This is a genomic window from Marinomonas primoryensis (genome assembly GCF_013372285.1).
Lineage (GTDB): Bacteria > Pseudomonadota > Gammaproteobacteria > Pseudomonadales > Marinomonadaceae > Marinomonas > Marinomonas primoryensis.
In genome coordinates this window covers 1-57,671 of record NZ_CP054301.1, presented here as the reverse complement: position 1 = coordinate 57,671, position 57,671 = coordinate 1, and the positions used below count along the sequence as shown (strand labels likewise).

The window sequence follows — 57,671 nt, the reverse complement described above, 5'->3', positions numbered from 1 at the left end:
ACGAGCTGATGTCTTCTTTGCGCTTCGTAAAGAACACAAAAACCTGATTGGCTTCAAAGAGTTTGGCAGTAAAGAAGCCATGCGCTATGCCGCTGAAAACATTACGTCTAACGATGAAGAAGTGTTGTTGATGGTTGGCGTAGATACTCGAGTGTTTCATGGATTCGTAAACTGTGGCGCCACAGGATCCATCACCGGTATCGGTACCGCATTACCAAAAGAAGTATTGTTGCTTACTCATCTTTCAAAAATGGCCGCTACTGGAAATGCAGAAGCTCGTATGCGAGCTCAAGAGTTAGAAGAAGCCATGTCCGTTCTTGCCAGTTTTGACGAAGGCCCAGAGCTTGTATTGTTCTTTAAATACCTATTGGTATTAAATGGTGAAGAAGAATATCGCCTGCACTTTAATGAAACAGATGAACTAAACGAAGAGCAACGCAGATACTGCGAAAAACAATACCAGCTTTTCAAAACGTGGTTTGCTCAGTGGGTAAAACAAGGTGGAGTGATTACTGAATGCTTATCGTAGATAGCCATACCGAAGGCGAACCTACCCGAGTGATTCTTGAAGGAGGCCCTGATCTTGGATCAGGGCCTTTATCGGAACGGGCAGCACGTCTAGCGACTGAATATAAAGACTTTTACTGTTCTGTGGTGCTTGAACCCTATGGGCAAGAAGCCATGGTTGGCGCTTTATTAACCGAGCCAACAAACCCTGAATGCGTCGCTGGTGTTATCTATTTTGATGCGGCAGCGGTCATTGGTATGTGTGGGCACGGCACAATTGGTGTCGCAGCCACACTGGCTCACATTGGTAAAATTGGCATTGGCACCCATAAAATAGAAACACCGGTCGGCATTGTTGAAGTCACACTGAGCGATAAAAATACGATAACCGTAAGAAACATCGACAGTTACCGATTCAAAAAAGCCATCACGTTAGAAGTGGAAGGCATTGGTAAAGTAACAGGTGATATTGCTTACGGCGGTAACTGGTTCTTTATGGTCGATGATAGTCCCACTCCCGTGCTACCAAGCAATATTCGTGGTTTAACGGAAGCAGGGATTGCCATTCGAGAAGCCATTTACGCTCAAGGTATTAAAGGGGGAAATGACGGCATTATCGATCATATTGTGCTGTATGGCCCTGCGCTTACTGAGAAAGGACACACGCGTAATTTCGTTCTATGCCCAGACGATGCCTACGATAGATCACCTTGTGGAACCGGTTGTTCCGCCCGCTTGTCATGTCTTGCGGCCGATAATCGACTTGCCCCTGGTGAGGAAATTTATCAAGAAAGCACCATTGGTAGTGGTTATACGTTGAGTTACGAACTGTCCACCAGCCCAACTGCTCCAAAAGGAAGTATTGTGCCGTCTATTACCGGTCAGGCCTTTATCACTCGTGAAGCAACACTCATCAATAACCCAAACGATCCTCTCAAAAAAGGCATCGTACTAGGGTGCTAAAACGAGCAAGGAGTCACTATGAGCGACAAAATAAAACCGGATGTTATTGTGATTGGTGCTGGCATTATTGGCATCAGTACCGCCCTTAAATTACAGGCGGAAGGCAGACAGGTACTTGTACTAGATCGGAAAGGCGTCGCCGCTGAAACATCAGCAGGTAACGCAGGGGCATTCGCTTTTGCGGACGTTATACCACTTGCCACGCCTGGTATTATGCGCAAAGCCCCAAAATGGCTCCTTGATCCCCTTGGCCCTTTATCACTTCGCCCAGCTTACGCGTTAAAAATTCTACCTTGGATGTTCCAGTTCTGGCGAGCCAGTTGGAAAGACAAATACCAAGCGGCTCTCACAGCACAAGCCAGTTTGATGGCGTTATCGAAAGCCGCGTTAGAACGTCAAATAACAGCCGTCAATGGTGAGTCGTTGATTCGACGAGAAGGGCAGTTACAACTTTATGAAGGCGCCGCCGAATTCAAAGCAAGCCTCGCAGGTTGGCAAACACGCAAAGAGCACGGCGTCCTATTCGAGTTTCTAGAAAGCCCCGAAGCCATCGCTAAAATCCAGCCCGGTATTCACCCTCGTTTTACCCATGCGGCTTTTACCCCAGAATGGAAAAACGTCGTCCACCCCGCCCAATGGACACAATACTTAGCAGACGCGTTCAAAAAATTAGGTGGTCAAATACGCATTGCGTCCATCAACGCCATTGATTTAAAAGACAACAGCGTCCTCTTAAAAAGCAATGACGAAGATTATGAAGCAAGCTATGTGGTGATCGCGGCAGGCGCATGGTCAAAAACATTAGCGCAATCAATAGGTGACAATTTACCGCTCGACACCGAACGAGGGTACAACACGACATTGCCAGCTGGCGCGTTTGATCTTAAAACCCACATCACTTTCAGTAACCACGGCTTTGTTGTGACAAAAGCAGGGCAAGGCATACGAGTCGGTGGCGCCGTAGAACTCGGCGGCCTGTCTCTTAAACCGAATTATAAACGCGCCGATGTTCTGCTCAATAAAGCCGCTCATTTCTTACCCGAACTAAAAGTCACAGGAGGAGAGCAGTGGATGGGATTTCGTCCATCCATGCCAGACAGCTTGCCGGTGATTGATTACGCTACTCAGTCTAAACGTGTCATTTACGCCTTTGGGCACGGCCATTTAGGCCTCACTCAATCCGCCGGTACGGCCGAGTTAGTCAGCGATCTTCTGGCTGAAAGGCAAATCAGTATTTCAATGCGGCCTTATTCTGCAACACGTTTCCAATAATCCATCAGACATTAGAGGATATCCAAGCCTATGCGCAGTCGTAAAACGATCCATGTTATTTCCGCTCATGCCGAAGGAGAAGTCGGTGATGTGATTGTTGGTGGCGTGACGCCGCCGCCCGGAAACACCTTGTGGGAACAACGTTCATTCATCGAAAAAGATAAAACCTTACGTAATTTCATGTTGAACGAGCCTCGCGGCGGCGTATTTCGCCATGTGAATTTATTGGTGCCACCTAAGCACCCTGACGCTGACGCCGCGTTCATTATCATGGAGCCAGAAGACACGCCTCCTATGTCTGGTTCTAACTCTATTTGTGTGTCCACTGTTCTTTTAGACAGTGGGATCTTGCCGATGCAAGAACCCTACACCGACATCGTTTTAGAAGCCCCCGGCGGGCTCGTATATGTTCGCGCGGAATGTCGTGACGGCAAAGCTCAGCGCATTTTTGTGCAAAACGTTCCAAGCTTTGTCGATAAGATCAATGTACCTTTAGAAGTCGAAGGGCTAGGTACAATTATGGTTGATACGGCTTATGGCGGTGACAGTTTTGTCATCGTAGACGCACAATCGTTAGGTTTTGATATTGTTGAAAGTGAAGCCAAAGCCATTGCTCAGCTGGGCGTGAAAATCACCAATGCTGCGAACGAGCAGTTAGGCTTTACCCACCCAACGAATCCGAATTGGAAACACATTTCTTTTTGTGCTTTTTGTGGTCCAATCGAAACAACAGACAAGGGGTTTAGTAGTAAATCAGCGGTCGCGATCCAACCCGGCAAAGTCGACCGTTCCCCAACCGGTACGGCGGTTTCCGCTAGAATGGCGCTAATGCACGCCAAAGGCTTGATGACAGTCGGGCAAGAACTCATGGCAACGTCCATCATCGGTTCGCAATTTAATGGCAAGATTATTGAAACCACTCAGGTTAATGGTCACCCTGCCGTGATTCCACAAATCAGTGGGCGAGGGTGGATTACAGGCACACATCAGCATATGTTAGACCCAGACGATCCGTGGCCTGAAGGCTATAAGCTAAGTGATACTTGGGGAGCCTAGCCTCCTAGTAAGAATAATAAAACATAATGGAGAAAGTATGAGCGATAACGTCACCCTACGTTTGGCTGAAATGCGTGAGCTAAGCGAAACGATACTCATGGACAATGGTTTTAACGAAGACCACGCCCGTTCCATCACAGATATCATGTACGCCTGTCAGCAAGATGATTGCCACTCTCACGGCCTTCATCGCCTACTTATGTGCGTTGAAAGTATCAAATCTGGACGCATCGATGGCACCGCAGTACCTACCATCACAGACGCAGGCCCTTCGGTGGTTCGAGCCAACGCCAACAAGGGAATGTCTTTACTTGCCTTACAGGCCGCACTGCCACAATTAATAGAAAAGGCAAAGAAAAACGGCATTGCCGCGCTGGCAATTAATAACTGTTATCACTTTTCTGCGCTTTGGCCTGAAGTCGAAAAATTGTCTGAAGCCGGACTGGCCGCCATTGCCATGGTTCCCAGTCATGCATGGGTCGCCCCTGCAGGCGGAACTCGCGGTACGTTAGGCACCAACCCTTTAGCGTTCAGCTGGCCGCGCAGAGGCAAACACCCCTTTACCTTTGATTTTGCCACTAGCCAATTTGCCAGAGGTGAAGTTGAACTGTATCGCAGAGCGGGAAAGGCGTTACCAGAAGGCGTTGCTATCGATAAAGATGGAAAACCAACCACAGACGCAGAAGCCGCGATGAATGGCGCCATGCTGACGTTTGGTGGTTATAAAGGCTCTGCTTTGTCGATCATGATTGAATTACTTGCAGGGCCGCTTATCGACGACCTTACCAGTAAAGAAAGTATGGACTTTGCCGAAGGTAAACCCGAAGCGCCTTATCATGGTGAAATACTGATCGCGATCGATCCGAATTTATTGAGCGGTGGCAAAGCCGTTGCCAATGATGAGCGAGCAGAGCGATTGTTTGCAGACATTATTGATCAAGGCGCACGTTTGCCATCTCAGCGACGCTATGTGGCTCGCGAGCACAACATGAAACGTGATGCGATAGAGATTCCTCGAACACTATATGAAGAACTTCTCACATTGCGTAAATTCTAATGGTTCAGGCAAAAAAAACCGCGCTCTTGGCGCGGCTTTTTTTTGTCTAATAAATACGAATATTAGATAAGGTCTTCTGGTAATAATCCCGCTGGAATATCTTGATAACACACTGGACGCAAGAATCGGCGAATCGACATTGTTCCTACTGACGTCGCGCCAAAATTGGTAGACGCTGGATACGGCCCACCATGCACCATGCTGTCACACACTTCCACGCCGGTAGGGAAGGCGTTCGCCAAGATACGACCCGCTTTACGCTCCAGTACAGGAAGGAAGCTTTTTGCGGCACCAATATCAGACTCATCCAAATGGATAGTACACGAGAGTTGGCCTTCTAAGCTTTTGGCAACTTGCAACATTTCCTCAATCGAAGAGGCTAAAACAACCACCCCTAATGGGCCAAATACTTCCTCGGCTAGTTGATTGTTTTTCAGCCATTCCGCCGCTGTTGTAGCGTAAAGATACGGTGTTGCATCACGCAACTCACAAGACGTTGCCAGTACTTCACGTACGCCTGTCGCCGCCGCAATGCGTTTTTGGCCAGCGCGATACGCTTCCGCAATCCCATCTGTTAGCATAACTTGAGCAGGTACTGATGATAGATTATTACTCACAGTAGATACAAACTCGTCCGCTTCAGGGCCAGCGAGTAACACGGTAATCCCAGGATTGGTACAAAACTGTCCGGCTCCCATCGTCAAAGAAGCGGCCCAGCCTTTGCCCAACTCGTCTCCGCGGTTTGCTATGGCATTGGGGAATAAGAACATGGGATTAACGGAGCCTAATTCACCAAAGAAGGGAATCGGCTCAGGACGTGCTGCACACAAATCGAATAAAGCACGGCCTCCCGCTAAAGAACCCGTAAAACCGACCGCTTTGATCAATGGATGCTGTACCAACGCAGAACCGACTTCACGATTGCCGCCTTGTATTAAACTAAACACGCCGGCCGGCATGCCACATTTTGTGATGGCCGCGTGAATGGCTTCGGCCACAATTTCACCGGTTCCAGGGTGTGCACTGTGTCCTTTTACAACAACGGGACAACCGGCAGCCAAAGCCGCAGCGGTATCGCCACCGGCGGTGGAAAAGGCCAATGGGAAGTTTGACGCACCAAATACGGCAACAGGGCCAATAGGGCGCTGTATAAGTTTTAAATCGGCGCGAGGAAGAGGCTGACGTTCTGGCAAAGCCGCATCGTGGCGCTTATCTAAATAGTCTCCTTGAAGAATATGCTGTGCAAACAAGCGTAACTGACCACATGTGCGTCCGCGTTCACCGATTAATCGGGCTTCAGGCAACCCCGTTTCTGCACAACCAATGGCGGTAATGTCACTACCACGGGCGTCTATTTCATCAGCAATGGCGTTTAAAAAACTCGCACGTGTTTCACGTGAAGAATAGCCATACTCGAGAAAAGCCAATTCTGCGGCCTCAACGGCGTCGCTGACATTGGTGACAGAGCCTTTTGCAAAGGCATGCGCTTCGCCAGTAGCAGGAGAAGATAGGAACGTTTGATCTGAGGCGACCCATTGTCCAGCGATTAAATGTTTACCATGTGGCATGAAAGTCATGTTGTTCTTGCTCCATTAGTATTCGTTTGAAGTAAATCGATATATGGATATTGTATCCAAAAATACAAATTGTACAAGTAATAAGCGTATACGCATCATAAAAGAAGCCGTAAAACTTTTAAAACACACGAGTAAAGTAAACAATGGAAGAGGGACTGAATAGCGTTGTCTTTCCTTAGCAACAGTATTCAGTTAACACGAAGTAGATTACTTAGAGCGTGTTACCGCAATCAACTCTAGTATTTGTTGTTTGGTGTTTTCAAGGTGGGCTCTTAATAGATTCGCAGCGCCATCAACATCACGTAAGCGAGCTAGATTTAATAAAGATCGATGGTCATGTTCAGCGTTATCTGCTTTTCTGAGTTGATCGATATGCATACTGACGTATCGATTTGCCTGCATACTCACGCGTTCAAGGAGTTGCATCGTCAATTTCTGATTGGCTGCTTCATACAACATTGCGTGATATTGCGCATTTAATGGCCCCCAGTCAGCCACGTTTCCAGCGGCATATGACGCTTCCATTTCATCAAGTAAGTCGCTGCACTGATCAAAGTGGTGTTCTTCCATTAACGGTATGGACTTTTTAAGCAGATCAACTTCTAAGAGAATCCTTACATCAAAAAATTCAGCGATCTCAGCCAAGGAGTGCTTTGTAACGGTAGCCCCTCGGTTGTTGATAAAAACAACAAGCCCTTCCGAATCAAGCCGTTTCAATGCCTCTCGAACCGGCATTCGTGACACATCATATTCTTCAGCCAATAATTCTTGTCGAATAAGATCACCTTCTGCTAGGTCACCAGACAAAATTCGATTACGCAAATCAGTAGCGATAACATCAGGTAAACTTTGGCGTACGACAGCCCTCTTTTGAGCCAATTTTCTACCCTCACTTGATACATGAATTAAGGACAAGTAATGACTTCATAATGAAACCAAAAGTGTCTTTCTATACAAACTAAAAAATAATTATACTCGATTTTACGACTAATACGGAGCCACAATTAATTCTTCTACGGTTTGGTGCAATACTTTGAGAAACAACTCACGAGGCTTATTGGGCTGCGTCGTTTTTTTACAAATAACGGCGACGCCAAGCGTATAAGAACGATCATTCGGTGCCACCACAACAATATCGCCTTTCTCTACATAGGAGTGAGCATAATGCTCTGGCAGAAAACCAATAAATTTACCCGATAAAATCAACGCTAATCGGCTGTCATAAAAATAGGAAATTGCGGTGAGGTTCATGTGTGAAATTTGTTCACTAACGGCTTCGTGTGGTTTCAAACCAGCATGGGTGGCAGGGTATTGATCTGCTTGAGCTTCTTGGTCTTTAGATGAAATGCTTGCCAATGGGTGATCTTTTCCGCAATAGAGATAACAATCATCGCTGTATAAATGAACGTAATTAAGGCCATCCAGTTTACGGTGATACGGTATAAAGCCGATATCTGCTTCATCGTTCAGTATCATGCGTTCGATATTGGACATCGAAGAGACATTAGTCGTAATGAGAACTTCCGGTGCCTCATTAGAAAAACGCTGAATGAGTTCAGGAAAGTGGCTACGAGGATCAAGGCTGATTTTATCAGAGAGGGCAAGGCGAAGTTTGCCCGTTAAGCTGGCGTTTAAGTTATTCACAGTCGTTCGAAATGTGTCTAGTGATTCAAGTAAGTTCTCGGTCATTTTGTAAATAATAACGCCTTCCTCGGTAAGAGAAAAACCACCTCGACCACGCTTACACAAAACAAGATTAAGACGTGCTTCTAAATTTGAAATATGCAGACTAATTGTCGATCGACCAATGTTGAGTGACGTTTCTGCCGCTGAAAATCCACCGCAATCCACCACGGTTTTAAACACTTTCAACTGCTTGATCTCGTAATCACCCACTTGACCCAGTGAATAGTTTTTTACATTCATCGTCTCTCCCAATAGTCGTTCTCAGCTTAAGCGGCATTTTAGGGTTTCGAGCCGGCTTTGAACAAACAAATTTGTCATCCGCACTGATTCATCGCCTTTACGTCATCATATTCAATGTTGAAGACAATAAGTTCGCTGATTCTCTAACTTTACGTCGGTTTATCCTACTTTCATCACGCTTTGTGCTTCTTTAAGGTAGAGGCGCGGTTACAGCAGAGCACTTGTTATGGTCGGGTTTCTCTGCGTTCAAGGAAGATGGGTAACCGCTCGATCAAACCTTAGAGATGAAGCGCAATCGTGACGCGCTTCATCTCGTTCTTCCAGTACGTTTTTAGGCCTGTTTATCTTATTGGATAAACAGGCTTTTTTCATTTTGATTGCTTGTCTTCTTCAAGGCGGCCAGAGGAGCGTTACATGCCATTTGCTTTATCCGTTCGTCAGAAACTCATCGCGATTGTGATGCTCGTGTGTGTTGGGTACGCCGGTTTTGGCGCCTATTCCGTCTATAACTTGTCATTGATGTCGAACGCATCAGATGATGCCAGTGATCTGAGTCGATTAACCACTCAAGTCAAAAACCTCGAAGTGTCTCTCTTAAAATTCGAGCGAAAAATGGCCACATTAACACCAGATGGTGTGGCACCACTAAACCAAGAACTTGATGATATTAAATACACCATTGCGAAAGGATTTCCAATTCGAGCCGCTTTGATCGACTCTCAAGGCGCGTCGTTGCTGAATCAAAACAAAACCATATTACCCAATTATATTGCCGCTATTGAGGACAATTTACAGACTCGACAAGCGCTTGGGCTCAACGATCAATCCGCCGCACTCGGTTCATTGAATCAGGCCGCTACGGAACTCGCCGAAAAGCTGAGCACATTGGCGAGCTTTGCCGCCAGCTTTAAAGACGTTAGAAACCGAGAAAAAGATTTTCTTGTTTACAGCGATGCAGCCCATCAAGAGGCATTGATGACGTCCGTTAACGTACTAAAAGACACCATCAATAACATCGGCTTTGGCGATGTATTTAATCCCATGGTGCAAACGTATGAAGACGCTTTATCCCCTGTTATTCGTCTTTCGGTCGCGGTCAAATCGCAAGAAAGCACGCTTGAAATTTTGAGCGGCCAATACACTCAATCCATGGACAAAAGCGCCGACTACCTACAAAACACCTTACTGGCACAAGCGCAAACTCGTTCCTTAGATACCGCCAGCCAAGCTCGTCGCTCTTTGATGATGGCGGGGGTGTTGCTTGCTTTAGTTACTGGGCTAATTTTATCGACTGTGATTCATTCCTTAAATCGCAATCTTAAAGCCGTGTTGGACGTCTTAAAAGAAGTCGCACAAGGCAAGCTCCGTTCTCGTCAACAGAATATACTTATCACCAAACCAGATGAGTTCCAGCAACTGTTTATTGCGTCGAATCAAATGTCCGATGAGCTGCGTCAGCTGATTCGTCATTTGCTCAACAGCAACGAAAAACTCATTCTCACCGCAGACGAATTGGACAGCGGCATTCAAACCATTGTCAGCGGTAGCGAGCGTATTCGTGATCGCAGCAACACATTGGCCGCTTCAACCGAAGAAATTTCCGCCACAGCAGACACGGTACAAGCGATGACACAATCGGTTCAAACGGGCACAAAAGTCGCTTATGACTCGGCGACAAGCGGTGTTAATGCCATGCAGAACGCGATGAACAGCATCAGTGACGTGGCCGACACGATCCAAGATACGAATGAACGCGTCGCGCGCCTTGGCACACTGTCAAAAGAAATCGACGTGGTGATTGAACTGATCGTTGGTGTTGCAGAGCAAACCAGCTTATTAGCACTTAATGCCGCGATAGAAGCGGCTCGTGCTGGCGAAGCAGGGCGCGGTTTCGCCGTGGTCGCAGACGAAGTCAAAACGCTCTCAGAGCAAACCGTCAAAGCATCGGGAGAAATCACCTCCAAAGTCGAAAATATTCAGAAAGAAACCTTAGCGGTGATCGACGCCATGACACTCAGCCTTGAAAAAGTCAGTCGCAGTAAAGAGCAGGGCGAAAACGCCGTGATTACCATTCATGAAATCGAAAAAAACACACAAGAAGCGATGAACAACACGTTGGAAATTACCCAAGCGATTAAAGAGGTAGCGCTGACTACCACTCAAATGGCACAGGACATGGACATCATTGCTCACGATATAAAAGATAACCACATCGCAACACAATCTATCCAAATGGCCAATAAAAATGTGCATCACCAAACCCAAGAATTAGCGAACCAAATACAACGTTTCGACGTGGCATAACGGATCCACTCCCAATTTAGGGCTTGTCTGATTCTTTAGAGAGCCCTAATTTGGTGCGAATAATCCCCCTCCTTCAAACCGCTTATTCCTGCATTGAAAAAAGCAAAAATAATGCACGTTTTCAACACGATAGATCAATATTATTCACCTTATTGATGTGATCACCTAATCTATGGATTGCACCAAAATAGAACATGACGTATCGTTTTTGTGCGTCGTCTATGCGTTAGTTCACTGATTTATAAGGTTTTTGCCCTTTTTGATTGTTTGGTGCTGACAAAACTTTAGATAGGTTTTACGCGCTTTAATGCACGTTGGCTTTTTGAAAGTATCGAATACACGACTTCACACCATCACAGGATGTGATATTTTCATGCACTTTTTCTCTCGGGGTAACTCAATGATTAAAGCGATACTAAAAGTAAAAAAACGATTGGTTGCGAGTTCTTTGGCTGTCACGCTAGGTCTAGGCGCTGTCGCTTCTACTGCGCATGCTGCTGACTATAACTGGCGCTTCGCTAACCTATACGGTCGTGGCACAGCGTATGGCGCAGTGTACGAAGGATTGGCAAAAAACATCGAGACTATGTCCAATGGCCGAATCAAAGTGCAAGTATTGTATTCTGGTGAAGGTGTGGGTACTTCTGGCATTTTGGGTGCCGTAAAAACAGGCCTAATTACCATGGGCGCACCTTTCCAATCTATGCACGCTGGTGAACTTCCTGCAGGCTTGGTTGAAATTGGTCTACCAGGTGGCACCAGCGATGCCGCTGAACTAACCACGCTTTTCCAAGAAAAAGGCTGGGCGCCGATTCTGAAAAAAGCCTATGGCGAACAAGGTCTAGTATGGCTTGACCCGTACATTCAGCCATCTGTTTACGTTATTACGAAAGACTCTATCAATTCGATTGAAGATTTCAAAGGTTTGAAAATCCGTGCGCCAGGCGCGTACGGAAAATTCCTACGCAATCTTGGTGCATCACCCGTGTCCCTTGCATGGTCTGAAATTTACACCAGTCTTTCTACTGGCGTAATCGACGGTTCTATTGGTTCTAACATGATTGATCACCGCGATGGTAACCATGTTGAAGTCGCGAAATACATGTACCCACTTCCTCTAGCAGGCGCTCAAGTGTTACCTATTATTGTAAATCGCAGCGCATGGAAAAAACTAACGCCTGATCTTCAAGCGATCGTTTCTGCCGCGACGACCGTTCATGCTCGTGAGCAAATGACAAAGTCTAAATTGTGGGAATCTCAAGCCGTTGCTGAAATGGAAACAAAAGGCCTTCAGTGGAGTGCGGCTCCTAGTGATGCTGACAAAGCAGCGTGGGCCAAAGCAGGCGCAGGTCTTTGGGATGAATACTCTGCCGCTGACAAATACAGCAAAGAGCTGATCGATATTCTTCGTAAAGAAGCAAACTAATATCGGTCTGTAGAGCGATAAGAAAAGGGGATCATGTTCGCACTTGATCTCCTTTTCTTTTTCCACCCACCTTAAAAGGTAAAAAAAATGATAGAAACCGTTATCAGGCGTTACTGTTTAGCAATCCATGCCTTGGTGAGCTTTATTGGTAAATCTGTTTCTTTTCTCATGCCGGTTTTAGCTTTTGTCGTCGCTTTTGAGGTTTTTTCTCGCTATTTCTTAAATAAGCCTACCATTTGGGCCTATGACCTTTCTTTGTTTTTGTTTGGCTACATCGCTGCATTAGGTGGAGCTTACGCTCAACAGCAACGCGCTCATATTAACGTCGATATTCTTTACAACAAAGTGTCTCCTCGAGTACGCAACCTCTTCAACATGCTGTCTTTTACACTCGCCATATTCTTTGTCCTCATCATTTTCAAAATGAGCATTGGTAAATTCGAAGAAGCCATCGAGTTCAATTATCGCCGCCAAAGCGAGTGGGCGCCGCAGATGCATCATTATTGGGTCATGATGGCCGTCGCGAGTATTTTGTTGGCGTTGCAACTTTCGAGCGACTGGATAGAAGAGTGCTATCACTTGATCACCGGAAAAAACTTATTACCAGATTCTTTACGAAACACAGAGGAAACGCCAAATGATTAGCATTGAAGTTCTAACGGGCGTTTTACTGCTTTGTATTTTAGTTACCTTTGCCTTAGGTGCGCCCGTCGGTTTGGCATTGGGCGGTATTGCTATGGCGGTTGGATACGTCACATGGGGAGATGCTCTCTTTAATGTGATTCCAACGACGTTAGAAGACACGCATTTTAGTTTTATCTTATTAGCTATTCCTTTGTACATTTACATGGGGCAACTATTAACACGCTCAGGCATTGGTGATGCGATGTTCAGTGCAAGCCAAATGTTGATTGGTCGAGTACGTGGTTCTTTAGCGATCAGCGTGATCGTGGTGTGTTCTATGATTGGTGCGATGGTTGGCATTATCGGTGCTGGCATCATGACATCGGGCAGTATTGCCCTGCGTCCTATGTTGGAGCGCGGTTACGATAAACGTCTTGCATTGGGTGTCATCATGGCCGGTGGCGGTTTGGGAATTTTGATTCCGCCAAGCATTCCCATGATCATGTTTGCGTCATCGACACAAAACTCCGTTGGCCGTATGTTTATTGGTGCCTTGATTCCTGCGCTTATCACCATCATTCTACTGATCGCCTACGTGGTGATTTCATGTAAATTGAACCCAAGCCGCGCGCCCATGGACAAAATACCGGAAGTGCAGCCGACGGTTAAAGAAAAAATCATGACGGCTCGCGATGGCTTATTGTCTTTGCTTTTGATTGTTGCCGTTTTGGGCAGCATCATCATGGGCATTGCGACGCCAACCGAATCGGGTGCGATCGGTGTTGTTGGAGCCATCGTTCTTGCGATTCTGTTTAAGCGCTTCAAACCTCGTATGGTTCAAAAAGCAGGCATGCAGGCGGCATTACTTGTCAGCGTGGCAATGTGGATCATCGTTGGAGCGTCTGTGTTTAGTAACTTCCATTTGTTAATGGGCGTTCAAAACATGGTGGCCAGTTTTACTCAAGATTTAGGCTTACCGCCGATCATGGTGATCATGCTTTTCCAACTGATCATGTTGTTGCTTGGTTTCATTATTGATGAATTCATCATCGTTCTAATGTGTGCACCCATCTTCACACCGATTGCCGTTTCGTTGGGTTACGATCCGATTTGGTTTGGTATTTTGATGATCTTGAACATCGAGATTGCCGTGCAAACGCCGCCATATGGTTTTGCCTTGTTTTATCTAAAAGGCATCGCACCGCCGGGCATTACCATGTTGGATATTTACAAATCCATCCTGCCTTTTGTTCTGTTAAAACTGCTGGTTCTGATCATCGTCATGATGTTCCCAGAGCTGGTGACCTGGTTGCCGAACAAACTAATGGATGGCTAAATAAACATTACGGTCATAAAAAAGGCGACTCAGTGAGTCGCCTTTTTTCGTTCTTTGCTTTGTGTTTCTATCTAGAATTTCTCTAAAGCCTAGTAACGTTTGAGTATCAGCGCCGCGTTTACGCCACCAAAACCAAAGCCATTACACAACACGTACTCGACGTTTTTTTCACGTGAAACCAATGGGATAAGATCCAAGTCCGCCATACTGTCTTCTGGTTGCTCTAGGTTCAATGTCGGCGGTAAAACACCGGATCTCAGCGCCTGAGCACTAAAAATAGCTTCCACACCACCCGCGGCGCCGAGCAAATGACCGGTGGCCGATTTCGTCGACGAGATCGCCACGGCAGTGACGTTTTCACCAAAGACTCGACGCAATGCATTGATCTCACCGCGATCGCCCACGGGTGTCGACGTTGCATGCGCATTCACGTAGCCAATTTTATCGGCGGTAATTCCCGCCATGGTCAGCGCCGTTTGCATCGCGCGCGCCGCGCCTTCGCCGTTTTCTGGACCAGAAGTTAGATGATAAGCGTCCGCACTGGTACCGTAACCAACGATTTCCACCAAGGGCTTCGCGCCTCTCGCTAACGCATGTTCGAGGGTTTCCAGTACGACTAAACCCGCACCTTCGCCCATCACAAACCCTTCACGGTCTTTATCAAACGGACGAGACGCTTTTGTAGGATCATCGTTACGAGTAGAAAGCGCTTTCAACGCACCAAATCCTGCCAGAGACAATGGATCGATACAAGCTTCTGTACCGCCAGCCAAGGCAACTTTCGCCTCACCCGTACGCAACAGACGCATCGCATCACCAATCGCTTGTACGCCCGCAGCACACGCTGTCACCGGTGTACCAATCGGTCCTTTAAAACCATATTTGATCGATACATTCCCTGCCGCGAGGTTGGCAAGAAACGCTGGCACAGTGAAAGGCGATAATCGACGCGCGCCTTGATTGGTTAATACCGATTGCGCATGGGTGATGGTTGGTAATCCACCGATACCTGTTGCGATAATGGTCGCCGTTGCTTGCTGATCTTCTTCTGTTGTTGGTTGCCAGTTCGCTTGGGTTAGGGCTTCTTCGGCCGCCGCCAAAGCGAATAATGTAAACAGATCTACACGCTTACGATCTTTTGGTGACAGATAGTCCGATTCATTCAAACCATTGTCCTGCTCCGTGTGACTTGGCACTTGTCCAGCAATGTGTGTGTTCAAACCATCGGACAGTGTGGTTGGTAATAATCGAATACCGGACTCACCTCGTATCAATCGATCCCAAACCGATGCTACGCCCAAACCTAGTGGCGACACCAAACCCATTCCTGTAATAACAATTCGGTCTTTAAGCGACATGAGAAAACCCTCTTAAGTTTCTGCAGAAAGAAAGTCCCCATGCTAGAGTGAGTCTATATATGATCAAGATAATATTAAAATCCCCTTGTACAATGTCATTAAAGAAAGGGGTCGCTCGAAGATTATTAATCGACAGACAAAGATTACGTTTAGGAGACTAAACATGCCTTACACACCAAAGCACAAAGAACAGACTCGCCAGCGTATCTTACAAGCCGCGGCTAAGTTGTTCTGCTCGCACGGTTTTGATCGCGTCACGCTCACACAGATCATGAAAAAAGCCAACATGACTCACGGGGCGTTCTACGCGCATTTTTCAGCGAAAAGCAGTTTGTACGAAGCCGCGATGCAATTCGCTACGTCACATGCTTTTTGGGCTCGCGATGACAAGCAAACCGAGAACAAAGAAACGCATTTAAAAGCGCTCGTCTCGCGTTATTTGAGCTGGAGTAAAAGCGATAAAGAACACCCGTCTCCATTGGAATTTTTAGTGACGGACGCCGCACACACAGAAGAAAAGGTTCGCCAAGCCTATCAAGCTTGCTTCGACAGTTTAGTCGAACGCCTTGCGGGAATTTTGAAAAAACGCGGTAGCCAAGACGCCAATGCGTTAGCGGAAGAAACCGTGGTGTCTTTAGTGGGAACTGTCGCCATCGCCAGATCCTTCACTCAGCCACTGCAAAATGATTTCTTAAAACGCGCTCAAGAACGCATTGTTAAGCGTCTAAACAGTGGTTTAAATACTAGGGAAAGTTAAGTGCATAGGTTAAATTGTTTCACGTGACACAAAAGATGAGTGAGTACTGAAAGGAAAAGAGAAGGGTAACAAGACTAAGCCAATCGCCTTAGTCTTGTTTTTTATACCAGTCAATAACGCTTGGGGCGAGTTCAGGCCCAGAGACAAAGAAGTGTCCGTTAAGTAATGTTTTACGTTGATTGTAGCGAAACGGTTGTCCCGTTGGCGTAACAAGCATGCCGCCAGCCGCTTCGATAATCGCTTGTTGTGCGGCGGTATCCCACTCACTGGTCGGACCACGACGTAAGTGTAAATCTGCAATACCTTCTGCTATTCGACAGCCTTTTATTGAACTGCCCTTGGGTAACTCTCTAACTTGCTCATAAGCCAACTTTAACGTTGCTTTTAGATCGGCGGGTAGAGCAGGGCCATGGCTACGGCTTGTCATCACGATAATCGGATCACGCGGATCGCGAAGTTTAATGCTTTCAAATTCATTGCCTTGCCATTTGAACGCACCAACCGGTAAGCCTTTCCACGATTCGGTAACACCGACATACCCTTCGCTCGTGGTTGGTAGGTAAACAACACCTAAAATAGGAACGCCATTTTCGACCAAAGCTATGTTGATGCTGAACTCACCATTTCGCTTAATAAATTCTTTGGTGCCATCCAATGGGTCGACAATCCATAACATGGGCCATCCAGAGCGCTCCTCGAACGAAACGACGCCTTCTTCGGACAAGACTGGAATATCCGGTGTAAGCGCCTGCAAACCTGCTAGAATCACTTTGTGTGCAGCTAGGTCGGCAGCCGTCACTGGACTATCATCCAGTTTTTGCTCAATACCCAAATCGGCACGTTGATAAATGTCCATGATCACATCGGCGGCATCGTGTATTATTTTTTGAAGAGCTTGGAAAATTGGGTGTTTACTAATGTCCTGCATAACAGCCTCAAATATGACAACAGAATAGGGTCAACGCATTCTTTATGAGTAAACCAGAAAAGCAGTCGGCACCACAAGCCGTTCGTTTAGATAAGTGGCTTTGGGCCGCACGTTTTTATAAAACTCGCTCACTTTGCAAAGAAGCCATTGATGGTGGCAAGGTGTCCTATAACGGCAGCAAAGGGAAAGCCAGTCGCAATGTCGAAGTCGGAGCCTTGATTGGTATACGAGCTGGCTGGGATGAAAAGGTACTAAAAATCATAGCCATTAGCGGACAGCGTCGTGGCGCGCCAGAAGCACAACTCTTGTATGAAGAAACCGCCGAGTCAATTAAGAAACGAGAAAAGCGCGCGCTCGAAAACAAATCCTTCGGTGGTCGAATCATGACGGACCATAAGCCAAATAAAAAAGAGCGTCGTGATATTAAGCAGCTAAAGCACGATATATTTAGTGGTTCTGACTAGCCTAAAAATAAAAAAGAGGCGCCTGCTTAGCGTCTCTTTTTATTAACCACATGGGGTTTTAGACAATAAAATCAGCAACGCCCATAAAGCCCTTCACGATTCTCAATACACCCAGACAGTTCCAGTTCCATTAACGCCTGCATCATCATGCCAGCGCTCATTTGTGTAAAACGTATTAAGGCATCAAAATCCATTGCCGTTGCTTCTTTTTCCAATGCTATCGCTAACGTCTTTGCGCCTTCAGATGCTGACTCAGGTATTTGATGAAATGATCCGTGAAGCGACGTTCTTCCGTGACCGACAGTTCGCTCTGCCGCTTTATTTTGTGCCACGGCAGTATTTTCAAATATCAACGACGTTGCAGAGCACTCCTCAAGAATATCGTCGACATTACGAACCAAGGTTGCACCTTGTCGAAGAAGCTGATGGCAACCCTCCGACTGTTTATCTGACAAACGGCCAGGCAAAGCAAACACATCTCGATTTTGCTGCACGGCATAACTGGCACTGATCAATGATCCGCTTTTAATTGATGCCTCAGCGACCAGCACGCCCATACTCAAACCACTGATGATTCGATTTCGTGGCGGGAAGAGGTGAGGGCGCGGACTTGTCGTTAGTGGGTATTCACTAATCAAAGCACCACCTTGTTCTACAATCTGTTCAAACAATGCGGTATTTTGAGTTGGATAACGGTGCAATAAACCGGTCCCCATAACGCCTATGGTTGGAGTTGCTTTACCCTGCAAAGCGCCTTGATGTGCAGCGGTGTCAATGCCAATGGCACCACCGCTGACCACACAAATGCCATGAGACGCCAATTGTTCGGCCAGCTGAAAGGTTATATCCCGTCCATGGCGAGTGCATTTTCGCGCCCCAACAATGCCGATTTTAGGCAAAGCCAAAGCATTTCGATGACCTTCAACATACAAAAAAGCAGGCGCCACGCTAATCTCTTTCAATTCACTGGGGTAAAATAGATCTTCTTGCAGCACTAAGAAATGATGGGGCTCCATTAACCACGACAATGATTGATCGCGCTTGATGACTTGCTCCTCCGTTAATGTGCCCGTGGATAGGTAATCCATTGCCTGACGCGCTGTTACCTCAGGCCATTTTAGCGCTCGCAATATATCGTACGAAATGATGTCGGGGGAATTGCTATCTGTTTCAAAAAGCGATGCTGTTTTCGTTTGATCCTGTGATGTATCTGAGTGGAGTTGCGTTAGATAGGTATAAAGGCGAGATAGTCGAGCAGGGCCAATACCCGATAAAAAACTAAGGCATAACCAATCGGTTTGAGTTAGACCTGCAGCATAAGGTGTATCCATAACAAAACGCTTCCTTGCTTATCCGGATGACGAGACGGTAATCGCCTCATTAAAATCTGGGCTTTCCTTGCCCAACGCTTTACTTAAAATATCAATCCAAGCCTAAATAGACTGTGACTATGGAGGCCATTCAATCATATTGACCAAAAAACCGCCACGAGAAGACTGCTCAATAGACAGAGTTGCGTTACAATAGACAGAATGAAAAGAGTTGGAGAGAGCGTCTCCACTCATGAACAAAGACACATCGTGGAAAAGATCATGACTGTATTAACCGTACTTGAATACCCAGATAAACGCTTACGCAAAATTGCGAAGCCAATTACCCAGTTCACTGACGCGCTGCAAACTAAAATCGACGACATGTTAGATACCATGTATGACGAGAGTGGTTTGGGCTTAGCCGCAACGCAAGTGGATTACCATCACCGCCTTGTCGTGATGGACTTCTCCGAAGAACGCAACGCGCCGATCGTTTTTATAAACCCAGAATTTGACGTATTGGACGATGAGCCTAACGAATTTCAAGAAGGCTGTTTGTCTGTCCCCGGGTTCTATGAACATCTTTACCGTGCAGCCAAAGTCAGAGTCAAGGCGCTTGATCGCCATGGCAACCCCTTTGAAATGGAAGTGGATGAGTTGATGGCCGTTTGTGTACAGCATGAAGTGGACCATCTTGATGGCAAGTTGATGGTGGATTATTTATCGCCGTTGAAGCGTAATCGCATCAAAAGCAAACTTGAAAAAGCCCATAAGTTAGCCCTAAAAGAAGGTTAAGCAATCCGGCTTTAGGCACGATTAGACCTTTTGAACGTCTAGATCATTGATACAAGTATTTTAAAAATCAGGCTTTGGCCTGATTTTTTGTTAAGGAACCTTTATGCCAACATCACCATTGCGTATTGTTTTTGCCGGCACACCTGAATTCGCCGCCGCCAGTCTACAGGCTATACTTGAAAAAAAAACCACGAACAAGTATGAAGTAGTTGGCGTTTATACCCAACCAGATCGTCCAGCGGGTCGTGGCCAAAAGCTAGTACAAAGCCCTGTAAAGCAACTGGCACTGACCAATAACATTCCTGTTTTTCAGCCGCTGAATTTCAAACTAGATGAAGATAAAGCGCAACTGGTTGAGCTTAACGCTGACCTCATGATTGTTGCCGCTTACGGTATCATCTTGCCAAAAGCCGTATTGGATACGCCCAAGCTGGGCTGCATAAATGTACATGCTTCATTGTTACCACGCTGGCGCGGTGCCGCACCGATTCATCGAGCCTTGATAGCAGGTGATGGCGAAACGGGCATCACCATCATGCAAATGGACGTTGGTTTAGACACGGGTGACATGCTGTTAAAAGCGCTTTGCGATATAAAACCAACAGACACCTCAGCAACCTTGCATGACCGTTTAGCTATGATCGGAGGCGACGCCTTAATCGAAGCATTGGAAATGCTGAAGGCAAATACACTCGTACCAGAAGTACAGGACGACAGCCTGACGAGCTACGCCGCAAAACTCACCAAGCAAGAAGCGAACATAAACTGGTCTGCGTCGGCAGAATTGATTGAGCGTCAAATTCGTGGTTTATCGCCTTGGCCTGTGGCTTATACCAACAGTCTTGCGGGCGTGATGAAAATTCATGCCGCGCACATTGCAAGCGTCAGCGATGAAGCGTCCACGCCTGGCGATATTTTAGTTGTCAGTAAAGAAGGGATAATCGTGGCCACAGGGCAGGGTTCTATCCTGATCACAGACATTCAATTTGCCGGCGGCAAGCGCATAAAAATTCAAGATGCGCTCAATGGAAAACACAAAGCGGCATTAGAAATTGGCCAACGCCTTGGCCTTATCGAGCAACCATTATGAGTCAAAAAAACACTATGTCATCAGACACAACGTCTATTCAGCACAGCGCCCGCCAAGTGGCGATTGAAGTAATCAGCAATATTTTACTTCAGCAAGGATCGCTCAGCACGCAACTCGCTCGCCATCAATTGGATGTCGCCAGCGAACACATTCCTCTTTTAAAGGAGCTGTGTTTCGGTGTTTGCCGTCAGTATCCAAAACTGAACAGCATCGCATTACATTTGTTAGAACACCCTTTTGAAGAAAAGGACACAGATTTATACGCAACGCTGCTTTTAGGTTTGTATCAGTTAACCTACATGAACACACCTGACCATGCAGCGGTTAACGAATCGGTTGAAGCATGTAGACTGCTTAATAAAGATTGGGCAACCAAACTAATGAACGCAGTCCTACGTCGCTATCAACGTGAGGCCGACGACATTGTTGAACTATTAGAAGCAATGCCATCCATTGAATACAACCATCCCAAATGGCTGGTTAAGCGTCTTAACAAACATTGGCCAGATCAGCTTGAAGAAATCATAGAAGCAAGCAACACGCACCCACCAATGTGTATACGGGTGAATGAGAGCCGAGTTTCACGTGAAACATACAAAGCGACGCTGATGGAAAAAGGGATAAAATCAACAGAGGGTGAGTTTTCAAGCGGCGCGTTGTACCTAAGAAATGCAGTTCGCGTTACAGAGTTACCTAATTTCGAAGACGGTTTTGTTAGCGTTCAAGATGAAGCCGCACAACTTTCTGCATATATATTGTCACCACAAGCCGGAGATAAAATACTCGATGCGTGCGCAGCACCAGGTGGTAAAACAGGACACTTGCTAGAAAAAACCGACAACGTCGAACTGACTGCAGTGGAACTTGAACCTTGGCGTATGGAAAAAATCGAATCCAACCTTGAGCGCCTTAGCTATTCCGCAAAACTGATTTGTGCCGATGCGGCTGAATTAGACACTTGGTGGGACGGCGAACATTTCGACAAGATTTTGTTGGATGTACCTTGTTCTGCTACCGGTGTGATTCGTCGTAACCCAGACATTAAGATCAATCGCAAACCCGCAGACATTGATGAGATGGTTAGCATTCAGCGTGAAATTCTGGACAGTGTTTGGACGACACTAAAACCAGGCGGTTTTATGTTGTACGCAACATGCTCTTTAATGCCAGAAGAGAATGAGCTACAAATTCAGCGTTTTCTTGAAAACCAAAAAGACGCGACAGACGTTCCATTAAACACGCTAGCAGCTGACTTCGCACTAGAGTGGGGGATTCCAGTCAGTCACGGTCGTCAGCTATTTCCTAGCTTAGAAAGTCACGATGGATTCTATTATTGTCTGCTTAAAAAAATATAGGCACAGGTTGAACCATATAAACCTATAATACATAAGCAACTTTCAAAAAAGCCCAATCAATTGTTTCACATGAAACACAGTTGACTGGGCTTTTTTTACGCTACGCCCTCTAGTTTAATACGGGCCTAATAGGTTGTTTCCACTGTTTCATAACGCTCAAACTAATAAAGAAGCTTAATTAAAAACTCAGCAAAATTAATTACGAGTATTTCTCAAGTTCAAGTTAAATAATTGTCTTTATGTGGGTAAACTTGCACTACGTCATTAAAGTAAAAATATGTACGCTTGATCAGGCATCACGACTCACTTTGACAATTGAATAAACAAACTAAACAAAGAGCCAAAAACCAATAACGCTCTAAGGCAGACTATGAAAATCATCATTATAGGTGCGGGCCAAGTAGGCGCCACACTTGCAGAAAACCTAGCAAGTGAAGATAACGATATTACCGTCATTGATACAGATTTAGCCCGCCTTAGAGAATTGCAAGATCGTCTCGACATTCAAACGGTGGAAGGCAGTGGCTCACACCCAGATGTATTAGAGCAAGCCGGCTGCAATGATGCCGACATGCTGATCGCGGTGAGCAACCAAGATGAAACCAATATGGTCGCTTGTCAGGTCGCTCATACCTTATTTAAGACGCCCACTAAGATCGGCCGCATACGTTCAAGCGCTTATGCCAAATACCCAGAGCTATTTAGCGATCAAGCCTTACCTATGGACGTTCGAATCAGCCCTGAAAAAGAGGTGACGAAACACCTGAGCAGATTGATTCGCTACCCCGGCGCTTTGCAGGTTATGGAGTTTGCCGAAGGCAGAGTACAACTCGTCGTTGTTAAGGCTGAAAAAGGGGGGGCTTTAATCGACCAACCCATCAGTTTTTTGAAAGAGCACATGCCATCAATTCAAACACGTATCGCGGCAATTTATCGTGATGGGAAATCCATTTCACCTGATGGCAATACCTATATTCGAGCCAACGACGAAGTCTTTTTCCTGACGGCTCAACGGGACGTACTGGATGTAATGAGTGAACTGCGTCCGTTGGACGTACCTTATCGACGCATTATTATTGCGGGCGGTGGCAACATAGGTGAGCGTTTGGCACAAAGTCTCGAAAAAGAATATCGCGTCAAAATCATCGAACGAGACCCTGAGCGCTGCCGTTATTTGTCCGAGACCTTGGACAATACGATTGTTCTAAATGGTGATGCGTCGAGACAAGAGTTGCTGCTTGAAGAAAATATCGAATCCACCGACGTGTTCTGTGCGCTGACCAACAATGATGAAGCAAATATCATGTCGTCCATGCTGGCGAAAGTGTTGGGCGTTCGTACCGTTATGACGATTATCAACAATCCTGCTTATGTCGATATCGTGCAAGAAGGCATGATCGACATTGCCATCTCGCCTCAACAAACCACTATCAGTTCTCTATTAAGCTATATTCGACGCGGTGACGTGGTGAATGTTCACTCGATGCGAAAAGGCGCAGCAGAAGCATTAGAAGCGGTAGCGCACGGGGATTATCGTTCCTCAAAAGTAGTCGGCCGAAGCATCGCTAATTTGAACTTGCCTGAAGGTGCAACAATCGGCGCCATCGTTCGCCAAGACGATATGATCGTCGCCACCAGCGAATTGGTTATACAAGCAGAAGACCACGTGATCATCTTTGTGACCAATAAAAAACAAATTCCAGCGGTAGAGCAGCTCTTTCAAGTGGGTTTAAGTTTCTTTTAATGAGACTCTTGTTAGAGCAAAAAAATAAGACAAAAAGTAATGCCAGTAAAAAGCCAAGTACGGTTATCGCCAGAATTTTTAACAATGGCCTGATAAATGAAAAATCAGGTTCTAGGAAGTAAGTATGCATTTTAGTGTCATTTTACGTGTCATTGGATTATTGGTAATGGTATTCAGTGTCTCGCTGATCCCGCCCATTATCGTTTCTCTGATTTATTCTGATGGTGCACTTAATGCGTTTCTTTATGCGTTTGGCGTGAATTTATTAGGCGGCTTTCTTTTATGGTTCCCAGTTCGTAACGAGCGTGGTGAATTAAAAATTCGCGACGGTTTCTTAGTAACCGTCCTCTTCTGGACCGTACTGGGGTTATTTGGTTCTGTGCCTTTTTTCTTAGCAGAAAATCCAGATCTGAGCTTTACCGATGCCTTGTTTGAATCCATTTCAGGGCTCACGACAACCGGGGCAACCATACTCACGGGCATCGACGATCTTCCGCAGTCTATTCTGTTTTATCGACAGCTACTCACTTGGTTAGGCGGCATGGGGATCATCGTATTAGCCGTAGCCATTATGCCAATGTTAGGCATCGGTGGTATGCAGCTGTATCGTGCAGAAACACCAGGACCGGTAAAAGATACCAAGCTAACGCCACGCATTGCCGAAACAGCCAAAGCGCTTTGGTACATCTACGCGACGCTAACGGGTGTTTGTGCTTTAGGCTATTGGATCGCTGGTATGAGCTTATTTGACGCCATTTGTCACAGCTTCTCGACCGTAGCCATTGGCGGCTTCTCGACTCACGACGACAGCATTGGCTACTTCAACAGTGTCGCGATCGAGATGATTTGTACCTTCTTTATGATTGTGTCGGCCTTCAACTTTGCTTTGCATTTTTACGCTTGGCGTCACAAGAGCGTATGGCACTATTTCAAAGACCCTGAAGCACGTTTCTTTCTATTGATTCTTTCCAGCACTGTCATTCTTTCCACTCTGGTACTGGCCATGACGTCGACTTATGACTGGGACACGTCACTGCGTTATGCGGTGTTCGAAAGTGTGTCTATCGCGACCACCTCCGGCTTCGGCACGTCAGACTTTTCTAGCTGGCCACACTTTTTGCCCTTCTTATTAATCGTCACCTCATTTGTCGGCGGCTGTGCCAGTTCGACTGGCGGCGGTATGAAGGTTATTCGTATTCTATTGATCCTCAAACAAGGCATCCGTGAGATACAACGTCTGATACACCCTAATGCGGTTATCCCCGTTAAAGTCGGCGGCAAGGCGATTCAAGAAAGAGTCGTGTCGGCCGTATGGGGATTCTTCTCTGCGTATTTGCTGGTTTATATTGTCTTAATGATTGGCTTGATGGCGACAGGGTTGGACCAAGTAACGGCGTGGTCAGCGGTAGCAGCGACACTAAACAACCTTGGTCCGGGGTTAGGCGATGTAGCGGCCAGCTATACTAATATTGGTGATCCAGCAAAATGGATGTTGTGTTTCTCTATGCTGCTTGGCCGATTAGAAGTCTTCACCCTATTGGTTTTGTTCACGCCAATGTTTTGGCAAAAGTAGAGGCAAAGCAAAGGTGACACCGGCTATTAACCAATTAAAGAAACAAAAGATCGAGTTCAGTATCCATGAATATGAACACGATCGAGATTGCTCTAACTTTGGCGAAGAGGCCGCTCAAAAGCTAAACCTTGATCCTGCTGGTGTCTTCAAAACCTTGTTAGTCAGTGACGATAAACAATTTTTTGTCGCCATTGTGCCGGTGACTGGCACGTTGAATTTAAAACGTGCCGCCGCAGCACTTAAGGTGAAAAAGCTGCGCATGGCCGACGCCAAAGAAGCCGAACGACTGACGGGATATTTGATCGGCGGCATCAGCCCAATCGGACAAAAGAAAAGCCTTGTGACATGCATTGATCAAAGTGCTCAGGCTTTTGAAAAAATTTACGTCAGCGGCGGACAGCGAGGTTTGGATATTGGGCTCGCGCCACGTGACCTTGGCCTTGCTTGTCGCAACGCCAACTTCGCTGATATCGGTGAACGCAAATAGCCACACTCATTCTCTAGATTCATCATTAAGGTATTTTCATGACGCAACCTAAACCCATCATTTTGTTAGACCGAGACGGCGTCATCAATCAAGACTCTGATGCCTACGTCAAATCTGTTGACGAATGGCAGCCCCTATCCGGCAGTATTAAATCCATTGCCGCATTGTCAAAAGCAGGCTTTAAAGTGTTTGTTGTCACCAATCAATCTGGCATTGCGCGTGGTTATTACAACGAAACAACACTGCATGCCATGCACGATAAAATGACCGCACTGGTCGAAGCAGAGGGCGGTACCATTTCAGGCATTCAATATTGTCCTCATGGTCCAGACGATAACTGCACTTGTCGAAAACCCAAAAGCGGCATGATTGAAAATATTGAAAAACAGCTCGGTGTCTCTTTCGAAGACTGCCCAGCGATTATGGTTGGAGACTCTCTGAGAGACCTTCAGGCAGGAAATTTACGCGGTTGTTCGCCAGTATTAGTATTGACTGGAAAAGGCCGTGAGACGCAATATAAGAGCATCGATTTCTACTTCGACATTTATACCGATCTGGCTGCTTTCACCATTGCTACACTTCACAAGTACCAATAACAATGTAAACAAGAGTAAGTGAACACTTACTCTTGTTTACATTTAAGCTTTCCTAAGTGGTCATTTTTTCTAAACGACGAAAGCTTACCCACATCAGTAACGCCAACACAATCAACACCACGGGAAAGGCTGACACACTAAAAGCATCAATAATGGGACCGGTCAATGAAGGCGCAACCAACGCACCTAATCCGCAGCATACAAAAATCAATCCCGTTCGTTTTCCATTCAAAGACATAATGCTGCTGGCGTAGGCAAACAACATGGGGAAGATCGCAGAACACCCAAGGCCTAACCAAAGGGCAACAATAACAAGAGAAAGATCAGGGAAAGCAAACATAAGTACAGAACCAATAATGCTAAAAAAGATCAGCCCATATAAACCATGCTGTAACGGTATCCAGCGTAATAACGGCACAGACACTAAACGCCCAAGCGACAAGCTCACGTAAAACCAAGACACCAGTACCGCCGCTTGGTTTTGGCCTTCGCCCATCAAAATACCATAGGTACTGATCCAGCCCGCGATCGTGATCTCAAAACCCACATACACAAAGATCACTGTTAAAAAAGCCAGAAACGTCGCTTTCTGTCTGGCTTCCGGTACCACTTCGCTCTCACGAGCTTGAAAACGTGGACTCGGTTGACGCCATAATAAGAAGGGCAGTAGCAGAGCATACAACGCCAACAACCAATAACCGACGCCATAATTTTGGCCCATCCACTCACTGAAAACCAACACTAAAGGCGCAATCATGCAGCCTGTGCTGTAACAAAGATGAAGCACGGTCACATAAGAACCCACTTTTTCTTTGTGTAGCCACAGCATCATCATGTTGCCACCCGCATTGACGGAGACTTCCGCGGCGCCAAGCAAAAAGAATAAAGCCACCAACATCGGCAAATTAATAGAAAAGGGCACCAATACCAGTCCAACAATGACCAGTGCCAACATAAGGATCAAGTAATGATGACCTTGCCAGCGATCAAACATGCGGCCTGCCAACAAAGCGCCGAGAATATTACCGATGGCTCGTGCACCAAAGACGACTGAGATTTCAGCCACTGAAGCATGAATCAAATCAGCAAGGTAAATAAGACTTGGGCCAAGTATTCCGCTCACAGCACCCGCAGCCACAAACATCGAGCAGTAAGTAGCGGTACGCGCTAATTCTTTCATAGCTGAATCCATATTATTATTTGGAGTTGAAACAACCTAATGAACCTAGGAAGCGGTTAAGAATTCGAACCCGTCAGAATAAACGAGCGTAATTTTATTTAATCATGCAACTTGATTAATTAATAGACACCCATTGAAAATAGCTCTATTACCTCGACAAGCTAATTTAGCGTCAAACAATGCTTTATGAAAATGATAGCCATATTGATACACAAGCATTGGCAATGATGCATTAATTGGATGATAATCATTATTATTTATATATTTGAACATTATGCCTCTGCAACACAAACTCACTCGCATTGAAAAAGTTTTAGACTACATTCATGAGCATTTGGATGAATCTATTCATGTCGCAAGTCTGGCTGAAAAAAGCTGTTGGTCTCGCTGGCAATTTCAACGAGTCTTTGGTGAGGCAACAGGGCTCACCGTCGCGCAATACATAAGAGAGATACGTTTAAGCAAAGCCGCAGAGTTATTACTTTCGAGCCCAAAAAGGCATATAGACATTGCCATATTGTGTGGCTTTGATTCTGAAATTAGCTTCAGTCGCGCTTTCAAAAATATGTTTAACTGCACGCCTCGTGAATACCGCCTAAGAGGAAAGCGCCAAGGTCTGCGCACACCCTTACAATACCGGACAGAAAAAACGCTTGCTGGTGATAAACCAAAAGCCTTTACTCAGATTCGAATCGAAAGCCGCGATGCTTTCCAACTTAATGGTGTGCATGGCTGGATACACGGACCATTTTCTTCGACACCAGATTTTATAGAGCGTGTTCCACAGCTTTGGAAAACCATAGATACAAAAAACGAATATTTCGCTCCTACTGCTCAACCCATCGGCATCATAGACACACATTACCACCCTCAAAACCCAGACCAAATGTGTTACTGGGCAGGGTATTTAGGCCAACCTAAAAACACTTATGACACCATTGACGTGCCGTCGCAAGAATACGCCGTGATTCCCGTTCATGGCAAAGTAGCCGCGGTTGAACAAGCCGTTGAGTGGTTTATCCATCGCTGGCTTCCAGAGTCCGATTACGATGGGATTTCAGGCTACGAATTAGAAGTTTATGACCCCCATTACGACCCTAAAAGCTCCCAAAGCTACATGGAATATTGGTTGCCGATTAAGCCAAGATAGAGACAACAAAACAGCCGATTACGTAAAGATGCACCAAAAAGTTAAGTTTTTCTTTGAGAAATAAATAGAATGATAGTCATTCTCAAATATAAACTTATTCAATCCTCGGAGTTAAAATGAAAACGGCTTTGTCCTTTCCTCCCACATTACTGGCCTTGGCGATCACAAGCGCGTCGACTTATTCGTTAGCAGCGAATATGACAGATTCAACAATAGGCACAGATAAAGCAATCTCTCTTAATGAGGATCAGTTAAGTACCTTAGAAGTAAAAGGGCAGACTTATCGCAACACAGCAACCAAAACGCAATTAGACCCAGAAGAAACACCTCAAGCCATTTCTATTATCGATGCGGACAGCTTAGAACAGCGCGGTATCGAAACGGTTGCGGAAGCGGTGCGTTATTCTTCGGGGATTAATACCGAATTACGAGGTGGTGCCGTAACGCGCCTAGACCTGTTTAATATCCGTGGGTTCCAAAATGACAAAGCGTACTATGATGGCCTGCAGTTGCTCTATAACGATTGGAACTTACAACCACAAATTGACATGGCGGCCGTAGAACAAATAGAAGTGTTTAAAGGACCAACATCCACACTGTACGGTGCCATGCCACCAGGCGGCATGGTGAACCTGATCAGTAAAGCACCACAATCGACCGATCAAAGCATCGTCGAAGTAGCATTAGGCAGCGATAAGAAACGCGATGTCTCCATCGATTCAACGGGCGCATTGAATGAACGGATGAACTACCGTGTCGTGGCTTTAATTCGCGAGAAAGAAGGGCAAGCGGTGACCTCGGACGAAAAACGCATCATGATTGCACCGTCTCTTGATCTTAAAATAAGCGACGATACACAACTGAACTTGAATATGTATTACCAACAAGACCCAAGCATGGGCGTCTATTCCGCATTGCCTTCGAAAGGTACTGTCTACGACAATATCAACGGCAAATTATCCTCCGATAGTTACGCAGGCGATGCAAACTGGGAAACCTATGACCGTGACGTGCTGTTACTGGGTTACAAACTTGATCATACAATAAATAACACGTGGCGCTTTTTACAAAATACCCGATTTACAACGGCAAAAGCCGCTCAAGAAAATACCTATTCAACAAGTTTAGACAGCGATGAAAGAACATTAAATCGTCGAGCATACCTCACCGATGAAGCCTCTACTGGTTTGAATGTCGATAACCAATTCTCTGGTGTGTTTGATATTGGCAATACTGAGCATAATGTATTGGTCGGTGTGGACTACTTAACACTCACGTCCGATATTGAATATGAAGACGCCGTAGCGCCAAGCATCGATCTTTATAACCCAAACCACCATCAGATAGTAAAAAACAATCTCAACTTTGCCGCCTCTGGTTACAGCAGTGACTTTACTATCGAAAAGGAACAACTCGGCTTCTACCTACAAGATCAAATACGCTTCGACCAATGGGTGTTCATTGCAGGCGGACGTTACGACAGCTTTAAAGCAACAGAAAAAGGTCTCAAATATGGCAGCAAAACAAACACCAAAGTAGACCAAAGCCAATTCAGTGGGAGAATCGGCGCACTATACGAATTTGATAATGGTATTGCTCCGTTTGTAAGCTATGCGCAAAGCTTTGAACCCATCACAGGAGCAGATCGTAATGGCAATACATTTGATACCTCCACCGCGGACCAATGGGAAGCAGGACTAAAATACAAACGTCATAACGTAATCGCCAGCGCAACCGCTTTTGAAATTACCAAGAGCAAAGTATTAACACGCGACCCAAATGGCTCCGCCTACGACAAGATTCAAGTCGGTGAGGTCCGCTCACGGGGCATCGAGCTAGAGCTTCAACAAGCCATCACTCGCGATGTCAGTATCAAAACCGCTTACACACGACAAGATGTGGAAGTCACCAAAGACAACAGCGGAATCCAAGACAACACACCCATTTGGGTGCCAGAGCAACAGTTGAATACTTGGTTAACCTATGCGCCACAGCAAGGCGCGTTGGCTGGTGCATCCTTTGGTACTGGCGTTCGTTATGTCGGAAAAATGCAATTGAACGCAGCGAACTCCAACACGGTACCATCCTTCACATTAGTGGATCTCTCCATTGGTTATGACTTAGCCATGTTGTCTCCTCAATGGAAAGGGGCCAGCGTTAAATTGGCCGTATCAAATGTGCTGGATGAAACCTATTACAGTTGTTATGACGAATCTAATTGTTGGTTTGGCGACCAGCGATCTTTCGAAGTCAGCGCTCGTTATGCGTTCTAACATGTTGAGTAAATAAGATGAGGAAACATTTAAGCCGTCTTTTTTTGGAGAGCAAACAGTATCTAGCGCCTTTACAAGGTGTTGAGCTAGATGCTGGCTTAGAAGAAGATCCCAGCCTTTTATCTGCGGCTTGTGCAGAACCTTTCTTAGCGAATTTGCACTTCACTTTACAAAAGGCGCATCCGGAAGCGGGTGCGCCTTATTGGCGCATAAGGTCATGGGGATTAAGCTGCTGGCAACCGATTTATTTGGCGTTGATTTGCGTCTATCACCTAAAACGTATTCCAAACAGTTTAGGACGATTGCATCAAACTCAGCAGCAAGCTTATGTGGCTGGCTATGCTTTACCCGATGGAGAGTGGTTAGCAGGTGAACATGAAGCCTTAGTGAAACACACCGCTGAACAACTCAAAACATTATTTGATGCCTTACAAACCGCCCACCTCAATCAATTTGGTGGACGACAAGCTTTGTATCAAGCATTGTTAGCCGACCAGATTATGACGACCATGGTGACAGCCGTTGGAGCATCGGCAAGCCTTTTTGATATTCAAAATGAATATCAATTGTGGGCAAGGTATCTAGATTTGCCGACAGATATATTAAATCGTTTAAAACAGGACACAGGCAAAATCATTTTTACTCGTCGTACCTGTTGCCTTCATTTTCGCCGTGATGATGGTGAACTCTGCGCAGATTGTCCTCGTGGCCATAAAGCCAAACAAGAGAAAAAAAACAAGGAGTCACATGTTTGAATTAACACACGTTTGTGTTGAACGAAGCCAACGACAGATTCTGAATCTTCAACTTCCTAGTGATAAAGTGTGTGTCATCCTTGGACATAACGGCTCAGGCAAAACCACTTTGATGCAATGTCTGGCATAGAGCCCTTTTAAGAACAAAGGATAGAAGATGTTATAAAAAGTTATGAAAAGTAACTATATGTAAGTACTCACTTCCTATTTACACCTTTTAAACCGCTAAGCAAGACAGCTTATACACTGATTTTTTCAATGTGCCGAGATTGAGTTTCTAAAATAGTAGAAATGTTATCTTCAATCCAATCAGCTAATCCGACCACGTGTTCGGCCACTTGCATACCACTCTCAGTCAAGCTGTACTCCACATGAGGCGGTACCACAGGATAAGCCACTCGCAATACAAAACCATCTTGCTCTAGCGCTTGCAGAGTCTGTGCAAGCATCTTCTCACTAACGCCATTAATGGTACGACGCAGTTCACTAAAGCGATGTGTTTCACCGCCTTTTAATGCCAGTAAAACCAACACAGCCCAACGGCTCGTCACATGCTTCAACACATCCCGAGAAGGGCACTGATCAGAAAATACATTGCCTCTTTCAAAATGCGCTGATAATCCGGACTTTTCTCGTTGATCTTCACTTAAATGATTTTTCTTCATACTTACCTTTTTGTATGTACTTACTAAAAGTTTGTTAGTGATTTATTCTACTCTCATCAACTTAAAACTCAAAGGAGAGAACCATGATTTTAGTAACAGGTGCATCAGGTCAACTTGGCCGTTTGGTAATTGAATCTTTATTAGAAAAAACAGCCGCCAGCAACATTGTTGCAGCCGTTCGTAATATCGACAGTGTAAAAGACCTAGCCGAGCAAGGCGTACATATTCGCCAAGCAGATTACACTCAACCAGATACCTTGGTGACGGCGTTCGCTAACGTAGAAAAAATACTGCTCATTTCCTCTAGCGAAGTCGGTCAACGTGAAATTCAACATAAAAATGTCATCGAGGCGGCAAAGGCCGCAGGCGTTTCTCTCATTGCTTACACCAGCATTTTAAAAGCAGATACCTCGTCACTTATCTTGGCAGAAGAACACGCAGCGACAGAAAAGCTATTAGCGGAATCTGGCGTGCCGCATGTATTGCTTCGCAACGGCTGGTACTCTGAAAACTACACGGGAACAATCGGTATGGCACTTGAGCACGGTGCGGTACAAGGCAGTGCAGGTGAAGGCAAAATTTCTGCGGCAGCACGAGCAGACTACGCTGCCGCGGCGGCTGTCGTGCTAACCCGTGACAATCAAGCTGGTAAAGTATACGAATTAGCAGGGAACAATGCGTTCACTCTTAGTGAATACGCTCAAGCAATCAGTCATCTCAGCGGCAAAGCCGTGATTTATCAAAACCTTCCAGTAGCAGAGTACACCAAGGCTTTAGTCGGCATGGGCTTACCCGAAGGCTTTGCTGGCATATTAGCGGATTCTGATGTCGGCGCGTCAAAGGGTGCCTTATTTAACGACAGCAAAGATCTGTCGACACTGATTGGACGCCCTACAACATCCATTGAAGACAGTATCAAAGCGGCGCTGTAAGCCGTATTAAGAAAAGAAAGGGACACAAATTTTACATAAGGCGCATCCATTTACGGGTGCGCCTTATTGGTGTAAACGCTACTGGGGATTGCTCATTAGGGGTTATGTAAACACTATCCTTTCAAGAATGTTCCAATCCACGCCATCAGTTGCTGATTATCTATTCCTTCTTGCGCAACGGTTTGACGTGCTTTCGCAGCGACCGCTGGTGTGAGAGTGACGCCGTCGTATAGATCAAGCAATTCTTTTTCGTAAGCCTTAGAAAACTCCGGATGCCCTTGGAAAGTTAAAATTCGATCTTTGTAGATTAAGCCAGCATGTTGGCAAAAATCACTACTAAGAAAACTTGTCATTTTTTCAGGCTTTTCCAACACTTGGTCTTGATGAAATGCACAAAATGCAATGTCTTTACGGCCCAAAGGTGTCGCGACATTATCTGCTACTTGGTAGTGGTGAACGCCGACGCCCCAACCACCATCAAATTTGGCCACACGCCCGCCTAATGCTCGGGCAATAACTTGATGGCCAAAACAAATACCAACCAGTACTTTGTTTTTGGCATCCACTTCACGAATAAACTCACACAGACGCGTGATCCATGGGTCATCTCCATAAGCATCAGATTTAGAGCCTGTAATCAACCAAGCGTCACAGCAATCTATGCTTTCAGGAAATTCGTCCAAACGCACATCGAATATCTCAAACGATAAGTCCGGCTCCATGGCCGCAATCTGTTGAGCAAACATTTCCGCATAAGTAGGGTACTTAGAGCGTAATACATCAGGCGTAATGCCCGCTGCAAGAATTCCTATTTTCATTAATAACTTACCTCAGAAATACAACGCTTATGGATTTTGAAATCGATTTTGACGACGCATTATAAAAATGGCCGCAATCACAGCAATGGAAACCACTAATATCATTAACGTCGCTAGGGCATTAATCTCAGGTGTTACACCAAGACGCACTTTAGAGAAAATCACCATAGGTAATGTAGAGTTTCCTGGCCCAGACACGAAACTAGCAATCACTAAATCATCAAGCGACAAGGTAAACGACAGCAACCAGCCAGACAGTATTGCGGGTGTAATCAATGGCAAAGTAATCAGAAAAAACAAGGAGACAGGCTTTGCACCAAGATCCATTGCCGCTTCTTCCAACGTTTCATCCATCGATGATAAACGTGATTGCACGACAACCGCGACATACGCTAAGCAGAAAGTTGTATGGGCAATCACAATCGTCGTCATACCGCGACCTGCAGGCCAACCAAACAGGCTCTCCATCGCTACGAAGAGCAATAACAGTGACAAACCGGTGATCACTTCTGGCATCACCAGAGGTGCCGTCACCCAACCAGCCATCATGGTTTTTCCACGAAATTTGCCCATACGACTCAAAACAAATCCCGCTACCGTGCCAAGTATCGACGCAAGCGTCGCGCTAATAAACGCAATTTTTAAACTCACCCACGCTGCGCTCATAATCTGTTCATTACGGAACAGTTCAACGTACCATTTAAGTGACCATCCCCCCCATACCGTCACCAGTTTAGACTCGTTAAAACTGTAGATAATCAAAGCAACAATTGGCGCGTATAGGAACAAGAAACCAAAACCTGCACTGAACTTTAAAGCTAAGGAATGATCTTTCATTACATTGCCTCCTTGTTGCCATTTCGCATAAACATAATGGGGCCGACCAAGACGATCAGCATAATGATCGCGACAGCAGACGCTAAAGGCCAATCTCGATTAAGGAAGAATTCGTCCCACAGTACACGTCCAATCATAAGAGTATCTGAGCCGCCTAACAGCGAAGGAATAACAAATTCACCAACCGCAGGAATAAACACCAACAAACAACCTGCGATGATGCCAGGTTTGGCCAGCGGCAAAGTCACCAGGCAGAACGCGCGCCAAGGTTTTGCCCCAAGATCTTTTGCGGCTTCAATAAGGCTTATATCCATTTTTTCTAACGTGGTATATAACGGCAGAATCATGAACGGCAAATAGGTATAAACAATCCCAATATATACAGCCACATCCGTTTGTAGGATTTGCAATGGCTGATCAATCAAGCCTAAAGACATCAATGTGTCGTTGACCAAACCATTCTTTTTCAACAGCGACATCCAAGCATAAACGCGCAATAAAAACGATGTCCAGAAAGGTAAAATAACCAAGGATAACAATATCGTACGTGCCATCGAACCACTACGAGCGATGAGATAAGCAATCGGAAAACCAATGATTAAGGTGAAGAAGGTAGAAACGGCCGCAATACGCAAGGAGCTAAGATAAGCATCTAGGTAAAAGCGAGACTCAAACAAAAATAAATAATTACCAAACGTTACTTTCAGCGTCGCGTAAGCGTTACTTGGGTCCCACTCCAACAAAGGAGAATACGGCGGAACCGCAATCATCGCTTCAGAAAGAGATATTTTGAACACCACCAGAAATGGGATAAAAAAGAACGCTGCCAGCCACAACATTGGCATTAAGATCACAAGCCAGCGACCCAAACGAATATTTTGCAAACGCAGCAATAGGTTCGAGCGTGTTGTTTTGGTGGTTGCCGTTATCATGATGCTAACACCACACTGCTATCTGCACCCCAAGACAAATAGACATGATCATCCCAAGTCAGGCGTTCACCAGTATCACGCTGTGTATTGGGTTGAGTAATGCGGATTTCTTTACCTGATAATAAACGCACTTTGTAAATCGACTGACTGCCCATGTACGCCACCTCGGTAATAATACCTTCAGCGGCGTTATTTTTTTCATCTAGTACATCACGAGTAATACGCATTTTTTCAGGACGAATCGCCACGTTGACAGCTTGATTTGGTGCGCAGCTAATTCCATGGTTCAAATAAATAAGACCATTAATATCATCACATTGAATGGTTGCGCTATCTCGCTCATCAGAGACAACCGTTCCATTAAACAAATTTACATTACCAATAAATTCAGCGACAAAACGGTTACATGGGTGCTCGTACACTTCATGAGGTTCGGCAGTTTGTACAATCACACCGTTATTCATCACGCCAATGCGCGTCGCCAGCGTCATCGCCTCTTCTTGATCATGGGTCACAACAACAAAGGTAATTCCGAGATCTTCTTGCAGGCGCATCAATTCAAATTGTGTTTCTTCTCGCAGCTTTTTATCCAAGGCACCTAAAGGCTCATCCAGTAATAATAGCTTAGGCCGTTTCACTAAAGATCGGGCTAAAGCCACACGCTGACGCTGACCACCGGATAGCATATGAGGCTTACGACGAGCAAGATGCCCCAACTGAACCATATCGAGAATATCCGCTACGCGTTTTTTCACCTCATTACTTGGTAAGCCTTCACGTTTTAGACCAAACGCGACGTTAGCTTCTACGGTTAAATGTGGAAACAAGGCATAAGACTGAAACATCATATTAACGGGGCGTTCCCACGGCGGCACATCAGACATGTCCACACCATCAATGATAATACGCCCCGAAGTAGGTGATTCAAAACCTGCTAACATGCGTAATAAGGTACTTTTACCAGAGCCAGACCCACCCAATAGGCAAAATAGTTCGTTCTTATAAATGTCCAAAGAGACATTATTTACAGCAGCAAAATCACCAAAATTTTTATTTATTTGCTCAATTCGAACAAACGGTTCAGCGTCTTTTTGGCGCCAAGCAGGCAACGATTGAGACGTTATAATAGGAGAAACAGAAGACACAGACATAACACACACCTGTCAGCATGATAATATTCGAGAAGGGTGGTGCTTCACGGCACCACCCACCGTACAGAAGGCTGCTTAACGACCGGTTTTAATATTAGTCCAAGCACGCGTCAATAAACGATCAAAGCGCGCAGCATGAGCAATTTGCACAAACAGTTTTTCTTTTACTTCTTGAGTTGGGTACACACCTTTATTTGTCGCCACTTCTTCATCTAAAAGCGATACCGCTGCAGTGTTTGGTACTGCATAGAAAACATAATTCGAGATAGCGGCTGCAATGTCTTTTTTCAGGATGAAATCGATGAATTTATGCGCCGCTTCTGGATGAGGCGCGTCAGCAGGAATCGCCATTAAATCAAACCACACCAAGGTGCCTTCCTTAGGAATGACAAATTTGATATCAACACCTTGACCCGCTTCTTCCGCACGACTCTGCGATTGCAAAATATCACCGTTATAACCAATTGCCACACACACATCGCCATTTGCTAAATCAGAAATGTATTTACTGGAGTGAAAATATTTTACGTTGTCTTGAGCAATAGACATAAGTTTGGTGGATTCTACCAACTCATCTTTGTCTTCTGAGTTTGGATCAATACCACGATAATTATTGACTACCGACATCACTTCCGCTGGAGAGTCTAATACAGCGATACCACAATCATTCAGCTTAGCCGCGATACTAGGATCAAATAAGACGTCCCAAGAGTCGATGTCCGCTGTACCCAATCGTTCCTCGATCATTTTGGTGTTGTAGCCGATACCAATCGTCCCCCAAGCGTAAGGAATATTGTGTAGGTTGCCAGCATCATGTTTTTCAATTTGCTTAGCCAGAGTTTGGTCCAGATTGCCATAATTGCTCAGCTTGCTTTTATCGATTGCTTGATACACACCCGCCTTAACTTGACGCTCAAAAAACGAGTTAGATGGCATGACGACATCGTAGCCAGAACCACCAGCCATCAGCTTTGCTTCTAAAACTTCGTTGCTGTCATACACATCGTAGTTAACTTTGATGCCTGTTTCTTTAGAAAACTGCTCCAAAGCGCCTGGCGCCATATAGTCTGACCAGTTGTAAACGTTTAAAACATCTTCTGCATAACTGCTAACAGCGAACGTAGAGGCTGCGCCAGCGATCAATAAACTTAATACATTGCGTTTCATGTGAGATTCTCCAATTATCAGCCAATTGTCATTGACTGGTTCCAGTTGTGATGTGATTTTTTATTTTGAGCAAAGCCTCTATCGGGCTCTATTTTCTAATGCCGTTCTAATCAGCAAAGCACTTTATAAATAGGCCTCATATTCCACATTGGAAATACGGCCGTGTATTTTTTGTTGCTCTTGTTCTTTCGCTGCACCGTAGACACGCACAAATTCTTCACCTAAATAATCACGTAAGAACGCGCTGTCTGCAAAAGACTCAGTGGCTAATTCCCAACGATTTGGTAAAAGTTCAAAACGTTCTGACATAGCATACGCATCACCTTCGATTGGTTGTGGCGGTGACATTTTGGTTTCGATACCATGTAATGCAGCGCCTAACACGGCAGCCAATACTAAGTAGGGATTCGCATCTGCACCAGACACGCGATGTTCAATACGACGTGCCACATTGTCACTTTCCGGAATACGTACTGCAACAGTACGGTTTTCATACCCCCAGCTGGCAAATGTTGGAGCGTGAGCGCCATTTTGAAAACGACGGTAGGAATTCATGTGGGGCGCAAACACCAGCATGGAATCTGACATGTGATTCAGCAAACCAGCAACCGCTTGTTGTAACAAACTGGAGCCTTCATCTGTACCGTTGTCGAACACATTGATACCTTGCTCATCCAACAAACTAAAATGCACATGAAAACCGTTGCCACTCTTATCCGCATAAGGTTTCGCCATGAAAGTGGCACCGAAGTCATGCTGACGTGCAACGCCTTTGATCAAACGCTTAAACATAATCGCGTGATCTGCCGCTTGAACGGCATCATTACTGTGTTTCATGTTGATTTCGAATTGACCTGGGCCTAACTCAGAAATAATAGTGTCTGCTGGGATACCTTGGATTTCACATGCTCTACGCACTTCCGCGAAAAAGCCTTCTAGACCATCCATTTCTTCGATGGAGTAGCAATCTGTTTTATTCAAACGCACACCGTTGCCTTCCACTATGATAGGAGGTGAAGGTTGACGCTTTGCTTCAGACTGGCCATCTAGTAAATAGAATTCAAGCTCCGTTGCCACAACTGGCGTGTAACCTAACGCTTTAAAACGCTTAACAATTCGCGTCAATATTTGGCGTGGGTCTGGGTAAAATGGTGTGCCATCAACGTTGTACATCATGGCTAAAATTTGATCACGAGCAGACTCAGCCCATGGTACAGAGATGGGCTCAGGATGGACTGCCAAGCACAAACCATCACTGTCACCAGTCTCGAAAACCATGCCGTTGTCGAGAACATCATCACCCCAGTGATCAAAACCAATCACCGATTGAGGAAGCTTTACTCCTTGCGTCATCACGCTCTTTAAACCACTAGAGGGCATGCGCTTGCCGCGTAGATTACCGTTTAAATCTGTGATGAACAGATCAAACTCGTTGTTCCCTTCGTACATATCCGACATAGAATGTTCTCTTATGTAATTAGTCTAACTGTGAAAGAAGGCGCTATCATTAACTTAATAATCGAGCTTTAATTCGATTTTAATGTTGTTTGTACATGATTAAAGTCAAATTCTTCCGATATAAATTACCTTAACCCGAGCAAATGATACGAGTAACTATCCCCGAGTAGGTATATGCAAAGATAAAACCACTTGTATATAAATCACTCTAAAAAAGATATCGTCTTTTCTTCACATTCAGCTAATTTACTGATATGTATTAATAAAGAATCACTTAAAGTGTCTGCACCTCTGCACTTTGAATCTTCATAAGCCGAAAAATCATTCAGGTTAAGTATTCATTTTTACTACAGAAAGAATAAAAAAGTCGATGGAAATTTTATGCAAGACGTTTAATTTTAAAGACGAGAACAAAACCGAGTAAAAATTCGATTTAATCTCAATGACACACACAAATAAAAAGTAGCCTGTTGTTTGCATTTTATATTTGTTTCAAAAAAAGCAAGTTCAGCGCACGCTCATGTATTGCTTGTAAACAGCAGTACATGAGAAAGGACATAACATAATGCCGAGCAATACACTTAGAGGACAATTATCGTTACCCGAGCTAATGAAAGACCTTGGCTCACTCGCCAATCACATTCGAGTACCTAGTTTTCCCATTGCTTTAGAAAGCGCTCTTAGTAAGCTTTGCTATTTTGATACCATCATCATGGTCACGTATAAAAAAACGCTAAAACCGCTTTTAATTCATCCCAGTAACCCGAGTGAACAGAGCCACACTCTAAGGATGTATTTAAACCAAGCCTACCTGCTAGACCCTCTGTTTAATGCCATCCAACAAGGTATTACACCAGGCGTATATCGCTTGGTTGACATGGCACCTGATTCATTTGAAGAAACGCAGTACTACCAAACCTGTTACCGTAACTTTGATTTAGTTGATGAGATTAATATCTTAGTAGAATTAGACAAAACAACAACGTGTGCCGTTTCACTAGGTCGTCAAAAAGTAGTGGGATCGATTCGCCGTACAGAATTGAATAATTTGAAAAGTGTCTTCCCTATATTGGAAGCATTGATTCGTCAATTCTGGTTGACGCAAGCAGGGGAGTTTGTTGAACGAGCCTCTAGTTCAGGCCCACTCAAATATGCACTTAAAAGCTTTGCACACGGTGTATTAACGACTCGTGAACAGGAAATTCTAGGACTCTTACTCAAAGGTCACTCGTCAAAGTCCATCGCCAGCGAGCTAGGAATCAGTGCCGGGACAGTTAAAGTTCATCGGAAAAATATTCACGCCAGATTAGACACTTCAACACAGTCTGAGATTTTTACCTTATTCTTAAGTCATCTGGATACATTAGATAGAAAAAAGAGTTAGCTAACATTCCGTTATCGTCTGTATTAGAGATGATTATTCAGGTTCATTAAGATGATGATCAAGTACACAAGTCAGCATCAACTTGAGATCGGCTAGGGTACGCGCAGCACGACGCTCATTTTGGTTTACTACGACCAAATACGTGCTATGAGTCACTTCTAGGTATAAACGTGCAATACGCTCTCGCTCACGAATATGTTTTTTGAAGCCAATACGCTTAAACACTTTGGCCATTTGTGAGATCACCATGTCATCATGGCGTTCGTCCAATTCTCGCAATTCTTGCACCGAGAACATCGCTTGTACCAAGCGTAATACGGCACGCTGTTGTCGGTAGGTACGTAGATTGATATCCACTACTTGATCGATAAAGTGCGCCAGTGTCATGTCCTCTAGAGCCCACTCTTGGATCTCTTTAAGTACTTCTTCGATACTGTCGAGCCATGACTTACCCATGGCATAAAGAATGGCGTGTTTGTTAGGAAAGTAGTGGTACAACGACCCCACCGAAATGCCTACTTCTTTCGCTATAATCGCTGTGTTTAGGTCATTCAATCCAACGGTTTCAAGTAACTCACTGGTGACATCTAAAATTTGCTGAGCACGCTTAATAGAACGAGACTGAACAGGCTCACTGCGGGGTGAAACGGATTGCATAATTTTCATTGTCGTAGGGGGGTTGGCCATGGTCAGGTGTAGCTTCCTTATCAACAGAATACATCAAATATTTGTTTAAATTATACACATACCAAAGAGCACTAAATACACCAATACTTAGGCATTTTTCAAATCACGGCAAACGATCTAACATCGAGTAATACAGCATGCCAGCAACTAACCCCGGCCAGCGTAGCAATGTACCGCCGGGGAAGTCATGGGTAGGCAGCTTTTCAAATGCATCGATTTCTTCTAACGAACCTTGTACTGCCTTGGCAAAAATCGCCCCCGCATAGGTTGCCATTGCCACCCCGTGTCCGGAATAACCATGAGCAACAAATATGTTTTCCTGTTGGCGCGCAATATGCGGCATGCGATTAAGCGTGATGGCAAGCGTACCACCCCAAGCATAGTCAATATGGTAATCACCTAACTCTGGGTAAGTTGCCACCATATGTTTTTTGACGAATCCAGCGATGTCTTTAGGAAAACGTTGACTGTAGTTTTCGCCTCCCCCCCAAAGCATGCGTCTATCACGTGATAAGCGATAATAGTTCACCACAAATTTTGAGTCAGCAACCGCAATACGATCAGGGTTAATACGATCAGCAACGGCTTCAGGCAATGGTTCAGTGGCGATAATAAAGTTATTAATAGGCATTATTTTGCGTGCTGCGGGGCCGTTTAAATGCCCAAGATAACCATTGCAAGCAAACAACAAATAACGACATTTCACTCGGCCTTTCGCTGTCATTACTTCTGGATTCTTACCATCGACATATTCCAATACGGCTGAGTTATCGTAAAGTTTAGCACCGTGAGCCTCTGCGGCTTTTGCCAATCCAAGCGCAAAATTAAGAGGATGAATATGAGCACCTTCTTTGTACCACTCACCACCGTAATACCGATCAGTGCCAAGCTTATCAGATACGGCCTTTGCATCGAGAAAGTCGACACCCTCGTACTTTAGAATGCTGCGTTTATAATGAACCTCTTCTTTAATTTCGTCGGCATGGCGTGACTTAGAGGCCACGTGCAACACGCCCGCTGTTAAATCACAATCAATTTGATATTTCGTAATAAGATCCTTGACCATGGTCACAGAATCAATTGAGGTTTGCCACAGTAGGTCAGCCGTTTCTTTTCCTACTTTACTGACCATATCAGCATGGCCCATATTATGGCCTTGGCAAATTTGCCCTCCATTACGACCCGATGCCCCCCAACCAATTTCATTGGCTTCCAAAAGAATGACTTGGTAACCCGCCTCAGCAAGGTGCAATGCCGCAGATGCACCTGTAAATCCACCACCTATAATACAAATGTCAGCGCTGTGATCGCCCACCAACTGGGGACGACTTCCTAAATTTTTCGCCGTGGCTTCATAATACGATGGTTCGTGTTTATTCAAGATGCACTCCTGTCATAGTTCAAGACTCAATAACCGAATGATTGATCGATTTTATAGGTAGTGTCAATTGTAATCTGAACTTATTTTTTAACGAGGTGTTGATTTAATGATCAAAGTAAAATAATGTTTAAACCGAAGTATTATTCGGGTTAATAGAAAATAAAATTTGATACTCAGAGGCAGTAATTAATAGGTTACTGCTCCAAAAATATTCGTGAAGCAGCCAACTTAAGGTGAGTTATGACAGCGTTTGAAGCTTTTTTAAAAGAGCATGCAATTACTGAAGTCGAGTCAACACTTGCAGATATGACAGGGAACGCACGGGGTAAGTTTTACCCTACCTTCAAATTCCTTGCAGAGAAGACAGGTCGCATTCCAGAAACAGTTCTGGTGCAAAGTGTGACAGGTGATTGGGCCGACAACCATTACGACATTATCGACGCAAGTGATCGTGACATGGTGCTTAAGCCTGATCCAAACACTCTGCGTATGGTGCCATGGGCCGACGAGCCTACCGCTCAAGTAATCAACGACTGTTATACCACCGATGGCAATCTTCATCCGTTGGCTAGTCGTACTATTTTGCGCCACATATTGTCGCTTTACGAAAAAGAAGGTCTAAAGCCCATCATCGCACCAGAAGTCGAATTTTATTTAATCCAACCCAATACGGACCCAGACTATGAACTGAAACCTGCCGTCGGGCGCTCAGGAAAGAGAGAAACATCACGTCGTTCATACAGTATTGATGCCGTAAATGAATTCAATGGCATCATTGATACGCTATACAGTTATTGCGAAGCTCAAAATTTGGATGTTGACACTTTGATTCATGAATCAGGTGCCGCGCAAATGGAAATTAACTTTATTCACGGTGACCCATTAGACCTCGCTGACCAAGTGTTTGTATTCAAACGTACTTTACGTGAAGCAGCGCTTAAGCATGGTGTCTATGCGACCTTTATGGCAAAACCAATGAAAAATGAACCCGGCAGTTCAATGCACATTCACCAAAGTTTAGTAGACGTTAAAACAGGGAAAAACGTTTTTAATGACAACGGTAAACCCAGCGAATTGTTTTACCACTATTTAGGGGGATTACAGAGATTCACGCCTAATGCGATTTCTTTCTTTGCTCCAAACGTCAATTCTTATCGACGTTTCTCGCCAGAAATGGCAGCGCCTATCAATATGAATTGGGGATTTGATAACCGTACCGCTGGGCTACGTATTCCCTTTGCACCACCAGAAGCCACACGTATAGAGAACCGTTTTCCTGGCGCCGACTCCAACCCTTATCTTGCCATCGCTGCGACTCTCGCTTGTGGCTATTTAGGTATGAAACAAAAAATACAGCCAACGGATCCTGTCAAAAACAATGAGCCACCATCCGACTATCCGGAAGTAGAAATTGCCCGAACGCTAGAAGAAGGCTTGCGCCTATTGGAAGAATGCGAACCATTGTGTGACATCCTAGGAAATGACTTTGTTACCGCTTATATGGGCGTAAAACGCAGTGAGTTCGAGACCTTTAACCGGGTCATAAGCTCTTGGGAACGAGAGCATCTTTTGCTCAACGTGTAATCATTTTTAATCTGCTATAGATCATGACAAGGATAAAAAAGCCTTGCGTGGTTTTATATAGCTTTATCATTGAAGGAACCAAATCATGATACAAAAAAATCATAAAATGCGCCAAATATTGCCGATTGTGGGTATCGTCTGTGCGTTAGGTACGACAGCCACCTCTGTATCTGCAGAAACACTAAAATTCTTCAATTGGTCGGATTACATTGCTGAAGATACCATTGAACGTTTTGAAAAAGAAACTGGCATTCAAGTAATACAAGACGTTTTTGACAGCAATGAAGTACTAGAAGCAAAGCTCCTTGCTGGTAGTTCAGGTTATGATTTGGTGGTTCCTACTGCCTCTTTTATGGGCCGTCAAATTCAAGCAGGCGTGTTTGGTAAACTGGACAAAGACCAGCTAACCAACCTAAAACACCTCGATCCAGAACTGTTGTCCTTCCTCGAAGCTGTCGATCCGGGCAACCAATATGGCGTACCGTATTTATGGGGAACAACGGGAATTGGCTACAACGTCGATAAAGTAAAAGAAGTATTAGGGGAAGATGCGCCTGTAAACAGCTGGGACTTAGTATTTAAACCAGAGAACATGGCCAAACTGCAAAAATGTGGTGTTATGTTTTTAGACTCACCAGATGAACTGTACCCACTGACGCTCAACTATTTGGGTAAAAATCCAAACAGTCGCGACCCGAAAGACTACGCACTAGACAGTGAGGCCGCGACCTTACTCAAAAATATTCGTCCCTATGTAAGTCAATTCCATTCTTCTCAATACATCAGCGCGCTTGCTAACGGCGACATCTGTGTGGCCATTGGTTGGTCAGGAGATGTCATTCAAGCACAAGATCGAGCCATCGAAGCGGATAACGGTGTGAACATCGAATACAGTATTCCTAAAGAGGGTACACAGATCTGGTTTGACATGCTCGCGGTGCCTAAAGGCGCTGAAAACAAAGAAGCAGCCTATAAATTTATCAACTTCTTATTGCGCCCTGAAATCATTGCGGATGTATCAAACTACGTTGCTTATGCCAATCCGAACTTAGATGCCATGTCGCTACAAGACCCTGATATTACGAATAATAAAGGCATTTATCCAAGCGATGAAGTGAAGAAAAAAATGTTCGCTCAGAAAGTAAGAGGGTTGAAAATCGATCGTTTAATGGTGCGATTATGGACGGATATTAAAACCGGACACTGATCTAACTTAGCCGTCCTTATAGAAACATAAAAAATGCCTAGCGATTGCTAGGCATTTTTTTCAGATACTTAACAAGAAAACTAAGCAGGAATTTGTTGTGTAATACAGTGCAAATTACCACCCCCTAACAAAATATCACGCGCTGGAATGCCTATAAGTACGTGGTTAGGAAAAGCCGTCTGTAAGACACCATGGGCGATTATGTCGTTTTTTTCATCTAATAATGGATAAAACACGGCGCCATTACAAATTAAACAATTCGCATAAGAGCCTGCCAAACGATCATTCGTTACGCGCTGCATACGGTCTGGCTGTACTAATCCTGAAGCTTCCTCTTCCGTCATAAATAGCGGCCCAGGCATAGGCAACTCATGCACAATAATGTTACGACCACGGGCATCACGCGCGTTAGACAATATTTCTAATGCCTGCTGGCTGATGGCGTATTGAGGGTCTTTTTTATCATAGCAGACTGTCAGTAACACTTCGCCAGGGCGAATAACATGCAAGATGTTGTCGATATGTCCATTGGTTTCATCATTGAATAACCCTAGAGGCAACCAGATAATGGTATCAATAGACAAATATTCTTTAAGCTGCGCTTCAATGTCTTCTCGACTTAAATCAGGATTACGACTCGGATGTAACAAACACTCTTCAGTAGTATAAAGTGTCCCCTCACCATCACAATGAATGGAACCACCTTCAAGAAATAGAGAAGCATCATAGCGTTCTACACCTTCTTGCGAGGCGACGTTAGCAGCAACCAGCTGATCATTTGACCAATCGTCATACAAACCATCCAGTTCACCACCCCAAGCATTAAACTTCCAATTTACAGCACGTTTAACTCCCGCTTCATTAATAAGCATCGTTGGGCCAATGTCCCTCATCCAAGCGTCATTGTAGGCCATAGGAAAAAGCTGAGTAGTACAGGGCAACATACTTTGAGCTTGCGCTTCGAATTCAGGCAAAACCGCTACTTTTACGGTGACATATCCACTTAAGCGTTCAATAAAATGTATAAACGCCGCTTGTGCTGGCAAGCCATTATCGCGCCAATTATCAGGGCGCGTCGGCCATGCTAGCCATACAGTACTCTGTGGACTATGTTCGCCGGGCATCCAGAAATGATCTGCTTTTGGCGTGGTTAACATGATATCTCCTATTAAATTTGGCCATCGAGGGTTTTGATGACGTCATAATGCTCGGGGCGACGGTCACGGAAAAGCCCCCATGCTTTACGCTGGGTGCGAACTTTCTCCAAATCGAACGTATGCACAAGGATACATTCACTGTCACGATCTGCTTGTTCGATGAGCTCACCACGCTCGTCACAAATAAATGACGAGCCATAAAATGTTAGCGCTAAATCACGATGTTCAGCCTGTTCAGTACCAATACGATTAGAAGCAATGACTGGTGTTTGATTCGCTGCTGCGTGGCCACGCATCGTATTGGTCCAATGAGGCATGCTATCGAGATCAGATTGGCTAGGTTCAGACCCAATTGCTGTTGGAAAAAGCAGCAAATCAGCACCCATTAATGCCATGGCACGTGCTGTTTCTGGAAACCATTGATCCCAGCAAATACCCACACCAATACAACCAAATCGAGTATTCCACACTTTAAAACCCGTATCTCCGGGGCTAAAGTAATATTTTTCAAGATAGCCATCGCTGTCTGGAATGTGTGTTTTTCGATAGACGCCAAGTAATTCGCCGCCAGCATCAATCATTGCCAGTGAGTTAAAACGCACTTGTCCAGCTTTCTCAAACCAACTAAATGGCAAAACAACCTTGAGTTCTGCAGCCAGTTCTTGAAAACGTTTAAAAGCCACGTTTTCTTCTAGCCTTGTGGCCAGATTATGATAAGGCTCGTGAATTTCAATGCAAAAATATGGCGTTTCAAACAATTCCTGAATAAGAATAATTTGAGCGCCTTTTGCTGCCGCCAAACGTATTAGCTTTTCAGCACGATCGACGTTATCTTTCTGATTCCACGTGCAATGCATTTGCGTGGCGGCAACGGTTATCTTTGACATAGGCAGAGTTCTCCAAGCGACATTTTATTAAGGTATTTTCATTGTTTTATCGAGCTAAACGATGTTCTTGAGCGAATTAGGTCATATTAGAGAATTCGGAAAATTACGATATACCCCCACGGGGATATGGTGTGAAAGGGCGGTATTCAGTTAATTTAGATTCATAGCCACTCATTAAGCGTTTTTTGTTCAACGACAAAGAAAGGAATTACGTATGAAAACCTATCAAGAATGGCAAGCCCTTCGAAACACTATTGGCCTGCACTCCAACGCTTACATTAATGGTGTTTTTACGCCAGCTCAAAGCGGTGAAACGTTTGATTGCATCAACCCGACAGATGAGTCTTTGCTGGTTAAAGTATCCAGTTGTGATGAAGCGGATGTAAACCTTGCCACTGCAGCCGCAAAAAACGCTTTTAAGAGTGGTGTATGGTCAAACATGCCCCCAAACAAACGCAAACGTATCCTACAAAAATGGGCAGACTTGCTAGAAGAAAACCAAGATGAACTAGCCCTAATCGATACCTTAGATATGGGCAAGTCTATTTCCGAGATGGTCAATATAGACGTGCCAGACTCGATTGACAGTTTACGTTGGTCAGCAGAGTGCATCGATAAACTATATGGTGAAATTGCGCCAACTAATCCTGACCATTTAGCTCTCATTAGCCGTGAGCCACTAGGCGTAGTGGCAATCATTACACCGTGGAATTACCCTCTAATGATGGTAATGTGGAAAATCGCGCCAGCCCTAGCAGCCGGTAACAGTGTGATCTTAAAACCCTCTGAAAAGTCCCCTTTGAGCGCGCTAAGAATTGCCGAGTTAGCAACCCAAGCAGGGGTTCCAAACGGTGTATTCAACGTCCTCCCAGGCTTTGGTCATACCGCGGGGAAATCTCTTGCGCTGCACCATGATATCGGCACCTTGGCCTTTACAGGTTCAAGCCGTGTCGCTGGAATGTTAATGCAATACGCAGGTCAATCCAATATGAAACGGGTTTGGCTCGAAGCAGGTGGGAAATCACCATGCATCGTTTTTGATGACTGTAAAGACATCCCAGCGGCGGCAAAAGGCGCTGCGTCAGCTATCTTCACTAACCAAGGGGAAGTATGTATTGCTTGCTCCCGCTTGTATATTCATCGCAGTATCAAAGACGAATTCATGGTTGCGCTGCTCGACGCAGCAAAAGCCTACGTGCCGGGCGATCCGTTAGACCCTGCAACAAAAATGGGGCCCATGGTCGACAAAGCTCAGCTTGATACCGTGACACGCTTTATAAAAAGTGCGATCGCAGACGGCGCTACGCTTACGTTCGGGGGAATTCCTGATTATCAGAAAGGCCAAGGCTTCTATGCTAAACCGACCATCTTTACGGACGCCAGCCACGAGATGGAATTCGTTCGCGAAGAAATCTTCGGTCCAGTGTTAGCGGTAATGACGTTTGACACTGAAGACGAAGCCATCGAATTAGCAAATGATTCAAAGTACGGTTTAGGTGCATCAATATGGACCAATGATTTAGCACGAGCGCACCGCGTGAGTCGTCTATTAGAGTCCGGCATGGTGTGGGTTAATACATGGGGTGATGGCGACACTACGGTACCATTTGGTGGCGTTAAAGCGTCTGGTAATGGCCGCGATAAGTCTTGGCATGCACTGGAAAAATACACCGAAATTAAAAACACTTGGATTAGCTTAAAATAACAGAGGTTATCTATGTCATCTCCTAATCATGCAAATTCGTATTACGCGGCCTCTGCTAATGACAAAGCCATTCGTCCTCAGCTGACTGGCGAACATCGTTGCGACGTCTGTGTCGTCGGCGCAGGGTTCACCGGTATCTCAACCGCATTAAGCCTAGCCGAAAAAGGCAAGCGGGTAATAGTCGTCGAAGGCAGCCGCATCGGGTTCGGTGCGTCTGGTCGAAATGGTGGTCAGATCGTTAACAGCTTCAACCGTGACATCGACTACATCTTCAAAAGCTATGGCGAAGATATTGGTCAAAAAATGGCAAAGATGGCATTTGCTGGCTCTGAATTGATTCGTCATCGTATCAAAAAATACAATATCGATTGTGATCTAAAGCATGGCAATCTCTTCGCAGCGTGTAACCCAAAACAATTTGAAGACCTTAAAGCCAAAAAAGCGTTATGGGAATCTCACGGCCATAATGAGTTGGAATTGCTCTCTGCATCATCGATTCAAGACCACATCGGATCAGATCGTTACGCAGGTGGCTTGTTAGATCGAAAGGGTGGGCACATTCAGCCATTGAACCTTGTACTAGGCCAAGCAAAAGCCTTTGAAGAACTCGGTGGTCAAATCTTTGAAGACTCCGAAGTCATTCGTCTCGAACAAGGAAAACCTGGCAGAGTCGTGACCAAACAAGGCGTTGTTGTTGCAGACACCATTGTTGTCGCTGGTAATGCTTATATGTTTGGTTTACTTCCAGAGGTAGAGAAAAAAGCCATGCCTTGTGGCACCCAAGTCATCGCCACCGAACCTTTACCTGAAGACATCCAAAAGAAACTGTTACCAACTGGACATTGTGTCGAAGACTGTAACTACTTATTAGATTATTATCGTCTCTCAGGAGACGGTCGGCTAATTTATGGGGGCGGGACAACGTATGGTGCTCGTGATCCAGGCAAAATTGAATCCATTATCGTACCGAAAATGCTCAAAACCTACCCGATTCTTCAAAACGTGAAAATCGACTTTGCATGGACAGGAAACTTTCTTCTGACCATGATGCGTATGCCACAAGTTGGTAAGATTGGCGATAACCTCTACTACGCCCAAGGCTATTCAGGCCACGGTGTGACCAATTCCCATTTGATGGGAGAAATTCTATCCGATGCGATTGACGGTGATACAGAACGCTTTGATGTATTCGCCAGCATGCCACAATATCAATTCCCTGGTGGACGAATGCTCCGTATTCCTTACACAGCAGTTGGTGCGGTGTACTACAATATACGAGATAAACTGGGCATTTAATTCTTATCCTCAATAACGTATCAACATAAAGTAAAGCCGCTTTCGAGCGGCTTTACTTATTTTAAAACTATGGTTTAAGGTCATAATAAAGGCGTTAGATTAGGCTACGCCAATGCCATCGTTATCACGTTAGACAAGCAAGGAAGGTGGTTTATCAAAATTTGGCAAGAACCCATAAAAAAACGGTTAGAGCTTTCGCTCTAACCGTTTTTTGAAAGCATTTTACTATTCAGGCTTTATATGTCTAAGTTCGCTACGTTCAAGGCGTTTTCTTGAATGAAATTACGACGCGGTTCGACTTCATCACCCATTAAGGTCGTGAACATTTGATCCGCTGCAACAGCGTCATCGATGGTAACGCGAAGCATGCGACGTGCTTCAGGGTCCATGGTAGTTTCCCAAAGCTGATCAGGGTTCATCTCACCCAGTCCTTTGTATCGCTGGATTGTCATGCCACGAGACGCTTCTTTCATCAACCACGCTTTCATGTCGCTGATGGTTTTCACGGCTTCACGACGTTCACCACGCTGAATGAAGGATTCTTCACCAAACAATTCCGCTACGGTTTCAGACATAGCGACAATACGTTTGTACTCAGGCGAGTTAAAGAAAGTCCCTTCAAAACGGTAACGGTTCGATACGCCATGAGACATGATGTCGACAACTGGCAAGTAGATATTACGCTCGTCATCTTTTTCAACCGAGAAATCAAAACGGAAACCGGTGCGTGCATCTTGTGGCATTTGATTACGAATGGCTTCGACCCATTCCAATACAGCGGCTTCATTCGTTAGGTTTTCTTGTGTCAGCGCTTTGCAGTACAAAAGTTTGCTCATGACATCTTTTGGATACACACGAGACAAACGATTTAAATCCGTTTCAATGTGAATGTAATCACGAACAAGCTTCGCTAAATACTCACCTTGAATCCCCGGAGCATCTGCGTTGACGTGCATGTGAGCACCATCAAGCGCCACTTCGATAAGATGTTGGTCCATGGCAGCTTCATCTTTGATGTACTGTTCATGCTTACCACGTTTAATTTTGAACAAAGGCGGTTGGGCAATGAAGATGTGTCCACGTTCAATGATTTCTGGCATTTGACGGAAGAAGAAGGTCAACAACAAAGTACGAATGTGCGATCCATCCACATCGGCATCGGTCATGATAACGATACTGTGGTAGCGTAACTTGTCTGCGTTGAATTCGTCACGGCCGATACCACAACCCAGTGCGGTAATTAGAGTGCCGACTTCAACAGACGCCAACATTTTGTCAAAGCGCGCTTTTTCGACGTTAAGGATTTTACCTTTAAGCGGTAAAATCGCTTGAGTACGACGATCACGACCTTGTTTTGCCGAACCACCGGCAGAATCACCCTCCACTAGGTAGATTTCAGAAAGCGCTGGGTCTTTCTCCTGACAGTCAGCCAATTTACCTGGCAAGCCAGCAATGTCTAACGCGCCTTTACGGCGAGTCATATCACGAGCACGACGCGCGGCTTCACGAGCACGAGCCGCATCAATCATCTTATTCACAATGATTTTGGCTTCACCTGGTTTCTCAAGTAAATATTCGGCAAAGCGTTTACTCATTTCCTGCTCTACCGCGGTTTTTACTTCTGAAGACACAAGCTTGTCTTTGGTTTGAGAAGAGAACTTAGGATCTGGCACTTTCACAGACACAATAGCGGTTAAACCTTCACGACTATCATCGCCCGTTGTCGCGACTTTCTGCTTTTTCGCTAGGCCTTCTTTTTCAATAAAGTTGTTTAGCGTACGCGTCAACGCGCCACGAAAACCGGCTAGGTGAGTACCGCCATCGCGTTGTGGAATATTGTTGGTGTAACAGTAGATGTTTTCTTGGAAGCCTTCGTTCCACTGTAATGCGATTTCAACGGCGATGCCGTCTTCTAGGTCATCACGTTGGCAAATAAAGTGGAAGATGTCGTTGATCGGTGTTTTGTTCGTGTTCAAATGTTCTACAAACGAACGTAAACCACCGTCATAGTTAAAAAAATCTTCTTTTCCAGTGCGCTCATCTTTTAGTCGAATAGCCACACCTGAGTTCAAGAATGACAATTCACGTAGACGTTTCGCCAAAATATCATAAACAAATAAGATGTTGTTGAATGTATTAGGGGATGGTTTGAAATGAACGGTGGTGCCTGCGCCGTCAGAATCGCCAACAACCGCCAATGGTGCTTGTGGCACACCATGCACATAAAATTGTTCGTATACTTTGCCATTTTTGCGGATGGTAAGTGTAAGGGCTTCAGATAGGGCGTTTACAACAGAAACCCCAACACCGTGAAGGCCACCAGATACCTTGTAAGAGTTGTCATCGAACTTACCGCCAGCATGCAAGACAGTCATGATCACTTCTGCAGCAGATATACCTTCTTCTTCATGGATATCAACCGGAATACCACGGCCATTATCCGATACAGAGATGGATTCATCTGGGTGAATAAGCACAGTAACAGTGTCACAATGACCAGCAAGGGCTTCATCAATGGAGTTATCCACGACTTCAAATACCATGTGGTGCAAACCAGTACCATCATCCGTATCGCCGATATACATGCCAGGGCGTTTACGTACGGCATCTAGCCCTTTGAGCACCTTGATACTGGACGAATCGTATTTATTTTCACTCATTTAACTCTCCTGCAAACCTTTGCTCAATAGAGACAATTCGCCGTTACTCATAGAAAACTGACGAACGTCTGTTGTGTCGGCCCAAGTAAAATCCGTTGTATCGGGTTCAACACTGGTAATAAAAATTTGGCTGTTTAATGATTCCAATAATTGACAGAGTTTCTGTCTATGATTGGCATCCAACTCTGCTGGTAAATCATCCACTAAAAACACCAGAGGGCGACCCATATCGATCAGTAGTTGTCCTTGAGCAATTTTAAGTGCGGATACCACCAGCTTTAATTGACCACGAGACAGCGAATCTAACGCATCGCCCGTGGCGGTTTTTACACGTAAATCCGCCCTTTGGGGGCCTGTATGTGTGTAACCCAACTCAATATCTCGCTCTCGCCCAGCTTCAACCGCCATTTGTAAACTTTTCTGTGCGTCCCAACCTTGAAAAAACTGCAAATCAACCGACAGTTCTGTCGATAACAAAGACAAAACGGTCGTGAAATGTGGTGTGAGTTTTTCCACATAGGCTTTTCGGGACTCATTCACTTGTCCACCTAAGCGGATCAGTTCCTGATCAAATGCCGCCAATAAACTGTTGGAGATTTTACCACGTCTGAGCAAGGTATTCCGCTGTTTTAATGCTTTTTGCCAGCCTCTCCACGCATGAATGAAGCCTTTATCAAAATGAAAAGCACCCCAGTCGATAAATTGACGTCGAATACTCGGAGATCCTTCTAATAATCGAAACGCATCAGGGTTAATTAGTTGCACAGGTAAGCGTTCAGCAAGCTCTACCACCGATTGTGCTCGTTGCCCTTGGATTCGAACATCAATCTGGCCATCTCGATGACGTTGCAGGCCGATAGGGATAGGATTACCTTGATTTTGATGTAACTGGGCAAAGACGAGACAAGCGTCGTTTTCGTATTGGATATAGGTTTTATGTTTATGGCTTCGAAAGGAACGGCCAAAAGACAAAAGATGGATGGCTTCCAAAACAGAGGTTTTGCCACTGCCATTTTTACCGACAATCACATTCACTTGAGGCGAAGGTTCAAAACGCACACTAGAAAGGTTGCGAACATGAGAGATGTCCAAACGCACCAGCGGCATAACAGATAAACCTTACTTAGGGTAGGGAAGACCCGCTTAGCTATTTAACGTTCTAAAATGCCAAACGGGTTGTATTGCTATCAAACAGATTATTAGGCCGTGTTTACAAACGCATAGGCATGACAACGTATTGCGCGGCATGACTGTCTGCTTCTTCAATCAAAGCACTGCTGTTAGAGTCGTTTAGTGACAAACGTACTTCCTGTGTGTCGACGACACCCAATACGTCCAACAAATAGCCAACATTGAAGCCCACTTCCATATTATCGCCTTGGTATTGAACCAATACGGACTCTTCGGCTTCTTCTTGCTCTGGGTTGTTGGCAAACACTTGCAGCATACCGTTAGACAAAATCAAGCGTACACCACGGTATTTCTCGTTTGATAAAATCGACGCTCGTAAGAAAACCTGACGCAGCTCTAAACGATCTGCGATGATGATTTTTTCATTATTACGAGGAATAACTCGATGGTAGTCAGGAAATTTTCCATCCACCAATTTAGAAGTGAAAATATAATCTGCAACTTTGGCACGGATATGGTTAGTGCCTATAGCAAGCTCAACCAATTCATCTGTGTCATTTAATAGACGGTTTAATTCCAAAACACCTTTACGGGGCACAATAACTTGCGTTAAATCGCCACTCACTTGTGCGTCTTCAACCGCTGTCGCCAACCGATGACCATCGGTTGAAACAACTCGTAACTGGCCATCAGCCACTTCCAATAACATGCCATTCAAGTAATAACGCACATCTTGGTTCGCCATAGCAAAGCCTGTGCGATCAATCAAACGACGCACACTGTTTTGAGGAATAGAAACCGTCAAATCACCTTGCATGTCTTGAATATTTGGAAATTCATCCGCTGGTAACGTAGACAAACTAAAGCGTGAACGGCCAGAGCGGATCACGGCTTTTTGCTCATCCAGTGTAAATTCAATCACTGCGCTGTCAGGTAGGCTTTTACAAATGTCCATCAGCTTACGAGCAGGAACGGTAATACGGCCCTCTTCGCACTCATCTAATGGTACATGACCAATTAACTCTACCTCTAAATCTGAACCGGTAAGGGTTAATATTTGGTCTTTAACTTCAAGCAGAACATTGGCCAAAACAGGCATGGTTTGCTTGCGCTCTACAACGCCTGCCACTAGTTGAAGTGGCTTAAGAAGTGTCTCGCGGACGACTGAAAATTTCATTATTTTCCTCGTAAACTCAAAGTCTTAGACCATCAGGTGGTCAGAATTCGCATCAATTGTTTGTAGTCTTCACGGATATCCGAATCCGTATCTTGCAGTTCTTTTATCTTACGAATCGCATGCAAGGCGGTCGTATGATCACGTCCACCAAATGCATCACCAATCTCTGGCAAACTGTGATTCGTTAATTCTTTTGCTAACGACATCGCCACTTGACGAGGACGAGCAACGGACCGACTACGACGCTTCGACAGTAGATCGCTGATTTTAATTTTGTAGTATTCCGCCACAATTCGCTGGATATTATCAATGTTTACCAGCTTATCTTGCAAGGCCAAAAGGTCTTTTAAGGACTCACGAACAAAATCCGGTGTAATTGCTCGACCCGTAAAATGTGAGTTGGCAATAACACGTTTTAAAGCGCCTTCTAATTCTCGCACGTTTGAACGTATTTTTTGAGCAATAAAGAAAGCGGAGTCATAAGATAACTTAATGCCACTTTCTTCTGCTTTGCTCATCAAAATAGCGACTCGCGTTTCCAATTCTGGCGGTTCAATGGCAACAGTTAGTCCCCAGCCAAAACGAGACTTAAGACGATCTTCTAGCCCTTGAATCTCTTTTGGGTAGCGGTCACAGGTCAGAATCATCTGCTGACCACCTTCTAGTAGCGCATTGAAGGTGTGAAAAAACTCTTCTTGTGTTCGGTCTTTTCCGGCAAAAAACTGAATATCATCAATTAGTAACGCATCAACGGTACGATAATAGCGTTTAAAATCATTAATCGCGTTCAATTGTAGCGCTTTTACCATGTCCGCCACAAAACGTTCAGAATGCAAATAGACGACTTTGGCATTCGGATTATGACGCATTAACTCGGTGCCCACGGCTTGCATTAAGTGAGTTTTACCCAAACCAACGCCGCCATAAATAAACAGAGGGTTGTATGCACCACCGGGATTTTCAGCAACCTGTAATGCGGCCGCATGAGCAAGCTGGTTAGATTTACCTTCTATAAAGTTATCAAAGGTAAATGAATTATTCAGATTCGCACCGTGATTGATCCCACCTTCTACCTGAACTTTACGTTTTGGGGCTGCTAAGGGTAGCTGCCCCTGTTCATAAGGTTCAAGTTCCCCACGTAATCCTCTGCCTGTTGCAGAAAGTGTCAAAGGGGCTTCAAATTCAAGACCCGCTGGTGGCGAACCTTCTTCGTCATCCATTAGTCCAAATCCAGGACGATAGCCGGATTCTCTCGCCACTTCATTATTTAAAGGGCTGGAAGCAGGCGCACTAGGAATGGGAGGGGGAGGTGGAGACATTTGATTTGCTTGAGCAAAGTTTTGAGCTTTCACCGTCAATTTTAAAGGCGGGGCAAGATCATCACCTGCAAATTCAGACAATAACTCTTTTATGCGCATTTGATATTTGTTACTCACCCAATCCAACACAAAACGATTCGGTGCACTTAAGCACAACTCTCCATTCGGCATCATTTCAGCCTGTAATGGACGGATCCAGGTGTTGAACTGGGATGTGGAAAACTCACCCTGCAAGCGCTGCAGACAAAGATTCCAATGCTCCAAAGACAC

At 45.0% G+C, this 57,671-nt stretch carries 50 protein-coding genes (1 of these 50 running past the window's edge); 28 read left to right on the top strand and 22 right to left on the bottom strand.

Annotation, left to right across the window (positions count from 1 at the left end; translation table 11 throughout):
* The 5 genes in view from MP3633_RS00250 to MP3633_RS00230 are tightly spaced (at most 37 nt apart) and all read left to right on the top strand, a layout consistent with a single transcriptional unit that may run on beyond the window.
* Nucleotides 1-529, top strand: the 3' portion of a protein-coding gene (locus tag MP3633_RS00250; protein WP_176333988.1) for a dihydrodipicolinate synthase family protein. 434 nt of this gene lie to the left of the window's left edge; only the last 529 of its 963 coding nucleotides appear in the window; its start codon lies beyond the left edge, outside the window; it ends in the stop codon at nt 527-529.
* The gene (locus tag MP3633_RS00245) at nt 517-1,470 is read left to right on the top strand and encodes a 4-hydroxyproline epimerase (protein ID WP_176333987.1); all 954 of its coding nucleotides are present in this window, start codon (nt 517-519) and stop codon (nt 1,468-1,470) included. The genes MP3633_RS00250 and MP3633_RS00245 overlap by 13 nt, the downstream gene beginning before the upstream one ends.
* A gap of 18 nt (nt 1,471-1,488) precedes the next feature.
* Nucleotides 1,489-2,742 carry an NAD(P)/FAD-dependent oxidoreductase gene (locus MP3633_RS00240; RefSeq protein WP_176333986.1) on the top strand — a complete coding sequence of 418 codons (1,254 nt, stop codon included), beginning with the start codon at nt 1,489-1,491 and terminating at the stop codon, nt 2,740-2,742.
* 30 nt (nt 2,743-2,772) lie between these two features.
* Nucleotides 2,773-3,798 carry a trans-3-hydroxy-L-proline dehydratase gene (locus tag MP3633_RS00235; protein ID WP_176333985.1) on the top strand — a complete coding sequence of 342 codons (1,026 nt, stop codon included), beginning with the start codon at nt 2,773-2,775 and terminating at the stop codon, nt 3,796-3,798.
* Nucleotides 3,799-3,835: 37 nt separating this feature from the next.
* A complete protein-coding gene (locus tag MP3633_RS00230; RefSeq protein ID WP_176333984.1) occupies nt 3,836-4,855 on the top strand; it encodes an Ldh family oxidoreductase in 1,020 nt (339 codons plus the stop codon).
* A gap of 62 nt (nt 4,856-4,917) precedes the next feature.
* Here MP3633_RS00230 and MP3633_RS00225 read toward each other — a convergent pair whose 3' ends face one another.
* From MP3633_RS00225 to MP3633_RS00215, 3 genes are all read right to left on the bottom strand, one after another.
* Nucleotides 4,918-6,432: an aldehyde dehydrogenase (NADP(+)) gene (locus MP3633_RS00225; RefSeq protein ID WP_176333983.1), complete on the bottom strand. Its 1,515-nt coding sequence runs from the start codon at nt 6,430-6,432 to the stop codon at nt 4,918-4,920.
* Between the two features lie 207 nt (nt 6,433-6,639).
* On the bottom strand, nt 6,640-7,311 hold the full coding sequence (locus MP3633_RS00220; protein ID WP_176333982.1) for a GntR family transcriptional regulator: 672 nt from the start codon (nt 7,309-7,311) through the stop codon (nt 6,640-6,642).
* Nucleotides 7,312-7,419: 108 nt separating this feature from the next.
* The gene (locus tag MP3633_RS00215; protein WP_176333981.1) at nt 7,420-8,358 is read right to left on the bottom strand and encodes a LysR family transcriptional regulator; all 939 of its coding nucleotides are present in this window, start codon (nt 8,356-8,358) and stop codon (nt 7,420-7,422) included.
* A gap of 414 nt (nt 8,359-8,772) precedes the next feature.
* Between MP3633_RS00215 and MP3633_RS00210 the strand changes: the two genes are divergently transcribed.
* The 4 genes from MP3633_RS00210 (at nt 8,773) to MP3633_RS00195 (ending at nt 14,048) form a co-directional block, all read left to right on the top strand.
* Nucleotides 8,773-10,662 (top strand): methyl-accepting chemotaxis protein, encoded by a 1,890-nt coding sequence (locus MP3633_RS00210; protein ID WP_176333980.1) that lies wholly within the window; start codon nt 8,773-8,775, stop codon nt 10,660-10,662.
* 400 nt (nt 10,663-11,062) lie between these two features.
* The gene (locus tag MP3633_RS00205; RefSeq protein WP_176333979.1) at nt 11,063-12,088 is read left to right on the top strand and encodes a TRAP transporter substrate-binding protein; all 1,026 of its coding nucleotides are present in this window, start codon (nt 11,063-11,065) and stop codon (nt 12,086-12,088) included.
* 87 nt (nt 12,089-12,175) lie between these two features.
* Nucleotides 12,176-12,733: a TRAP transporter small permease subunit gene (locus MP3633_RS00200; RefSeq protein WP_176333978.1), complete on the top strand. Its 558-nt coding sequence runs from the start codon at nt 12,176-12,178 to the stop codon at nt 12,731-12,733.
* Nucleotides 12,726-14,048, top strand: coding sequence for a TRAP transporter large permease (locus MP3633_RS00195; RefSeq protein WP_217909029.1), 1,323 nt, complete (start codon nt 12,726-12,728; stop codon nt 14,046-14,048). The genes MP3633_RS00200 and MP3633_RS00195 overlap by 8 nt, the downstream gene beginning before the upstream one ends.
* Before the next feature lie 89 nt (nt 14,049-14,137).
* On the opposite strand, the gene fabF is transcribed toward MP3633_RS00195, so the two are convergent.
* Nucleotides 14,138-15,406: a beta-ketoacyl-ACP synthase II gene (gene fabF, locus MP3633_RS00190; RefSeq protein ID WP_176333977.1), complete on the bottom strand. Its 1,269-nt coding sequence runs from the start codon at nt 15,404-15,406 to the stop codon at nt 14,138-14,140.
* Between the two features lie 163 nt (nt 15,407-15,569).
* Between fabF and MP3633_RS00185 the strand changes: the two genes are divergently transcribed.
* A complete protein-coding gene (locus MP3633_RS00185) occupies nt 15,570-16,163 on the top strand; it encodes a TetR/AcrR family transcriptional regulator (RefSeq protein WP_176333976.1) in 594 nt (197 codons plus the stop codon).
* 88 nt (nt 16,164-16,251) lie between these two features.
* Here the strand turns inward: MP3633_RS00185 and cysQ are convergent, their stop codons facing one another.
* A complete protein-coding gene (gene cysQ, locus MP3633_RS00180; RefSeq protein WP_176333975.1) occupies nt 16,252-17,091 on the bottom strand; it encodes a 3'(2'),5'-bisphosphate nucleotidase CysQ in 840 nt (279 codons plus the stop codon).
* 44 nt (nt 17,092-17,135) lie between these two features.
* Here cysQ and MP3633_RS00175 point away from each other — a divergent pair, with 44 nt between their 5' ends.
* Nucleotides 17,136-17,555, top strand: a complete 420-nt coding sequence (locus tag MP3633_RS00175) for an RNA-binding S4 domain-containing protein (RefSeq protein WP_176333974.1) — start codon at nt 17,136-17,138, stop codon at nt 17,553-17,555.
* A 71-nt stretch (nt 17,556-17,626) separates the two neighbouring features.
* On the opposite strand, the gene dprA is transcribed toward MP3633_RS00175, so the two are convergent.
* Nucleotides 17,627-18,886 (bottom strand): DNA-processing protein DprA, encoded by a 1,260-nt coding sequence (gene dprA / locus MP3633_RS00170; protein WP_176333973.1) that lies wholly within the window; start codon nt 18,884-18,886, stop codon nt 17,627-17,629.
* Between the two features lie 261 nt (nt 18,887-19,147).
* Here dprA and def point away from each other — a divergent pair, with 261 nt between their 5' ends.
* The 7 genes from def (at nt 19,148) to gmhB (ending at nt 26,508) form a co-directional block, all read left to right on the top strand.
* Nucleotides 19,148-19,663, top strand: coding sequence for a peptide deformylase (gene def / locus MP3633_RS00165; protein ID WP_112135391.1), 516 nt, complete (start codon nt 19,148-19,150; stop codon nt 19,661-19,663).
* A 103-nt stretch (nt 19,664-19,766) separates the two neighbouring features.
* The gene (fmt, locus tag MP3633_RS00160; protein WP_176333972.1) at nt 19,767-20,753 is read left to right on the top strand and encodes a methionyl-tRNA formyltransferase; all 987 of its coding nucleotides are present in this window, start codon (nt 19,767-19,769) and stop codon (nt 20,751-20,753) included.
* Nucleotides 20,750-22,108, top strand: coding sequence for a 16S rRNA (cytosine(967)-C(5))-methyltransferase RsmB (gene rsmB / locus MP3633_RS00155; protein ID WP_176333971.1), 1,359 nt, complete (start codon nt 20,750-20,752; stop codon nt 22,106-22,108). Before fmt ends, rsmB begins: the two co-directional genes overlap by 4 nt.
* Nucleotides 22,109-22,478: 370 nt before the next feature.
* Complete coding sequence (gene trkA / locus MP3633_RS00150; RefSeq protein WP_176333970.1) at nt 22,479-23,852, top strand: Trk system potassium transporter TrkA; 1,374 nt, start codon at nt 22,479-22,481, stop codon at nt 23,850-23,852.
* A 124-nt stretch (nt 23,853-23,976) separates the two neighbouring features.
* Nucleotides 23,977-25,425: a TrkH family potassium uptake protein gene (locus MP3633_RS00145; protein ID WP_176333969.1), complete on the top strand. Its 1,449-nt coding sequence runs from the start codon at nt 23,977-23,979 to the stop codon at nt 25,423-25,425.
* Nucleotides 25,426-25,438: 13 nt separating this feature from the next.
* The gene (gene ybaK, locus MP3633_RS00140) at nt 25,439-25,912 is read left to right on the top strand and encodes a Cys-tRNA(Pro) deacylase (protein ID WP_176333968.1); all 474 of its coding nucleotides are present in this window, start codon (nt 25,439-25,441) and stop codon (nt 25,910-25,912) included.
* Between the two features lie 38 nt (nt 25,913-25,950).
* Nucleotides 25,951-26,508, top strand: coding sequence for a D-glycero-beta-D-manno-heptose 1,7-bisphosphate 7-phosphatase (gene gmhB / locus MP3633_RS00135; protein ID WP_176333967.1), 558 nt, complete (start codon nt 25,951-25,953; stop codon nt 26,506-26,508).
* Between the two features lie 52 nt (nt 26,509-26,560).
* Here gmhB and MP3633_RS00130 read toward each other — a convergent pair whose 3' ends face one another.
* Nucleotides 26,561-27,688: an MFS transporter gene (locus tag MP3633_RS00130; RefSeq protein ID WP_176333966.1), complete on the bottom strand. Its 1,128-nt coding sequence runs from the start codon at nt 27,686-27,688 to the stop codon at nt 26,561-26,563.
* Between the two features lie 274 nt (nt 27,689-27,962).
* Here MP3633_RS00130 and MP3633_RS00125 point away from each other — a divergent pair, with 274 nt between their 5' ends.
* The 4 genes from MP3633_RS00125 (at nt 27,963) to MP3633_RS00110 (ending at nt 31,996) form a co-directional block, all read left to right on the top strand.
* Complete coding sequence (locus MP3633_RS00125; protein ID WP_176333965.1) at nt 27,963-28,838, top strand: AraC family transcriptional regulator; 876 nt, start codon at nt 27,963-27,965, stop codon at nt 28,836-28,838.
* A gap of 116 nt (nt 28,839-28,954) precedes the next feature.
* Nucleotides 28,955-31,111 carry a TonB-dependent siderophore receptor gene (locus MP3633_RS00120; RefSeq protein WP_176333964.1) on the top strand — a complete coding sequence of 719 codons (2,157 nt, stop codon included), beginning with the start codon at nt 28,955-28,957 and terminating at the stop codon, nt 31,109-31,111.
* A 17-nt stretch (nt 31,112-31,128) separates the two neighbouring features.
* A complete protein-coding gene (locus MP3633_RS00115) occupies nt 31,129-31,866 on the top strand; it encodes a siderophore ferric iron reductase (protein ID WP_176333963.1) in 738 nt (245 codons plus the stop codon).
* Nucleotides 31,859-31,996, top strand: a complete 138-nt coding sequence (locus tag MP3633_RS00110) for an ATP-binding cassette domain-containing protein (protein WP_176333962.1) — start codon at nt 31,859-31,861, stop codon at nt 31,994-31,996. Before MP3633_RS00115 ends, MP3633_RS00110 begins: the two co-directional genes overlap by 8 nt.
* Nucleotides 31,997-32,105: 109 nt before the next feature.
* Here MP3633_RS00110 and MP3633_RS00105 read toward each other — a convergent pair whose 3' ends face one another.
* A complete protein-coding gene (locus tag MP3633_RS00105; RefSeq protein ID WP_176333961.1) occupies nt 32,106-32,531 on the bottom strand; it encodes a winged helix-turn-helix transcriptional regulator in 426 nt (141 codons plus the stop codon).
* 83 nt (nt 32,532-32,614) lie between these two features.
* On the opposite strand from MP3633_RS00105, the gene MP3633_RS00100 reads away from it, so the two are divergent.
* Nucleotides 32,615-33,463 carry an SDR family oxidoreductase gene (locus tag MP3633_RS00100; RefSeq protein WP_176333960.1) on the top strand — a complete coding sequence of 283 codons (849 nt, stop codon included), beginning with the start codon at nt 32,615-32,617 and terminating at the stop codon, nt 33,461-33,463.
* 113 nt (nt 33,464-33,576) lie between these two features.
* On the opposite strand, the gene MP3633_RS00095 is transcribed toward MP3633_RS00100, so the two are convergent.
* The 6 genes from MP3633_RS00095 to MP3633_RS00070 all read right to left on the bottom strand — a co-directional run bounded on the left by MP3633_RS00095 (nt 33,577) and on the right by MP3633_RS00070 (nt 39,826).
* The gene (locus MP3633_RS00095) at nt 33,577-34,281 is read right to left on the bottom strand and encodes a glutamine amidotransferase-related protein (RefSeq protein ID WP_176333959.1); all 705 of its coding nucleotides are present in this window, start codon (nt 34,279-34,281) and stop codon (nt 33,577-33,579) included.
* Nucleotides 34,282-34,308: 27 nt separating this feature from the next.
* Complete coding sequence (locus MP3633_RS00090; protein ID WP_112135412.1) at nt 34,309-35,118, bottom strand: ABC transporter permease subunit; 810 nt, start codon at nt 35,116-35,118, stop codon at nt 34,309-34,311.
* Nucleotides 35,118-36,050: an ABC transporter permease subunit gene (locus MP3633_RS00085; RefSeq protein WP_112135414.1), complete on the bottom strand. Its 933-nt coding sequence runs from the start codon at nt 36,048-36,050 to the stop codon at nt 35,118-35,120. Before MP3633_RS00085 ends, MP3633_RS00090 begins: the two co-directional genes overlap by 1 nt.
* Entirely contained in the window at nt 36,047-37,201 is a 1,155-nt protein-coding gene (locus MP3633_RS00080; RefSeq protein WP_176333958.1) for an ABC transporter ATP-binding protein, read from the bottom strand. The genes MP3633_RS00085 and MP3633_RS00080 overlap by 4 nt, the downstream gene beginning before the upstream one ends.
* 75 nt (nt 37,202-37,276) lie before the next feature.
* Entirely contained in the window at nt 37,277-38,368 is a 1,092-nt protein-coding gene (locus tag MP3633_RS00075) for a polyamine ABC transporter substrate-binding protein (protein WP_176333957.1), read from the bottom strand.
* A 123-nt stretch (nt 38,369-38,491) separates the two neighbouring features.
* Nucleotides 38,492-39,826, bottom strand: a complete 1,335-nt coding sequence (locus MP3633_RS00070) for a glutamine synthetase family protein (RefSeq protein WP_176333956.1) — start codon at nt 39,824-39,826, stop codon at nt 38,492-38,494.
* A 565-nt stretch (nt 39,827-40,391) separates the two neighbouring features.
* Here MP3633_RS00070 and MP3633_RS00065 point away from each other — a divergent pair.
* Nucleotides 40,392-41,210: a response regulator transcription factor gene (locus MP3633_RS00065; RefSeq protein ID WP_176333955.1), complete on the top strand. Its 819-nt coding sequence runs from the start codon at nt 40,392-40,394 to the stop codon at nt 41,208-41,210.
* Nucleotides 41,211-41,243: 33 nt separating this feature from the next.
* Here the strand turns inward: MP3633_RS00065 and MP3633_RS00060 are convergent, their stop codons facing one another.
* Nucleotides 41,244-41,897: a TetR/AcrR family transcriptional regulator gene (locus MP3633_RS00060; RefSeq protein WP_176333954.1), complete on the bottom strand. Its 654-nt coding sequence runs from the start codon at nt 41,895-41,897 to the stop codon at nt 41,244-41,246.
* A 103-nt stretch (nt 41,898-42,000) separates the two neighbouring features.
* Nucleotides 42,001-43,278 (bottom strand): NAD(P)/FAD-dependent oxidoreductase, encoded by a 1,278-nt coding sequence (locus MP3633_RS00055; protein ID WP_176333953.1) that lies wholly within the window; start codon nt 43,276-43,278, stop codon nt 42,001-42,003.
* 240 nt (nt 43,279-43,518) lie between these two features.
* On the opposite strand from MP3633_RS00055, the gene MP3633_RS00050 reads away from it, so the two are divergent.
* Nucleotides 43,519-44,862: a glutamine synthetase family protein gene (locus MP3633_RS00050; protein WP_176333952.1), complete on the top strand. Its 1,344-nt coding sequence runs from the start codon at nt 43,519-43,521 to the stop codon at nt 44,860-44,862.
* Nucleotides 44,863-44,947: 85 nt separating this feature from the next.
* The gene (locus MP3633_RS00045; protein WP_280526389.1) at nt 44,948-46,069 is read left to right on the top strand and encodes an extracellular solute-binding protein; all 1,122 of its coding nucleotides are present in this window, start codon (nt 44,948-44,950) and stop codon (nt 46,067-46,069) included.
* A gap of 80 nt (nt 46,070-46,149) precedes the next feature.
* Here the strand turns inward: MP3633_RS00045 and aguA are convergent, their stop codons facing one another.
* Both aguA and aguB read right to left on the bottom strand, forming a co-directional pair.
* Nucleotides 46,150-47,226, bottom strand: coding sequence for an agmatine deiminase (gene aguA, locus MP3633_RS00040; protein ID WP_176333951.1), 1,077 nt, complete (start codon nt 47,224-47,226; stop codon nt 46,150-46,152).
* Between the two features lie 11 nt (nt 47,227-47,237).
* Nucleotides 47,238-48,113, bottom strand: a complete 876-nt coding sequence (gene aguB / locus MP3633_RS00035; RefSeq protein WP_176333950.1) for an N-carbamoylputrescine amidase — start codon at nt 48,111-48,113, stop codon at nt 47,238-47,240.
* A 214-nt stretch (nt 48,114-48,327) separates the two neighbouring features.
* On the opposite strand from aguB, the gene MP3633_RS00030 reads away from it, so the two are divergent.
* Together MP3633_RS00030 and MP3633_RS00025 are read left to right on the top strand one after the other, a co-directional pair.
* A complete protein-coding gene (locus MP3633_RS00030; protein ID WP_176333949.1) occupies nt 48,328-49,818 on the top strand; it encodes an aldehyde dehydrogenase in 1,491 nt (496 codons plus the stop codon).
* Between the two features lie 12 nt (nt 49,819-49,830).
* Nucleotides 49,831-51,114: an NAD(P)/FAD-dependent oxidoreductase gene (locus MP3633_RS00025; protein WP_176333948.1), complete on the top strand. Its 1,284-nt coding sequence runs from the start codon at nt 49,831-49,833 to the stop codon at nt 51,112-51,114.
* Between the two features lie 236 nt (nt 51,115-51,350).
* On the opposite strand, the gene gyrB is transcribed toward MP3633_RS00025, so the two are convergent.
* The 4 genes from gyrB to dnaA all read right to left on the bottom strand — a co-directional run bounded on the left by gyrB (nt 51,351) and on the right by dnaA (nt 57,671).
* Nucleotides 51,351-53,774, bottom strand: a complete 2,424-nt coding sequence (gene gyrB / locus MP3633_RS00020; protein WP_176333947.1) for a DNA topoisomerase (ATP-hydrolyzing) subunit B — start codon at nt 53,772-53,774, stop codon at nt 51,351-51,353.
* On the bottom strand, nt 53,775-54,881 hold the full coding sequence (recF, locus tag MP3633_RS00015) for a DNA replication/repair protein RecF (RefSeq protein ID WP_176333946.1): 1,107 nt from the start codon (nt 54,879-54,881) through the stop codon (nt 53,775-53,777). It abuts the gene before it with no gap.
* A gap of 103 nt (nt 54,882-54,984) precedes the next feature.
* Nucleotides 54,985-56,082: a DNA polymerase III subunit beta gene (gene dnaN, locus MP3633_RS00010; RefSeq protein ID WP_112135443.1), complete on the bottom strand. Its 1,098-nt coding sequence runs from the start codon at nt 56,080-56,082 to the stop codon at nt 54,985-54,987.
* Nucleotides 56,083-56,114: 32 nt separating this feature from the next.
* Nucleotides 56,115-57,671 (bottom strand): chromosomal replication initiator protein DnaA, encoded by a 1,557-nt coding sequence (dnaA, locus tag MP3633_RS00005; protein ID WP_112135445.1) that lies wholly within the window; start codon nt 57,669-57,671, stop codon nt 56,115-56,117.

What these genes read in the sequence shown, in the direction of transcription:
- MP3633_RS00225 (WP_176333983.1), bottom strand. Translation starts at nt 6,432, where the DNA reads ATGACTTTCATGCCACATGGTAAACATTTAATCGCTGGACAATGGGTC.
- fabF (WP_176333977.1), bottom strand. Translation starts at nt 15,406, where the DNA reads ATGTCGCTTAAAGACCGAATTGTTATTACAGGAATGGGTTTGGTGTCG.
- MP3633_RS00120 (WP_176333964.1), top strand. Translation starts at nt 28,955, where the DNA reads ATGAAAACGGCTTTGTCCTTTCCTCCCACATTACTGGCCTTGGCGATC.
- MP3633_RS00070 (WP_176333956.1), bottom strand. Translation starts at nt 39,826, where the DNA reads ATGTCGGATATGTACGAAGGGAACAACGAGTTTGATCTGTTCATCACA.
- MP3633_RS00130 (WP_176333966.1), bottom strand. Translation starts at nt 27,688, where the DNA reads ATGAAAGAATTAGCGCGTACCGCTACTTACTGCTCGATGTTTGTGGCT.
- MP3633_RS00125 (WP_176333965.1), top strand. Translation starts at nt 27,963, where the DNA reads ATGCCTCTGCAACACAAACTCACTCGCATTGAAAAAGTTTTAGACTAC.
- MP3633_RS00045 (WP_280526389.1), top strand. Translation starts at nt 44,948, where the DNA reads ATGATACAAAAAAATCATAAAATGCGCCAAATATTGCCGATTGTGGGT.
- MP3633_RS00230 (WP_176333984.1), top strand. Translation starts at nt 3,836, where the DNA reads ATGAGCGATAACGTCACCCTACGTTTGGCTGAAATGCGTGAGCTAAGC.
- MP3633_RS00080 (WP_176333958.1), bottom strand. Translation starts at nt 37,201, where the DNA reads ATGTCTGTGTCTTCTGTTTCTCCTATTATAACGTCTCAATCGTTGCCT.
- aguB (WP_176333950.1), bottom strand. Translation starts at nt 48,113, where the DNA reads ATGTCAAAGATAACCGTTGCCGCCACGCAAATGCATTGCACGTGGAAT.
- MP3633_RS00030 (WP_176333949.1), top strand. Translation starts at nt 48,328, where the DNA reads ATGAAAACCTATCAAGAATGGCAAGCCCTTCGAAACACTATTGGCCTG.
- dprA (WP_176333973.1), bottom strand. Translation starts at nt 18,886, where the DNA reads ATGGATACACCTTATGCTGCAGGTCTAACTCAAACCGATTGGTTATGC.
- MP3633_RS00110 (WP_176333962.1), top strand. Translation starts at nt 31,859, where the DNA reads ATGTTTGAATTAACACACGTTTGTGTTGAACGAAGCCAACGACAGATT.
- fmt (WP_176333972.1), top strand. Translation starts at nt 19,767, where the DNA reads ATGCCAACATCACCATTGCGTATTGTTTTTGCCGGCACACCTGAATTC.
- MP3633_RS00215 (WP_176333981.1), bottom strand. Translation starts at nt 8,358, where the DNA reads ATGAATGTAAAAAACTATTCACTGGGTCAAGTGGGTGATTACGAGATC.
- MP3633_RS00100 (WP_176333960.1), top strand. Translation starts at nt 32,615, where the DNA reads ATGATTTTAGTAACAGGTGCATCAGGTCAACTTGGCCGTTTGGTAATT.
- gyrB (WP_176333947.1), bottom strand. Translation starts at nt 53,774, where the DNA reads ATGAGTGAAAATAAATACGATTCGTCCAGTATCAAGGTGCTCAAAGGG.
- MP3633_RS00090 (WP_112135412.1), bottom strand. Translation starts at nt 35,118, where the DNA reads ATGAAAGATCATTCCTTAGCTTTAAAGTTCAGTGCAGGTTTTGGTTTC.
- MP3633_RS00115 (WP_176333963.1), top strand. Translation starts at nt 31,129, where the DNA reads ATGAGGAAACATTTAAGCCGTCTTTTTTTGGAGAGCAAACAGTATCTA.
- MP3633_RS00210 (WP_176333980.1), top strand. Translation starts at nt 8,773, where the DNA reads ATGCCATTTGCTTTATCCGTTCGTCAGAAACTCATCGCGATTGTGATG.
- MP3633_RS00025 (WP_176333948.1), top strand. Translation starts at nt 49,831, where the DNA reads ATGTCATCTCCTAATCATGCAAATTCGTATTACGCGGCCTCTGCTAAT.
- trkA (WP_176333970.1), top strand. Translation starts at nt 22,479, where the DNA reads ATGAAAATCATCATTATAGGTGCGGGCCAAGTAGGCGCCACACTTGCA.
- MP3633_RS00050 (WP_176333952.1), top strand. Translation starts at nt 43,519, where the DNA reads ATGACAGCGTTTGAAGCTTTTTTAAAAGAGCATGCAATTACTGAAGTC.
- MP3633_RS00105 (WP_176333961.1), bottom strand. Translation starts at nt 32,531, where the DNA reads ATGAAGAAAAATCATTTAAGTGAAGATCAACGAGAAAAGTCCGGATTA.
- cysQ (WP_176333975.1), bottom strand. Translation starts at nt 17,091, where the DNA reads ATGCAGGACATTAGTAAACACCCAATTTTCCAAGCTCTTCAAAAAATA.
- MP3633_RS00075 (WP_176333957.1), bottom strand. Translation starts at nt 38,368, where the DNA reads ATGAAACGCAATGTATTAAGTTTATTGATCGCTGGCGCAGCCTCTACG.
- gmhB (WP_176333967.1), top strand. Translation starts at nt 25,951, where the DNA reads ATGACGCAACCTAAACCCATCATTTTGTTAGACCGAGACGGCGTCATC.
- def (WP_112135391.1), top strand. Translation starts at nt 19,148, where the DNA reads ATGACTGTATTAACCGTACTTGAATACCCAGATAAACGCTTACGCAAA.
- MP3633_RS00240 (WP_176333986.1), top strand. Translation starts at nt 1,489, where the DNA reads ATGAGCGACAAAATAAAACCGGATGTTATTGTGATTGGTGCTGGCATT.
- MP3633_RS00235 (WP_176333985.1), top strand. Translation starts at nt 2,773, where the DNA reads ATGCGCAGTCGTAAAACGATCCATGTTATTTCCGCTCATGCCGAAGGA.
- MP3633_RS00085 (WP_112135414.1), bottom strand. Translation starts at nt 36,050, where the DNA reads ATGATAACGGCAACCACCAAAACAACACGCTCGAACCTATTGCTGCGT.
- rsmB (WP_176333971.1), top strand. Translation starts at nt 20,750, where the DNA reads ATGAGTCAAAAAAACACTATGTCATCAGACACAACGTCTATTCAGCAC.
- MP3633_RS00245 (WP_176333987.1), top strand. Translation starts at nt 517, where the DNA reads ATGCTTATCGTAGATAGCCATACCGAAGGCGAACCTACCCGAGTGATT.
- dnaN (WP_112135443.1), bottom strand. Translation starts at nt 56,082, where the DNA reads ATGAAATTTTCAGTCGTCCGCGAGACACTTCTTAAGCCACTTCAACTA.
- MP3633_RS00185 (WP_176333976.1), top strand. Translation starts at nt 15,570, where the DNA reads ATGCCTTACACACCAAAGCACAAAGAACAGACTCGCCAGCGTATCTTA.
- MP3633_RS00095 (WP_176333959.1), bottom strand. Translation starts at nt 34,281, where the DNA reads ATGAAAATAGGAATTCTTGCAGCGGGCATTACGCCTGATGTATTACGC.
- MP3633_RS00145 (WP_176333969.1), top strand. Translation starts at nt 23,977, where the DNA reads ATGCATTTTAGTGTCATTTTACGTGTCATTGGATTATTGGTAATGGTA.
- recF (WP_176333946.1), bottom strand. Translation starts at nt 54,881, where the DNA reads ATGCCGCTGGTGCGTTTGGACATCTCTCATGTTCGCAACCTTTCTAGT.
- MP3633_RS00060 (WP_176333954.1), bottom strand. Translation starts at nt 41,897, where the DNA reads ATGGCCAACCCCCCTACGACAATGAAAATTATGCAATCCGTTTCACCC.
- MP3633_RS00195 (WP_217909029.1), top strand. Translation starts at nt 12,726, where the DNA reads ATGATTAGCATTGAAGTTCTAACGGGCGTTTTACTGCTTTGTATTTTA.
- MP3633_RS00175 (WP_176333974.1), top strand. Translation starts at nt 17,136, where the DNA reads ATGAGTAAACCAGAAAAGCAGTCGGCACCACAAGCCGTTCGTTTAGAT.
- MP3633_RS00065 (WP_176333955.1), top strand. Translation starts at nt 40,392, where the DNA reads ATGCCGAGCAATACACTTAGAGGACAATTATCGTTACCCGAGCTAATG.
- MP3633_RS00205 (WP_176333979.1), top strand. Translation starts at nt 11,063, where the DNA reads ATGATTAAAGCGATACTAAAAGTAAAAAAACGATTGGTTGCGAGTTCT.
- MP3633_RS00200 (WP_176333978.1), top strand. Translation starts at nt 12,176, where the DNA reads ATGATAGAAACCGTTATCAGGCGTTACTGTTTAGCAATCCATGCCTTG.
- aguA (WP_176333951.1), bottom strand. Translation starts at nt 47,226, where the DNA reads ATGTTAACCACGCCAAAAGCAGATCATTTCTGGATGCCCGGCGAACAT.